At 72.6% G+C, this 57,671-nt stretch carries 47 protein-coding genes, 1 tRNA gene and 2 pseudogenes (1 of these 50 only partly in view); 33 read left to right on the top strand and 17 right to left on the bottom strand.

Annotated elements, in window-relative coordinates; translation table 11 throughout:
- Nucleotides 1-309: the start of an esterase family protein gene (locus J7F03_RS26750; RefSeq protein ID WP_214953789.1), read on the bottom strand. Its footprint begins 762 nt before the window's first position; 309 of the gene's 1,071 nt are visible here — the first part of the coding sequence; its start codon is at nucleotides 307-309; the stop codon falls past the left edge of the window.
- A 302-nt stretch (nucleotides 310-611) separates the two neighbouring features.
- Here J7F03_RS26750 and J7F03_RS42410 point away from each other — a divergent pair, with 302 nt between their 5' ends.
- The gene (locus tag J7F03_RS42410) at nucleotides 612-1,403 is read left to right on the top strand and encodes a hypothetical protein (RefSeq protein ID WP_214953788.1); all 792 of its coding nucleotides are present in this window, start codon (nucleotides 612-614) and stop codon (nucleotides 1,401-1,403) included.
- Entirely contained in the window at nucleotides 1,400-2,368 is a 969-nt protein-coding gene (locus J7F03_RS26740; protein ID WP_214953786.1) for a DNA repair exonuclease, read from the top strand. Before J7F03_RS42410 ends, J7F03_RS26740 begins: the two co-directional genes overlap by 4 nt.
- Nucleotides 2,369-2,416: 48 nt before the next feature.
- Here J7F03_RS26740 and J7F03_RS26735 read toward each other — a convergent pair whose 3' ends face one another.
- From J7F03_RS26735 to J7F03_RS26710, 6 genes are all read right to left on the bottom strand, one after another.
- Nucleotides 2,417-3,994, bottom strand: coding sequence for a molybdopterin-dependent oxidoreductase (locus tag J7F03_RS26735; RefSeq protein WP_214953784.1), 1,578 nt, complete (start codon nucleotides 3,992-3,994; stop codon nucleotides 2,417-2,419).
- 78 nt (nucleotides 3,995-4,072) lie between these two features.
- A complete protein-coding gene (locus J7F03_RS26730; protein ID WP_214953782.1) occupies nucleotides 4,073-4,807 on the bottom strand; it encodes an anti-sigma factor domain-containing protein in 735 nt (244 codons plus the stop codon).
- A 31-nt stretch (nucleotides 4,808-4,838) separates the two neighbouring features.
- On the bottom strand, nucleotides 4,839-5,414 hold the full coding sequence (gene sigK, locus J7F03_RS26725) for an ECF RNA polymerase sigma factor SigK (RefSeq protein ID WP_308379980.1): 576 nt from the start codon (nucleotides 5,412-5,414) through the stop codon (nucleotides 4,839-4,841).
- Between the two features lie 111 nt (nucleotides 5,415-5,525).
- Nucleotides 5,526-5,816: a hypothetical protein gene (locus J7F03_RS26720; protein WP_214953780.1), complete on the bottom strand. Its 291-nt coding sequence runs from the start codon at nucleotides 5,814-5,816 to the stop codon at nucleotides 5,526-5,528.
- Nucleotides 5,817-6,014: 198 nt separating this feature from the next.
- Complete coding sequence (locus J7F03_RS26715) at nucleotides 6,015-8,258, bottom strand: alpha-N-acetylglucosaminidase (RefSeq protein WP_308379979.1); 2,244 nt, start codon at nucleotides 8,256-8,258, stop codon at nucleotides 6,015-6,017.
- Between the two features lie 171 nt (nucleotides 8,259-8,429).
- A complete protein-coding gene (locus J7F03_RS26710) occupies nucleotides 8,430-10,145 on the bottom strand; it encodes a ricin-type beta-trefoil lectin domain protein (RefSeq protein ID WP_308379978.1) in 1,716 nt (571 codons plus the stop codon).
- Nucleotides 10,146-10,324: 179 nt separating this feature from the next.
- Between J7F03_RS26710 and J7F03_RS26705 the strand changes: the two genes are divergently transcribed.
- Entirely contained in the window at nucleotides 10,325-10,966 is a 642-nt protein-coding gene (locus tag J7F03_RS26705) for a TetR/AcrR family transcriptional regulator C-terminal domain-containing protein (RefSeq protein WP_214953776.1), read from the top strand.
- A gap of 80 nt (nucleotides 10,967-11,046) precedes the next feature.
- Nucleotides 11,047-11,985, top strand: coding sequence for a serine/threonine dehydratase (locus J7F03_RS26700; RefSeq protein WP_214953774.1), 939 nt, complete (start codon nucleotides 11,047-11,049; stop codon nucleotides 11,983-11,985).
- A gap of 53 nt (nucleotides 11,986-12,038) precedes the next feature.
- On the opposite strand, the gene J7F03_RS26695 is transcribed toward J7F03_RS26700, so the two are convergent.
- Nucleotides 12,039-12,488: a universal stress protein gene (locus J7F03_RS26695; RefSeq protein ID WP_308379977.1), complete on the bottom strand. Its 450-nt coding sequence runs from the start codon at nucleotides 12,486-12,488 to the stop codon at nucleotides 12,039-12,041.
- A 184-nt stretch (nucleotides 12,489-12,672) separates the two neighbouring features.
- Between J7F03_RS26695 and J7F03_RS26690 the strand changes: the two genes are divergently transcribed.
- Nucleotides 12,673-13,029: a hypothetical protein gene (locus J7F03_RS26690; protein ID WP_214953770.1), complete on the top strand. Its 357-nt coding sequence runs from the start codon at nucleotides 12,673-12,675 to the stop codon at nucleotides 13,027-13,029.
- A gap of 70 nt (nucleotides 13,030-13,099) precedes the next feature.
- Here the strand turns inward: J7F03_RS26690 and J7F03_RS26685 are convergent, their stop codons facing one another.
- Nucleotides 13,100-14,929, bottom strand: a complete 1,830-nt coding sequence (locus tag J7F03_RS26685) for a hypothetical protein (protein ID WP_214953768.1) — start codon at nucleotides 14,927-14,929, stop codon at nucleotides 13,100-13,102.
- Between the two features lie 2 nt (nucleotides 14,930-14,931).
- Nucleotides 14,932-15,004 (bottom strand) — tRNA-Cys (locus tag J7F03_RS26680).
- Between the two features lie 372 nt (nucleotides 15,005-15,376).
- On the opposite strand from J7F03_RS26680, the gene J7F03_RS26675 reads away from it, so the two are divergent.
- From J7F03_RS26675 to J7F03_RS26640, 8 genes are all read left to right on the top strand, one after another.
- Nucleotides 15,377-16,705 carry a sugar ABC transporter substrate-binding protein gene (locus J7F03_RS26675; RefSeq protein ID WP_214953766.1) on the top strand — a complete coding sequence of 443 codons (1,329 nt, stop codon included), beginning with the start codon at nucleotides 15,377-15,379 and terminating at the stop codon, nucleotides 16,703-16,705.
- A gap of 44 nt (nucleotides 16,706-16,749) precedes the next feature.
- Entirely contained in the window at nucleotides 16,750-17,643 is an 894-nt protein-coding gene (locus J7F03_RS26670) for a carbohydrate ABC transporter permease (protein ID WP_214953850.1), read from the top strand.
- Nucleotides 17,640-18,515, top strand: a complete 876-nt coding sequence (locus J7F03_RS26665; RefSeq protein WP_251072523.1) for a carbohydrate ABC transporter permease — start codon at nucleotides 17,640-17,642, stop codon at nucleotides 18,513-18,515. The genes J7F03_RS26670 and J7F03_RS26665 overlap by 4 nt, the downstream gene beginning before the upstream one ends.
- Before the next feature lie 76 nt (nucleotides 18,516-18,591).
- A complete protein-coding gene (locus J7F03_RS26660; protein ID WP_214953764.1) occupies nucleotides 18,592-21,618 on the top strand; it encodes a glycoside hydrolase family 38 C-terminal domain-containing protein in 3,027 nt (1,008 codons plus the stop codon).
- Between the two features lie 106 nt (nucleotides 21,619-21,724).
- The gene (locus J7F03_RS26655) at nucleotides 21,725-21,901 is read left to right on the top strand and encodes a hypothetical protein (protein WP_214953762.1); all 177 of its coding nucleotides are present in this window, start codon (nucleotides 21,725-21,727) and stop codon (nucleotides 21,899-21,901) included.
- A 240-nt stretch (nucleotides 21,902-22,141) separates the two neighbouring features.
- The gene (locus J7F03_RS26650) at nucleotides 22,142-24,166 is read left to right on the top strand and encodes an NADPH-dependent 2,4-dienoyl-CoA reductase (RefSeq protein ID WP_214953760.1); all 2,025 of its coding nucleotides are present in this window, start codon (nucleotides 22,142-22,144) and stop codon (nucleotides 24,164-24,166) included.
- Between the two features lie 66 nt (nucleotides 24,167-24,232).
- The gene (locus tag J7F03_RS26645) at nucleotides 24,233-24,646 is read left to right on the top strand and encodes a PaaI family thioesterase (RefSeq protein WP_214953758.1); all 414 of its coding nucleotides are present in this window, start codon (nucleotides 24,233-24,235) and stop codon (nucleotides 24,644-24,646) included.
- The gene (locus J7F03_RS26640; RefSeq protein WP_214953755.1) at nucleotides 24,643-25,971 is read left to right on the top strand and encodes an MFS transporter; all 1,329 of its coding nucleotides are present in this window, start codon (nucleotides 24,643-24,645) and stop codon (nucleotides 25,969-25,971) included. Before J7F03_RS26645 ends, J7F03_RS26640 begins: the two co-directional genes overlap by 4 nt.
- Before the next feature lie 436 nt (nucleotides 25,972-26,407).
- Here J7F03_RS26640 and J7F03_RS26635 read toward each other — a convergent pair.
- Nucleotides 26,408-27,106 (bottom strand): annotated as a pseudogene (locus tag J7F03_RS26635) (alpha/beta fold hydrolase); the annotation flags it as partial.
- Nucleotides 27,107-27,462: 356 nt separating this feature from the next.
- Between J7F03_RS26635 and J7F03_RS26630 the strand changes: the two are divergent.
- Together J7F03_RS26630 and J7F03_RS26625 are read left to right on the top strand one after the other, a co-directional pair.
- Nucleotides 27,463-28,206 (top strand): DUF4142 domain-containing protein, encoded by a 744-nt coding sequence (locus J7F03_RS26630; RefSeq protein ID WP_308379976.1) that lies wholly within the window; start codon nucleotides 27,463-27,465, stop codon nucleotides 28,204-28,206.
- Between the two features lie 9 nt (nucleotides 28,207-28,215).
- Nucleotides 28,216-29,613, top strand: a complete 1,398-nt coding sequence (locus J7F03_RS26625; RefSeq protein ID WP_214953753.1) for a DUF1996 domain-containing protein — start codon at nucleotides 28,216-28,218, stop codon at nucleotides 29,611-29,613.
- A 97-nt stretch (nucleotides 29,614-29,710) separates the two neighbouring features.
- On the opposite strand, the gene J7F03_RS26620 is transcribed toward J7F03_RS26625, so the two are convergent.
- Nucleotides 29,711-30,961, bottom strand: a complete 1,251-nt coding sequence (locus J7F03_RS26620; protein WP_214953751.1) for a CdaR family transcriptional regulator — start codon at nucleotides 30,959-30,961, stop codon at nucleotides 29,711-29,713.
- A 379-nt stretch (nucleotides 30,962-31,340) separates the two neighbouring features.
- Here J7F03_RS26620 and J7F03_RS26615 point away from each other — a divergent pair, with 379 nt between their 5' ends.
- From J7F03_RS26615 to J7F03_RS26600, 4 genes are all read left to right on the top strand, one after another.
- Nucleotides 31,341-32,591, top strand: a complete 1,251-nt coding sequence (locus J7F03_RS26615; RefSeq protein ID WP_214953749.1) for a hypothetical protein — start codon at nucleotides 31,341-31,343, stop codon at nucleotides 32,589-32,591.
- Entirely contained in the window at nucleotides 32,588-34,036 is a 1,449-nt protein-coding gene (locus tag J7F03_RS26610; RefSeq protein ID WP_214953747.1) for an NADH-quinone oxidoreductase subunit NuoF family protein, read from the top strand. Before J7F03_RS26615 ends, J7F03_RS26610 begins: the two co-directional genes overlap by 4 nt.
- Before the next feature lie 175 nt (nucleotides 34,037-34,211).
- Complete coding sequence (locus J7F03_RS26605) at nucleotides 34,212-35,207, top strand: SCO0930 family lipoprotein (RefSeq protein WP_214953745.1); 996 nt, start codon at nucleotides 34,212-34,214, stop codon at nucleotides 35,205-35,207.
- A gap of 6 nt (nucleotides 35,208-35,213) precedes the next feature.
- Nucleotides 35,214-35,690, top strand: a complete 477-nt coding sequence (locus J7F03_RS26600) for a hypothetical protein (protein ID WP_214953744.1) — start codon at nucleotides 35,214-35,216, stop codon at nucleotides 35,688-35,690.
- A gap of 2 nt (nucleotides 35,691-35,692) precedes the next feature.
- Here J7F03_RS26600 and J7F03_RS26595 read toward each other — a convergent pair whose 3' ends face one another.
- Nucleotides 35,693-37,321 (bottom strand): carboxylesterase/lipase family protein, encoded by a 1,629-nt coding sequence (locus J7F03_RS26595; RefSeq protein WP_214953742.1) that lies wholly within the window; start codon nucleotides 37,319-37,321, stop codon nucleotides 35,693-35,695.
- Nucleotides 37,322-37,596: 275 nt separating this feature from the next.
- On the opposite strand from J7F03_RS26595, the gene J7F03_RS26590 reads away from it, so the two are divergent.
- The 7 genes from J7F03_RS26590 to polX all read left to right on the top strand — a co-directional run bounded on the left by J7F03_RS26590 (nucleotide 37,597) and on the right by polX (nucleotide 44,389).
- Complete coding sequence (locus J7F03_RS26590; RefSeq protein WP_214953739.1) at nucleotides 37,597-38,736, top strand: ABC transporter substrate-binding protein; 1,140 nt, start codon at nucleotides 37,597-37,599, stop codon at nucleotides 38,734-38,736.
- A gap of 1 nt (nucleotide 38,737) precedes the next feature.
- Nucleotides 38,738-39,616: a branched-chain amino acid ABC transporter permease gene (locus tag J7F03_RS26585; protein WP_214953738.1), complete on the top strand. Its 879-nt coding sequence runs from the start codon at nucleotides 38,738-38,740 to the stop codon at nucleotides 39,614-39,616.
- Nucleotides 39,613-40,635 carry a branched-chain amino acid ABC transporter permease gene (locus J7F03_RS26580; protein WP_214953735.1) on the top strand — a complete coding sequence of 341 codons (1,023 nt, stop codon included), beginning with the start codon at nucleotides 39,613-39,615 and terminating at the stop codon, nucleotides 40,633-40,635. Before J7F03_RS26585 ends, J7F03_RS26580 begins: the two co-directional genes overlap by 4 nt.
- Nucleotides 40,632-41,414, top strand: a complete 783-nt coding sequence (locus tag J7F03_RS26575) for an ABC transporter ATP-binding protein (RefSeq protein WP_214953733.1) — start codon at nucleotides 40,632-40,634, stop codon at nucleotides 41,412-41,414. The genes J7F03_RS26580 and J7F03_RS26575 overlap by 4 nt, the downstream gene beginning before the upstream one ends.
- Complete coding sequence (locus J7F03_RS26570) at nucleotides 41,411-42,121, top strand: ABC transporter ATP-binding protein (RefSeq protein ID WP_308379975.1); 711 nt, start codon at nucleotides 41,411-41,413, stop codon at nucleotides 42,119-42,121. Before J7F03_RS26575 ends, J7F03_RS26570 begins: the two co-directional genes overlap by 4 nt.
- A gap of 131 nt (nucleotides 42,122-42,252) precedes the next feature.
- Nucleotides 42,253-42,549 carry a hypothetical protein gene (locus tag J7F03_RS26565; RefSeq protein ID WP_214953731.1) on the top strand — a complete coding sequence of 99 codons (297 nt, stop codon included), beginning with the start codon at nucleotides 42,253-42,255 and terminating at the stop codon, nucleotides 42,547-42,549.
- 112 nt (nucleotides 42,550-42,661) lie between these two features.
- Nucleotides 42,662-44,389, top strand: a complete 1,728-nt coding sequence (polX, locus tag J7F03_RS26560) for a DNA polymerase/3'-5' exonuclease PolX (RefSeq protein ID WP_214953730.1) — start codon at nucleotides 42,662-42,664, stop codon at nucleotides 44,387-44,389.
- 64 nt (nucleotides 44,390-44,453) lie between these two features.
- Here polX and J7F03_RS26555 read toward each other — a convergent pair whose 3' ends face one another.
- Entirely contained in the window at nucleotides 44,454-46,460 is a 2,007-nt protein-coding gene (locus J7F03_RS26555; protein ID WP_214953728.1) for a hypothetical protein, read from the bottom strand.
- A 231-nt stretch (nucleotides 46,461-46,691) separates the two neighbouring features.
- Here J7F03_RS26555 and J7F03_RS26550 point away from each other — a divergent pair, with 231 nt between their 5' ends.
- The 5 genes from J7F03_RS26550 to J7F03_RS26530 are packed head-to-tail and all read left to right on the top strand — an operon-like array spanning nucleotide 46,692 to nucleotide 52,573.
- A complete protein-coding gene (locus tag J7F03_RS26550) occupies nucleotides 46,692-48,038 on the top strand; it encodes an ABC transporter substrate-binding protein (protein ID WP_214953726.1) in 1,347 nt (448 codons plus the stop codon).
- On the top strand, nucleotides 48,035-48,958 hold the full coding sequence (locus J7F03_RS26545) for a carbohydrate ABC transporter permease (RefSeq protein WP_214953724.1): 924 nt from the start codon (nucleotides 48,035-48,037) through the stop codon (nucleotides 48,956-48,958). Before J7F03_RS26550 ends, J7F03_RS26545 begins: the two co-directional genes overlap by 4 nt.
- A complete protein-coding gene (locus tag J7F03_RS26540; RefSeq protein WP_214953722.1) occupies nucleotides 48,955-49,782 on the top strand; it encodes a carbohydrate ABC transporter permease in 828 nt (275 codons plus the stop codon). The genes J7F03_RS26545 and J7F03_RS26540 overlap by 4 nt, the downstream gene beginning before the upstream one ends.
- Before the next feature lie 2 nt (nucleotides 49,783-49,784).
- Nucleotides 49,785-51,569, top strand: coding sequence for a glycoside hydrolase family 36 protein (locus J7F03_RS26535; protein WP_214953720.1), 1,785 nt, complete (start codon nucleotides 49,785-49,787; stop codon nucleotides 51,567-51,569).
- Nucleotides 51,566-52,573, top strand: a complete 1,008-nt coding sequence (locus tag J7F03_RS26530; RefSeq protein ID WP_214953718.1) for a LacI family DNA-binding transcriptional regulator — start codon at nucleotides 51,566-51,568, stop codon at nucleotides 52,571-52,573. The genes J7F03_RS26535 and J7F03_RS26530 overlap by 4 nt, the downstream gene beginning before the upstream one ends.
- 15 nt (nucleotides 52,574-52,588) lie before the next feature.
- On the opposite strand, the gene J7F03_RS26525 is transcribed toward J7F03_RS26530, so the two are convergent.
- Nucleotides 52,589-53,398, bottom strand: coding sequence for a DeoR/GlpR family DNA-binding transcription regulator (locus tag J7F03_RS26525; protein WP_308379974.1), 810 nt, complete (start codon nucleotides 53,396-53,398; stop codon nucleotides 52,589-52,591).
- A gap of 130 nt (nucleotides 53,399-53,528) precedes the next feature.
- On the opposite strand from J7F03_RS26525, the gene galT reads away from it, so the two are divergent.
- A complete protein-coding gene (galT, locus tag J7F03_RS26520) occupies nucleotides 53,529-54,578 on the top strand; it encodes a galactose-1-phosphate uridylyltransferase (protein ID WP_214953714.1) in 1,050 nt (349 codons plus the stop codon).
- On the top strand, nucleotides 54,575-55,774 hold the full coding sequence (gene galK / locus J7F03_RS26515) for a galactokinase (RefSeq protein ID WP_214953712.1): 1,200 nt from the start codon (nucleotides 54,575-54,577) through the stop codon (nucleotides 55,772-55,774). Before galT ends, galK begins: the two co-directional genes overlap by 4 nt.
- 52 nt (nucleotides 55,775-55,826) lie before the next feature.
- Here galK and J7F03_RS41375 read toward each other — a convergent pair whose 3' ends face one another.
- Entirely contained in the window at nucleotides 55,827-57,050 is a 1,224-nt protein-coding gene (locus J7F03_RS41375) for a glycoside hydrolase family 31 protein (protein WP_251072522.1), read from the bottom strand.
- Nucleotides 57,051-57,064: 14 nt separating this feature from the next.
- Nucleotides 57,065-57,496, bottom strand: a pseudogene (locus J7F03_RS26510) (carbohydrate ABC transporter permease); the annotation flags it as partial.
- Between the last annotated feature and the right edge of the window lie 175 nt (nucleotides 57,497-57,671).

The following is a 57,671-nucleotide window of genomic DNA, read 5'->3' as shown; positions in this document are numbered from 1 at the left end:
GCGGGTGCCGTCACCGCCCCGGGTGAATCTGGCCCGTCCCAGCGGCGGCCCGGTCATGGCCGAGGCGTTCTGCCCGGTGTCGGTGCCGAGCAGGTCGTCCCACGAGGAGTAGAGGCCGTAGCTGCCGTTGATCCAGGTGGCCACCACGCAGGTGGCGGTGAGCTGGCACAGGCCGATCATCACCAGCCGGGCCGGCCAGCGCATCCAGCCCGGGCCGGGAATCCGGTTCCACAGGAGCAGCGCGGCCAGCATGGCGAGCCCGGTGACGGCGATCAGAGTGACGAGGAACGACGTACTGGTCAGCTCCACTGCGCCGGCTCCTGACGTGCGGGACGACTCGACCGTAATATCCGGACGATACGTTCAATATGGGTTGCTCGCCGCCCAGGGAGGGCGGCGAGCAGCGTGTCGGGCCGGGGAGGTCCCGGCTCGGCCGGGTCCGGCGACAGGCAGGCCGGGACACGGGTCCTGGGGTAGATTCGCCGCCTGTTCATCGGTGCGGTTCCGGAGGTTTCATCCGCCCTGGTGCCATATGAGCCATGATCGACGGGGATATGCGGAACACGCCGAAAACAACGGATCGCCGGACCCAGTCCGGTGCACGGTCAGGGGTGTCGCCGACGGTCGCGGCGCGCACGGTCTACCAGGTCAAGCTGCTGGTCGACCCCGACCAGGTGCTGGACGCCGGCGGGCTGCCGACGGACGCGGCGGCCACCGCGCTGTCACTGGGCGAGCCCGGCCGCGTCGAGGTCGCGCAGTACATGGACGACGCCGGGCAGAGCCTGAACGGCCAGGGCTGGATCGTCCGCATCCGGCGCCACGACGACGAGAACCGCGTCCGTCTCGCCTACAAGGCCCGCTTCGAGATCGACGGCGACGGCTCGTCACCCGCCGAGGTGCGGCGGGTGATGGACCGGGCCGGCGAGCACGACTTCGCCATCGGCGACGGGAACTACCGGGTTCAGGTCAACCTCAGCCACACCCGCGCCACCCTCGACTTCACCAACAAGAAGTGCCGCCGGGTCCGGGGCCTGGCCCCCGGCGAGCTCCCCGATCTGGAGGCATCCCGCGCCATCGTCCTGGACCGGCTCCCGGGCAAGCTCGCCCGGTGGGGCGCGAAACCGGCCGGATGGGCGGAGGCCGTCACCGCTTCATCCCGTCTCCACGGTCCGGTAAGCCAGGCGAACTATCCTGGCCGCATGCTCGATCACGCGATGGAGACACAAGTCAGCCGGCTGCCCACCGCGTCCGGCGAGCCGACCTGGTTCGCGGAGATCACCGCCAAGGCGCACACCCTGCGGGAAGCCGTCCGACTGCGCTCCGACCTGATGGGCAAGCTCCGGGCCGAGGGCTGGCTGCTGGAGCGCGACGCCTTCAAGACCGAGCTCATCCTCGGCCCGTGAGAGCGTCCGAGCCCGGCCCGATACGCGTGGCCCACCTGGCCGACCTGCACATAGGGTCCGCCCTGGGCGGGCTGGCCGAGTACCCCGGGGCGCCCGCGATAGATCCGTACGAGGCTCCGTACGAGGCCCTGCGCGCGGCCGTGCGCCACATCGTCGGGGACGGCTACCACGCGGTGCTCCTCGCCGGGGACGTCTTCGACCGCCGCCACGCCGACGCCCGCGCGCTCGCCGCCTGCCAGGACGCCCTCGGCGCCTTCGACGAGGCGGGCCTGCGCACGGTGGTGGTCTCGGGCAACCACGACGCGCAGAGCCCCCTGCCGCACAAGCTGAACCTTCCGCCGTCCGTGCGCTGGCTCGCGGCGGACGCCCCCGAGTCGGTGTCCTGGCCCGACCTCGGCATCACCGTCCACGGCCAGTCGGTGGCCGACCCGGACGAGCGCCGCGACCTGGCCGCCGGATACCCGCGCCGGGTCCCCGGCACCGTCAACATCGGGCTCCTGCACACCAGCCTGCACGGCGCCTGGAGCCGCCGGATCTGCGCGCCGGCCGACCCGCGGACACTCGCGCGCGCCGGATACGACTACTGGGCGCTGGGCCACGTCCACCACCGGCTCGTCCCGGGTACCGGCGCGTTCGCCGTGTACCCGGGCAACACCCACGCCCGGGGCCCCGGCGAACCGGGCGGCCGGGGCTTGACCGAACTGCGGATCGGCGACGGCGGCCGGATCGGGATACGCCAGGTGGACACCGCCCCGGTGCGCTACGAGGACCTGCACCTTCGGTGCCCGGCGACCGCCGAGGCCGACCTGCGGGCCCGGTTCGCGGACGTCCCGCGGCCCCCCGCCGGCGGCGCCGTCGTCTGGACCCTCACCGCCGCCACGCCTCCCGGCCTGCTGCGCACGGCACGCGCCCTGGCCGGCCCGGCCGCGATGGTCTGCCCCGCGCCGACGACCCCGGCCGCCTGACGCGGGAAGGACACCCCGGCGGCGCGTGACGCGGTCACACCCCGCTCCTCAGGCGGACCGGACGCGCACGACCACCGAGTGCCACCCGGTCGCCCCGTCGGGGACCGTCCCGGCGCGTTTCCCCGTCTGTACGGCGCCCGTCCGGTCCGTGGCGCGGACCTCCAGGGTGTGCCGCCCGGGAGTCGCCTCCCACGTCCACACCCACTGGCGCCAGGTGTCGTCGCCGTCCGCGTCCCCGAGCCGGGCCTCGTGCCAGGGACCCGCGTCCACCCGTACCTCGACCCGCGCGATGCCCCGGTGCTGCGCCCACGCCACCCCGGCGACGGCCACCGGCCCCGGCGCGGGCTCGGCGGAGGGGCGCGGGGTGTCGATGCGCGACTGGGTCTTGACCGGAGCCCGCGGGGCCCAGGACCGGCGCACCCAATAGGCGTCGTAGGCGTCGAAGGTGGTCAGGCGCAGCTCGCGCAGCCACTTGCACGCGGAGACGTACCCGTACAGGCCCGGCACGACCATCCGTACGGGGAAGCCGTGCCGGAAGGGGAGCGGCTCGCCGTTCATCCCGACGGCGAGCAGCGCCTCCCGGCCGTCCATCACGGCCTCGACGGGGGTGCCGAGGGTCATCCCGTCCACCGAGCGCGCCACCAGCTGGTCGGCAGGACCGCCCTGCGACGGGGGCCGCACCCCGGCCTCGCGGAGCAGATCCGCGAGGCGGACGCCGAGCCAGCGGGCATTGCCCGCGTACGGGCCACCGACCTCGTTGGACACGCACGTGAGGGTGATGTCGTGCTCGACCAGCGGACGGGAGAGCAGCTCGCGCAGGTCGAGGGTGAGGGGCCTGGCCACTCCGTCCCCGTGGATGCGCAGCCGCCAGGCGTCCGCGTCCACGCGCGGTACGACCAGGGCGGTGTCGACCCGGTAGAAGTCCCCGTTCGGGGTGAGGAACCGGGAGATCCCGGGGATCCGCAGATCGGCCCCGGCCGGTACCGGCGGCGCCGGCACGGAGGGCGCCGGCAGGACCAGGTCCGCCCGGGAGGACGTGGCCCCCGCCGAGCCGAAGGCGCCGAGCCTTCGCCCGGCGTACCCGGCCCCGGCCGAGAGCGCGAGGGCGCCCACGACGAGGCGGCCGAAGCCGCGCCGGTCCATGCCGCCGGCCGCGGGGCCCGGTCCGAGCCGCCTCAAGGCCGCGACCAGCAGGTACAGCACTCCGGCGGCCGCGGCCCCGCCCGTCAGCGAGGGCAGCGCGTCCTTCCAGCCCGCCTCCGGTCGGCTGAGCGCGGCCACCGCCCCGACCGCCCCGACGGCGGCCGCGAGCGCCATGCCCGCGGGCAGGTGGCGTACGGCGAGCAGCCCGGCCGCGGCCGCGATCGCGCCGAGCACGACGATGATGCCGAGGCCCAGGACCAGCTTGTCGGCCTCGCCGAACTGGCGGATCGCCCACTCCTTGAGCGCGACCGGGGTGCGGTCCACCACGGCCCCGCCGACCGCGGTGAGCGGGGAGGCCTCCGGACGGACGGCCGCCGCCGCCAAGTGCGCCAGAGCCAGTCCGCTGACAGCGGCGACCAGTCCGCTGACGGCGCCGAGCGCGTACCGCCGCGGGCGCCTCGGTTCTGCCTTCACTCCGGTCATTCGGACTCACTCTCCACCCGGTCTGCTCGGAATCCCCCTGGGGGCGCGCCGGCCCGGCGCTACTCGTGCGACATGGCGCTACGCCGCCCCGCGCGCCGGGAGCGCCAGCAGCATCAGCGGCTTCGTCGTCGGAGCGGCCGAACCGCCCGCCGGTTCCAGCGTGAGCCCGACCCCGGTGGCCGCGCCCACGGTGCCGATCAGCAGTGCCGGGGCGTCCGGCCGGGCCGGATCCAGCAGCCCCGCCGGCCGCATGGCACCCGCCGGGTCGGCGAACCACAGCTGGTACGCCCGCCCGGCAGGCGCGGCCGCCATCCCGGCGGCCACGAACACCGCCCGGTCCCGGTCCCGGGAGACCACGACGGTGCCCGTCGCGCCGCCGGCCCCGCGGCCCACCACCAGCCGGGCGTCGGGGGCCGTCAGCACCCCGGTCAGCGCCTCGGCCCGGGCCCGCGCCCGGTACTCGGACTGCCGGGCGTCGTCCGCCCGCTGGTACTGCCAGGCCGCGACACCGCCGAGCCCGGCCGCCGCCGCGAGGCAGGCCGCCAGGGCCCAGCGCGGCCAGGGCCGGCGCGCGGGGATCCGTGCCATCGGCTCGGGCCGCGGCTCCGCGCGGACGCGGCGCAGCACCGCCTCCCGGAGTTCCGGCGGCGGTTCCACGGCCACGGCCCGGCCCAGCAGGGCCGCCGTGGCCGCGAAGTCCCGTACCTCCCGGGCGCACTCGGGGCACGACTCCAGATGCGCCTCGAAGGCGGTCCGCTCCGCCGGGGCCAGCGCGTCCAGGACGTACGCCCCGGTGTCCTCGTGCACGCTCATCAGCGGCTCACCCCGATTCCGGACCTGATCCTCATGCCGAGACCCCGAGACACGTCCGCAGCCGCAGCAGGCCGTCCCGCAGCCGTGTCTTCACGGTACCGAGCGGAACCGACAGCGTCCGCGCGACCTCTGCGCAGGTCAGGCCCCGGTAGTACGCCAAGGCCACCGCCTGGCGCTGGATCTCGGTCAGCGACGCCAGGCAGTGCCGCACCCGCTCCCGCTCCTCGTGGTCGATCGCCGCCTCGCTCACCTCGTCGAACTCCGGCAGCGCCGCCTCCAGCAGGGCCGCCCGCCGCTCCCGGTCGGCGGCCGCCTGCGCGGAGCGCACCCGGTCCACCGCCCGGCGGTGGGCGATCGTCAGCACCCAGGCGCGCACCGTGCCCCGGTCGGCGCGGTAGCGCCCGGCGGTGCGCCACACCTCCACCAGCACCTCCTGGGTCACCTCCTCCGCTTGGGCCCGGTCCCGCAGCACGGCCTGCGCCACTCCAAGTACCGATCCGCTGACCGCCTCGTACACGCGGACGAAGGCGGCCTCGTCCCCCTCGGCGACCCGGCCGAGCTGGACGGACAGACGCTCGCTCTCCCCGGTCCGTGTCTCGTCATCCACGGCACCGATCCTCCGCGATCCACCGGCATTCCTCGGTGGTCGCACTCCTTGTCAGCCATTCGGAGCCGTCGCGCCACCGGATTGGCCGCAACCCGCCCCGGAAGGGCTCGCTCACGCGCGGGGGCGGCCGGCCCGCTCGGCGGCCCGCCGGGCCATGGTCACGAGGTGGCTCTCCGCGCTGCCGGCCGTCCCCGTCCGGCGGCTCATGGCGATCTCCCCGCGCTTGCGCAGCTCCACGACCCCGTCGGCGAGCAGCGCCCACGGGTCCGAGCGGTGCGCGGGGTCCCGCGCCCGGTCCGCGGACCGGCGTAACCGGTCGGGGGCGAGGTCGCGGGCACCGGCGGCGAGGAGTGCCGGGGGCTCCAGGGCGGCGGAGGGCGGCGTCGGGACGGGTTCGGACATGGCGGGCGCTCCCGGCGTCGGAAGGGGCGGCCGCCGGTAGTTCCGGAGGCCGCCCCTGATCGATTTCCGCCAGTGAACCCAGCGCTCCGCCCTTGCGGCTGGAGCTCGGCTCGCGGCTCCCTCGCGAGGGTGGGGGGATTCCCACGGGAGGGTGAAGATCAGATCATTCGGCGATCTCCACCGCGGCCGGGGTTCCGGTCATTCCACCTTGGGCAGGGTGGCCGCGACCCTGGCCGCCAGGACGTACGGATCCCCGCTCGGCCGGTCCGGGTGGCGGGTGGTCAGCCGCGCCCACTCCTCCTCGAAGGCGTGCCAGTCGATCGCCCTCGGCGCGGCCTCCAGCACGAGGGCCTCATCCAGCGAGGCGAAGTAGGACGCCCAACGCCGCGCGTACAACTCCGAGACGAGACCGGCCCATTCGCGGTTCGCGTAGTCGTGCAGGAAGCCGCCCTCGCTGGTGCTCTGGCGTCCCCACACGCTCAGGATCGAGCGGGCGTCGTACTCGTAGCGGTCCTTCTCGGCCTCGTCCGCTCCGTGCGAGCGGGCCGCCGACAGCCAGGAGCCGAGCAGGAAGTTCGGGTCGGAGCCGACGAGCGCGTCCAACTGCTTCTCCCGGTTCGCCCATTCGGTGGTCAGTTCGCGGAAGAGGGTCAGATCCCGGGCCTCGTAGGCCGCCTTGATGCGCGGCAGCAGCACCCGGGAGTGGTTGGCGAGGGCCTGCCGCGCGGTGTCCACCAGGTCGAAGCGGTAGGCGCTGGAGCCGCGCAGCAGCGGGTCGACCTTGAGCAGGTGGTCCAGGGCGCGGCGTACCGAACCCGCCGGATACCGCATCGCCTTGGGGCTCCAGTAGGCGGATCCCAGCGCCGTCAGGCTCGGCCGGGCCGTGAACAGGCTGTCCTGGGACTCCGACCACAGCCCCGAGGAGGTGCTGTACGGTCCCGTGCGCAGTTCCTCCCACGCCGCCGCGGCCTCGGCGTCCGGCCGCCCGTAACGCCTGCCCGCGAAGTCCGCGAACCACCGCTGCTGGTCGATCGGGCCCGGCTCCCACGCGAGGTCGGTGAAGAGGTCGAAGGCCGCCGGGTTGGTCCCTGTGGCCTCCGGCAGGTAGGCGATGCCGGTCAGCGCGCTGTCGGCCTTCGCGCGCCAGGACCCGAACCGGTCGATCCACACCGAGGTGTTCGCGCCGACCGTCGTGTGCCCGCCGAAGTTGTAGATGCTGCCCATCGCGTACGGGGCTCCGCCCCAACGGACCTCGCGGTCCAGGCGGTTGTAGCGGTCCGACAGCCCGTCCATGATCAGCAGCTTCGAGGTGTCCACCCCGGCCAGGAGCTCCTTCGTCGGATCGTCCTGCCAGCCCAGTACCGCCCACAGCGCACCCGGATGGGCCGCCCACAGCGCCTGCTGCACGGCCCCGGCGGCCTCCTTCACATCGACCGAACCGGTGTGCCCGCCTTCGTGCAGCGGGCTCATCCGGTACATCGTGCTGTCCCCGAAGAGCGCCCGCTGCTCGGCGTAGTAGTCGGCGGCCAGTTTCGCGAAGACCGGTGAGACCGGGTCCAGCCAGTCCGGCCGGTCAAAGCCCGCCCAGTCGCCCTGCGGCACGGTCACCGCGCCCGGGTTGCGGTCCGCGAAGGAGGGCGGCACGGTGCCGAAGTAGCCCGGCAGCACCGGGGTCATGCCGAGGCCGCGCAGCTGCTCGGCGATCCGGCCGCCCAACTCGGCGCGCGCCTTCATCAGCTGCTCGGTGACGGGGCCGCCGAAGCCGCTGAGGTTCTGCAGCAGCCACCAGCTCTGGTGGCCGGGGCCCGGGATCCACTCGCGCAGCTCCTCGGCCGTGTAGCCGAAGCGCTGGAGCGCCCGGTAGTACGGGTACTCGGCGCCGACCTGCACGAACACCTCGTTGATGCCGTGCAGGGCGAGCAGGTCGATCTGCCGTTGGTGTTCCTCGAAGGTGCGGTACGGGCCCGTGTACCCGTCGTCGGTGTCGTTCAGGGCGTACCGGTGCGCCACCAGCGCGGTCCGGGTGACCGGCGCGGGCACCGCGGGCAGCTCGGCGGGCAGCATCCCGATGCTGTCGCCGGGCCAGCCGATGTCGGCTCCGGCGACGTGCTGGAGGTACCAGCCGACCCCGGTGAGCAGGGTGGCGCCGGTGGAGCCCCGGATGGTGATCGCGCCGGCCGTCCCGGAGACGGTGAAGGCGTCCTTCGTCGCCGCGGGGTCCGCCACCAGCGTGAACTGACCGGCGTGCTTCGGCAGCAGCCGCTCCAGGGAGGCCCGCGCGGGGGAGGCGTCGAAGACCCGCGGCCGGTCCCGTACCTCGTGTCCCGCACCGGCGGCCGCAGGGGGCTGGGTCCCCCGGGCCGTGGCCCCGGGGGCGGCTCCGGCGACCGCCAGGGTCAGCAGGGCCGCGGGCAGCGCTGCCAGCGTGACCCGGCGGCTCACCCGACCGGCCCGGCCGCGTGGTGGGGTTGGGCCCGGCATAAGCGTAGTCCTCGTCTCGGTCGTCTCGGTCGTCTCCGCCGGCCTCGGCGGCCTCGGCGGCTCGGGCGGTGGCTGAATGCCCGTCTGGTTCCCCGTCTGGGGACCCGTCTGTTTCGCCATGGGCGCGGGCCGTCAGACCGGCAGGGCCCAGACCTGGTCGACCCGGTGGTCGCCGCAGGGGGTGAGCCGCAGCCGCTCGGCGGGGCTGCCGGGCTCGGCGGGGACGGCGGCGGGGGCCGGCGCCGTCAGGCAGAGCCCGCTCGCCCCGTCGACCAGGGCTCCGTCGCGGCGCGGGCTCCAGCCCTGCCCCGGATCGCGGCGCCGGTGGTCGGACGAGCAGTCGGCCAGCTCCACGAGCCCGTCCGGGCCCGCCGTCAGGCAGTCGCCGGCCAGGCGCAGGGCGTTGTCCCGGCCCAGGGTCCAGCGCTGGTCCGGCGCGCCCGTGCAGGCGGCCATCACCACGGCGCCGACTCCGGTGGTGTTCGCACCGTCGGCGCAGGCGGCGCCCTGGCGCGCGCCCTGGCCGGTGATCTGGCCGGTGGGCAGGGCCGGGGCGCAGCCGGCGCGCGGGGTGAGCCGCCAGACGCCCGTGTCGTGCGCGGCCAGCGTGCCGGTCAACGCGCCGGAGACCTCGCGGACTTCCCCGCTCCACAGGTCCTTCGCGTCGACCGTGCAGGAGGACAGCCCGATCTCGTCGAGCGGTACGCGGATGGAGCGGGCGGCGCCGGACCGGTTGAGTACGGCGACGGCGCGGTCCCCGTTCGCGAGCGGCCGCACCAGGATGTCGAAGGTGGCGTTGGAGGAGACCACCGCGCCCTGCCGGCCCATCGGGTCCTGGTCGAGCGCGATCAGGTCGGTGTTGCCGAGGGCGGCGAGGCCGGCCTGGTCGAGCTCGGAGACCTGCGAGGACAGGATGAACGGCGCGGCCATCATGGCCCACAGGCCGACCTGGCTGCGGCTCTCCGCCCCGGTGAGCCCGGGGGCCCCCGCGATCAGGAAGTCGGGGTCGTTCCAGTTGCCGGGGCCCGCGTACCGGCCGAGCCAGCGGTTGTAGCCGTAGTTGCCCATGACCGAGCTCCATCGAGAGGTGTCCGGCGCGGCCGGCTTGTACACCTTGATGTCCCGGCCCTCGCGCCACAGCTGGCCGGTCTCGCCGACCCAGTCGAGCACCTTGTGCCAGTCGGCGCCGCCCCATTCGCCCTGTTGGAAGTACGCGGGCGCGGAGGCGGAGAGCACCATGTCGCGCCCGCTCCCGCGCAGCGCCTTGGCCACGGAGTTGTAGGCGTCGCGGTAGGCCTGCTCCTTCGTGGTGCCCTCGGGCACCCACAGATTGCAGCCGTCCATCTTGACGTAGTCGACTTCCCAGGTCGCGAACTGCCGGGCGTCGCGGGCGTAGTGGTCGGGCCCGCCGCCCTCGGGGAAGCCGCTGCCGGGGTAGCGCTCGCAGGTGAGGTGGCCGGCGTCCTGGTAGATGCCGAATTTGAGCTTCCTGGCGTGCAGGTACTCGCCGAGCCAGGCCATGCCGTGCGGGAACTTGTCCGTGTCGACGACGAGGTTGCCGTCCGCGTCGCGGCTCTTGGTCATCCAGCAGTCGTCGACGGTGACCGTGTCGTAGCCCTTGGCGGCGAGGCCGGTGGAGACCAGCGCGTCCGCGTTCGCCACGACCTTGGCCTCGTCGATGTCGCACATGTAGTGCGCCCAGTTGTTCCAGCCCATGGGCGGGGTGAGAGCGAGCGGGGTGTCCGAGGTCGCCGTGGGCTCGGCCGCCGCCGGGGCGGGGCAGAGCGCGAGGGCGAGCAGGGCGGCCGCGGTCAGGCAGGGGAGCGACGCACGCAGGCGAGGCGGCACGGAGTCTCCTTGACGTGGGGGCTGTCGATCGCCAGTGCAGCGGTGTGACTACCCGCTGTCAACATAAGTCGAGGGTTATCAGTCAATGACCAGCAATATGGCCGCAGTCGACGTCACACGAAGGGGTCGCAACGGGGATGGTGACGCTGGCTGTGACAGTGGCTGATACGATGTATCTCATGCCGAGAAGATCAGCGGCCCTGGACCGCGCGACACCCGAGGCGATCGCCGCCGCCGCTCTGCGGATCCTCGACGAGCAGGGGCCGGCCGCGCTCAGCTTCCGGGCGCTCGCCGACCGGCTGGACGTCTCGCACGCCACCGTCCAGCGGCGCTGCGCCGACCTCGCCGGGCTGCTCGACCTCTGCACCGAGCACCTCGCCGCCCAGCTGCCGCTGATCCCCGCCGGGACCGACTGGGCCGAGGCCGCCGAGCAGCGGTTCACCGCCCTCTACCGCCTGCTCGCGGCCCACCCCGGGCTGCTGGCCCTGCGCGGCGGCCGCCCCTGGCTCGGACGGCAGCTGCTCGCCCGGCTCGTGGAACCGGCGCTCGCCGACAGCGTGGCCGCCGGGATGACCCCCGCCGAGGCGATGACCGTGTACCGGCGGATGTACCTGCTGACCCTCGGCAGCGCCGCCTTCGTCGACCACCGGGACCCGGCCGGCGCCACCGCCGCCTCGCGCGCGGCGCTCGCCGCCCTGGACCCGGCCGGCTTCCCGGTGCTCTCGGGCGCGCTGGCCGAGGTACTGCCCGCCCTGACCGACCACGAGGTGTACTACGGCGCCCTGCGCCAGCTGATCGAGGCGGCCCGGCCCGGCGCCTGACGGCCCGGGCCGTCAGGGCCCGCCGGCGCGTGCCGGCCGGTCACCTCGTGGAACACGCGTGTGAACAGAGGAGTGAGTCCGTGGAACAGCAGCTCGACTACGCCGCCGTACGCGCCGCCGCCGACCGGATCGCCGGGGCGGTACGGCCCGTCACGGTGATACCGGCGGGCGCGGCGGGGACCTCGTACGCGCTGGAGTACCTCCAGCACACCGGCTCCTTCAAGGCCCGCGGCGCCCGCAACTTCCTCGCCGCCCACCGCGCCGCCGGCACCCTGCCCGACACCGGGGTCACCATCGCCTCCGGCGGCAACGCCGGCCTGGCCTGCGCCTGGGCGGCCCGCGCCGAATCCGTGCCCGCCACCGTGTTCCTGCCGGCCACCGCCCCGCGCGTCAAGGTGGAACGGCTGCGGGGCTACGGGGCCGACGTACGGCTCGTCGGCGACCGGTACGCCGAAGCGCTCGCGGCCTGCCGGGAGTTCGCCGCCGGGAGCGGGGCGCTGAGCAGCCACGCCTACGACCACCCGCTCATCGCGGCGGGCGCCGGGACCCTGCTCGACGAGATCCGCACCGCCCTGCCCGGCCTGGACACGGTCGTCGTCGCGGTCGGCGGCGGCGGGCTGTTCGCCGGGATCGCCGCCGCCGCGCGGGAGCACGGCGTACGCGTGGTCGCGGCCGAACCGGAGAACTGCCGGGCCCTGAACGCGGCCCTGGAGGCCGGCCGGCTCGTGGACGTCCCCGTGGACTCGGTGGCCGCCGACTCGCTCGGAGCGACCCGGGTGTCCGCGGACGCGCTGGTCGCCGTACGGGCGGAGAACGCCGAGTCGGTGCTGGTCCCGGACGCGGCGATCACCGCCGCCCGGCGCGCCCTGTGGGAGGAGCACCGCATCGTGGTCGAAGCGGGCGCGGCCACCGCGCTGGCGGCGGTGCGGGTCGCCCCGCGGCCGCCGGGGGAGCGGGTCGCGGTGGTGCTGTGCGGTGCGAACACGGATCCGGCGGACCTGGGCCGCGCGCAGTCCTGAGAGCTCGCGGAAGAGCTCGGGGAGAAAGGCGAACGGGGCGGCGGTGGCCGTCGTCAGACGGAGACGTCCTCGCGGACCACGACGACCGTGCCGGCCGCGTACTGCACCACCTGCTGGCTCACCGAGCCCAGCAGCGCGCCCTTGACGCCCCCGTAGCCGCGGGTGCCGACGACCGTCAGCGCCGCCTCCTTCGAGGCGTCCACCAGCACCTGCGCGGGCGAGCCCTGCTCCACCCGGCGGAAGACCGGAACGCCGGGTGAGGTGCCGACCGCCTCCGCCACGGTGTCGGCGAGCCGCTGGCGGGCCGCCTCCTCGGCGGTGACCAGCAGGTCCTTTGCCGCCGGGCTGACGCCGAAGGGGTTGGTGTTCCATTCCCAGCTCATGACGGCGTGCACCCGGCCGCCGATGGCCTTGGCCTGGGCGACACCCCAGCGCAGGGCATGCTTCGAGTGGTTCGAACCGTCCACGCCGACGACGATCAGAGGCTCGGTGTTCTGGCTCACGGTGGTTCCTCGCAGTTCGTCCGAATAGTCGTTCATATCCTGTATACATGCCTCACCCGGTCCGACCTCGAACGACGATCGTTGCGCGGGCCGAAGACTTTGGAGAACAGCGCGCGACGTCCCCCGCTTGCGAGAGTCGTGGTGACGGACGAGAACCGTCCGGTGGATGTGCGAGGAGCGGGACGTGGCACGACGCAATGGATGTTTGATCGGCTGCCTGGTGGCCGTGGTGCTGGGGATCGGGGTGCTCGTGCTCCTGCTCTTCGGGATAGGAAAGGTCGTCGACGTGGCCGACAAGACGCTCGTCGACCCCAAGGTGTACGAGGCCGTCAAGGTCGGTGACTCCGAGACCGAGGTCCGCGCCAAGCTGCCGTCGGGCCAGACCTTCGTCGAATCGGCGCTCAAGGACGGCGGCCCCGCCGAGCCCGCGGACAGCCAGTGCTCCTGGTACGTGTCCAGCGCCGGCGACGCCAACACGGTGCTGCGGTTCTGCTTCAAGGACGGCAAGCTCGCGGAGAAGGCCGACTACCGCATGAAGTAGGGCCCTCGGGCCCGGCCCGGTGGTGGTCGTTCGCCGTCCGCGCCACGTCGTCCCTGCTCCACCGTCTCCGCTAAGCCATCGCGCGACGGAGCTCCGCGACCGGTGGGGCGAGCCGGGCGGCCGTGCCCGCCGGGAGGCGGGCGGTCCGGGTGTCGATCCAGGCGAGGACGGCCGCACGCTGGTCCGCGTCGCACATCGAGAGGTGGAACAGCAGGTGCCGCCAGGCGCGGGCCGTCCGCTTCGGGGTGGCCATCCGGCGGCGCGTCGCCCCGGTGAAGGCGGCCCGGGCGAGGGCGTCCCAGCCGCTCCGGGGGGCGGCGCCGATCTCGTGGACGAGGGTGGCGAGGTTGCAGGCCGTGAGGATCCGGACCTGTTCGATCACCGAGGGGTAGGCGGTGACTTCCGGGGAGTACGTGCCGTCGGCGAACGGGACGCCGGGCTCCCGGCGGCCCGCCCGCACGGAGCACAGCAGGACGAATCCCTCCCTGTCGTCGGACTCGGCCATGTCCCGGACCGTCGCGTAGTCGATGCCGTGGTAGCGCTCGTACGGCGTCCCACCCATCAGTTCGGCGGCCACCCGCGCGGCGGACAGCACCTCCGTGGTCACGATCCCGAGGTCGCTGCGGCCGAACGGCTCCACGGCGAACGACGCGGGGACCCCGGCCTCCCGGGCCAGTGCGGACAGCCCCGTCACGAGGGGCGGGCTCAGGTCGGCGGTGGACTCCGCGGAGGCCTCCAGGGCGAAGTCGGCGAGGCGTCGCAACGCGGCGCCCAGCGCCACCGGTTCCCGTACGGGCGCTCCGGCGACCGCGCGGATCCAGGGGCGCTCCGCGAGGCGGGTGAAGTCCTGCAGGTGGTGGTAGAACCGGTGGGCACCCTGGTACAGCTTGGCCAGCAGGGTCCGCAGCGCGGGGTCGGCGACCTCGGGGTGGTACCCCCGGGCGAGGGCCGCGCCCACGGCATGCGGCACGCGGACGGCGGACAGCCCGGCCTGCCACGCCGCCCGGGCCTCCTCGGCCGCCGCCAGAGCCGCCGGCGGTTCGGCGCCGGGTATCGCGGCGTTCCCTTCCGCCCCGGCGAGCGGACCCCGTAGGAGAGCGGCTTGCCGGACCTGCTCCTGTCGCAGCAGGGTGTGCTCGGGGGAGCCGGGCCGGCCGCGCTTGGCGACCATCGACGCGACGGCGCGGCGGAGCAACCCCGCTTCCCGGGGCGACAGTTCGCGGCCCGCGACCCTCTCCTCCAGCGCCCGCCGCAGGATCGCCGCGTTCGACTTGGGGTCCCGGTGCCGGCCGGTCAGGGGATGGGCCGCCGCCAAGGCCCCGTACCGCTCCAGCAGGGCGGCGCCCTCCGGACGCGGGGCGCGGGCGCCGTCCGCGTACGCGCGCAGCCAGTACGAGAGCAACTCGTCCTCGAAGGGCCGCCATACGGTCAGCGCCTCGCGCTGCGCCGCGACGGCGCGGTTCGGCCGCTGCCGCGCGAGCAGCCGGGCCGCTTCGCGGGCCGGGCCGGTGACCTCGGGGCCGGTGGTCCCGGGGCCGCGGTACTCGGGGCCTGAGGCCTCGGGGCGCGGCGTGAAGGGCAGGCGGTCGGCGAACGGGTCCAGGAGCGCGGCCAGTTCGGCCGCCGCGTCCAGGCGGTCGGCCCGCAGCAGCCACGCCACGCACAGCAGCGCGGCCTCCTCGGGTGCGTGGATCTCGTAGCGTCCGCTCTCCAGGAGCGACCACAGCCGGGAGATGCCGGGCCCGGTCAGGCCGTCCGCGAAGAGGGCGCGCCGGTTTCCCGGCACGCCGGCCAGCCGGGCGGCTTCCCGCTCGTAGGGGCGCAGCCGGGTGAGCGCCAGACCGGGGGTGGCCCAGAGGGGCGGGGCGACCCGCGGTGGCGCTGTCGTGTCGTCGTTCATCGCCGGCGTGGCAGGTCCTGCCCCTGCGCCCTCCGAATGTGCAGTTCGGTGCTCTGGCTGCTGAGCTACACGCCGTGCCGCCGAATCTACATCGGCCCAGGTCACGCACACCACCGGGAATCGGAACGCCCGATCCAGATAAAGCGCATTAGTGCCCGCTCTCGTGAACAGGCGATAAGGAGTCGACTCCTGACGGGACGGCAGGTTCGTTACCGAATCGATATCACGCCAAACACGTTGTGAACTAATGCGCATCAGTGCAGGTCAAGTGGTGTTGACGGAGTGACTTTCGGACTGCGTGGCACGCTCTTGTCGCAATTCTGGACGTGCGGGTACCTGCCACCCGTGGTCGATCTCATTGACGGGGACTTGGTTTCGGGCGAGTTTGGGCGCAGCGCTCCGGCGACGAGGCCGGAACTCCCCCCGAAGGCGGCGACGATGACCCGTATGAACGTGACGCGTATTGCCATCGGCACACTCGCGGCGGCCGGTACGTTACTCGCGACCTCCGCGTGCGGCGTCAGCGGTGGCGCCGCCGACGTGAAGGAGGGGGAGAAGACCGGCAAGGTGTCCGGCCGGATCACGTTCCGGACCCTGCAGCTGAAGCCGGTCTTCACGTCCTACGTGCAGGGCGTCATCGACTCCTTCGAGAAGAAGTACCCGGACGTCGAGGTCAAGTGGGAGGACGTGCCGGGCGACGGCTACAACGAGAAGCTCGTCGCCGACGCCCAGGCCGGCGCCCTCCCCGACGTCGTCAACCTCTCCACCGACAGCTTCCAGCTCCTCGCCGACCGGGGCATGCTCGCCGACGTGGCCAAGCTCGACCCCGAGACGGCCAAGGAGTACGTGCCCGGCGCCTGGGAGCAGTTCAAGCTGCCCGGCAAGGGGGACAGCGTGTTCGCGTACCCCTGGTACGTGACCCCGGAGATCCTCACGTACAACAAGGAGCTCTTCGAGAAGGCCGGACTCGACCCGGCGAAGCCGCCGACGACCGTCGAGCAGTTCTTCGACTACGCCGAGCGGATCGCGGCCGGGTCCGGCGGCCAGTACTCCGCCTTCATGGCCGACCCCAAGGGCCGGCTGCCCGGAGACTGGCAGAAGATGGGCATACCGATCCTGAACGAGAAGCAGGACGCCTTCACCTTCGACACCGCCAAGGCCGTCGCGTGGGTCGAGCGGATGAAGGACCTGTACGACAAGGGCGCCATGCCCAAGGAGTCCCTGCTCAAGTCGGACGACATCAACCAGCTCTACGGCGGTGGCAAGATCGTCTTCGGCCCCGGCTCCCCGGGCTTCGTCAGGGACATCAAGCAGAACGCCCCGCAGATCTACGCCGGCACGCAGGTCGCGAACGCCGTCACCGGCACGCTCGGCCACATCGGCATCTACGCCCAGTCGCTCGGCATCAAGAAGGACAGCAAGCACCTGGACGCGGCGACGGAGTTCGCCAAGTGGGTCACCAACGGCCCCAACCAGGTCGAGTTCTCCAAGAAGGCGACCATCTACCCCTCGAACGCCGTCGGCCTGGCCGACCCGTACTTCTCCGACAAGGGCGACGGCAAGGACGCGGAGACCCTGGCGCGCGCGGTCGGCGCCGAACAGCTCAAGAGCGCCGGCCTCGACGCCAACACCCCCGTCCAGTGGAGCAACCAGGTCGGTGACGCGGTCGTACGCGAGGTGCAGAAGGCCATCACGGGCGAGCAGGACGCCAGGACGGCCGTGCGCAAGGCCCAGGAGGAGGCGAACAAGCTGCTCGCCAAGACGGGCCGGAAGTGACCGCGGCGAAGCAGGCCGAGCAAGCCAGGAAGGCGAAGCAGGCCATGGAGGCCGAGACCGGGCTGCGCCATCGCGCATGGTGGACCCCGTACCTCTTCCTCGCCCCGGGCCTGGTGATGGTGTCGTTGTTCAGCCTCTGGCCGTTCGTCAACACCGTGATCCTCTCCTTCACCGACGCGCAGATCCTGCGCGGAGGCGGCTTCGTCGGCTTCGACAACTACACCCGCGCCTTCGCCGACTCCGACTTCTGGGTCGCCACCGGCAACAGCGTCCTGTACCTCGTGGTCGTCGTCCCGTGCCTGGTGTTCCTGCCGCTGGCCCTCGCGGTCCTCGTCCAGACGAAGGTCCCCGGGATCGGCTTCTTCCGCTCGGCGTTCTACACCCCGGTGATCGCCTCGGCGGTCGTCGTCGGCCTCATCTGGCAGTGGGTGCTGCGCAGCGACGGCCTGGTCAACACGCTGTTCCTGAAGCTCAGCATCATCTCCGAGCCGATCCCGTTCCTGACCGACAGCACCATGCTGCTGGTCTCCGCGATGATCGTGACGGTGTGGAAGGGTCTCGGCTACTACATGGTCTTCTACCTGGCGGCCCTCGGGAACGTCTCCACCTCGCTCTACGAGGCCGCGGCGATCGACGGCGCCGGTCCGGTCCGCCGCTTCTTCAGCATCACCGTCCCCCAGGTGAAGCCGATGATGCTGCTCGTCGGCACCCTGTCCGCCATCTCCGCGCTCCGCGTCTTCACCGAGATCTACATCCTCGGTGGAGAGAGCGGCGGTCCCGGCGGCGGCGCCCGTACCCTGCCCTTCCTCATCCGGCAGGTCGGCCTCGGATTCTCCGGCGAGACCGGCTACGCGGCCGCCATCTCCATCCTGTTGTTCCTCCTGACGCTGGTCTTCAGCCTGCTGGGCCGCCGTCTGTCGAAGGGAGACGAGAGTTGAGCACCCTGGCCTCCCTCGGGAAGAAGGCGGGCAAGCGCGTCGGAGCCGATGCCCGGCGGTACCGGATCGGCCTCGCCGGCCGGTACGCCACGCTCCTCCTCATGCTCGTGATCATGCTCGGGCCGATCGTCTGGCAGTTCCTGACATCGATCCGCGGCCGCACCGAGAACGTGTACGACGGGGTGCTGCCCTCGCGGCCCACCCTGGACAACTACTTCCGGGTCGCCGAGTCGTTCCCGCTGTTCCAGTACGTCGGCAACACCCTGACCGTGGCGCTGCTCGCCATCACCTCGAACATGCTGTTCGCGGCCATGGGCGGCTACGCCCTCTCCCGGGCCGCCTGGAAGGGCCGCAAGACCGTCTTCACGGTGCTGGTGGCGACGCTGATGTTCCCCTTCGAGTCCGTGATGATCTCGATGTTCCTCACGGTGCGCGAGATGGGCCTGGTCGACACCCTCGTCGGGGTGTGGCTGCCCGGCGCCGTCTCCGTCCTCAACATCATGATCATGAGATCGGCCTTCCTCTCCGTGCCCAGGGAGGTCGAGGAGGCCGCGGTCATCGACGGTGCGGGCGAGTGGACCCGCTTCACCCGCGTCTTCCTGCCGTCCGCCAAGGGAGCGCTGGCCGTCGTCTGCATCACCAGCTTCATGGGCGCCTGGGACGACTTCCTGTGGCCCCTGCTGGTGCTGACCGACAGCGACAACTACACGCTCCAGCTCGGCCTGAAGACCCTGGCCGGTGCCACCACGGTGAGCGACCAGCGGATCATCGCCGCCGGTGCGATGGCGGCGCTGATACCGATGATGCTCCTCTTCTTCGCCCTCCAGCGCTTCTTCTTCAAGGGCGTGGGCGAGGGAGCCGTCAAGACCTGACCCGAGCCCGTCGCCGTCCCCCCGACCGTCCGCACGATTCGCCCCGTACCCCCTCTCCCGGAGTGGAGCAGCCGTCATGCATGACGACCGCAGCATCACCGAACACCGCCTCCGCCGCGTCCTCAAGGAGCGCATCAAGCCCGCCGTGCACTCCCGCTCGGTCCCGCTGGCCGTCGAGCGCTGGGAGGCCCCCGGCGAGCCCGTCCCCGTCGCCGATGGCCTCGCGGCCCCGTACGAACCCTGCGCGGTCGCAGACGTGTGGGGCCCGGCCTGGGGCACCACCTGGTTCAAGGTCACCGGCGCCGTCCCCGCCGACTGGGCGGGCCGTACGGTCGAGGCCGTCCTCGACCTCGGCTTCGACCGGATGATGCCCGGCTTCCAGTGCGAGGGCCTGGTCCACCGCGCCGACGGCGGAGAGATCAAGGCGCTCAACCCGTACAACGACTGGGTGCGCGTTGCCGACCCGGCGGTCGGCGGGGAGCGGATCGAGTGGTACGTCGAGGCCGCCTCCAACCCGGTCCTGGTCGACCACTCGATCACGTACGAGGGGGACAGGCGGACCAGCGGCGACCAGCCCCTCTACCGGCTCGCCCGGATGGACCTCGCCGTCTTCGAGAGCGAGGTCTGGGAACTCGTACAGGACCTCGAAGTCCTCTACGACCTGATGACGCAGCTCGACGAGGGTGAGGCCCGGCGCTACGAGATCCTGCGCGCCATCGACTCCGCCCTCGACGCGGTGGACCTGTGCGACGTCCCCGGCACGGCGGCCGCCGCCCGCGCGCGGCTCGTGGCCGCGCTGGCCGCCCCCGCCCACGCCTCCGCGCACCGGATCAGCGCGGTCGGCCACGCGCACATCGACTCGGCCTGGCTGTGGCCGCTGCGCGAGACGGTGCGCAAGGTGTCGCGGACCTCGTCCAACATGGTCAACCTGATGGACGAGCACCCCGAGTTCGTCTTCGCCATGTCGCAGGCCCAGCAGCTCGACTGGATCAAGACCTACCGGCCCGAGCTCTTCGAGCGGGTCAAGAAGAAGATCGCGGACGGGCAGTTCGTGCCGGTCGGCGGCATGTGGGTGGAGTCCGACACCAACATGGTGGGCGGCGAGGCCATGGCCCGCCAATTCCTGTACGGCAAGAAGTTCTTCATGGACGAGTTCGGCATCGAGACGAAGAACGTCTGGCTGCCCGACTCCTTCGGCTACACCGCCGCGATGCCGCAGATCGTCAAGCTCTCCGGCTCCAAGTGGTTTCTGACCCAGAAGATCTCCTGGTCCCAGGTCAACAAGTTCCCCCACCACACCTTCTGGTGGGAGGGCATCGACGGCACCCGCGTCTTCACGCACTTCCCTCCCGTCGACACCTACAACTCGGACCTCGGCGGCGCCCAGATGGCGCATGCCGCCCGCAACTACCGCGAGAAGGGCCGGGGTTCGCGCTCGCTGGCCCCCTTCGGCTGGGGCGACGGCGGCGGCGGCCCCACGCGCGAGCAGCTCGCCCGCGCGAAGCGGCAGCGGGACCTCGAAGGCTCCCCGCGCGTGGAGATCGAGCGTCCCGACGCGTTCTTCGAGAAGGCGCACGCCGAGTACGAGGACGCGCCCGTCTGGGCCGGCGAGCTCTACCTGGAGCTGCACCGGGGCACCTACACCTCCCAGGCCAAGACCAAGCAGGGCAACCGCCACAGCGAGTCGCTGCTGCGCGAGGCCGAACTGTGGGCGTCCACGGCCGCGGTGAAGGTCCCCGGGTACGCGTACCCGTACGAGGACCTGGAGCGGATCTGGAAGACCGTGCTGCTCCACCAGTTCCACGACATCCTCCCCGGCTCCTCCATCGCCTGGGTGCACCGCGAGGCGCGCGAGACGTACGCACGCGTGCGGGAGGAACTGCGCGGGATCACCCTGACGGCGCAGACCGCGCTGGCGGGCGAGGGCGAGGAGCAGCTCGTCTTCAACTGCGCCCCGCACGCCCGGCGCGGAGTCCCGGCCGGCGGGGCGGGACGGCCGGCGGCCGCCGGGCACCCCGTCACGGTCGGGGAGCGGCCGGACGGCGGGTGGACCCTCGCCAACGGGCGCCTGCGCGTGGAGATCGACGGCCGCGGCCTGATCGTGTCCGCCTACGACCTGGAGGCCGGCCGCGAGTCGGTCGCGCCGGGCGCCGCCGCGAACCTGCTCCAGATCCACCCGGACTTCCCGAACATGTGGGACGCGTGGGACATCGACGAGTTCTACCGCAACAAGGTCACCGACCTGGTGGACGTGGACGCGCTGGAGGTCTCCGAGGCCGGGGCCTCGCACGCCACGGTGCGGGTGGCCCGCTCCTTCGGCTCTTCCTCCTCGGTCGTCCAGAGGGTCACGCTCAGGGCCGGCGCCAAGGCGGTGGACATCGTCTCGGACGTGGACTGGCACGAGACGGAGAAGTTCCTCAAGGCGGCTTTCCCGCTGGACGTCAAAGCCGAACGCTCGGCATCGGAGACGCAGTTCGGGCACGTCTACCGGGCCACCCACACCAACACCTCCTGGGAGGCGGCCAAGTTCGAGATCTGCGCGCATCGCTGGATCCACGCGGAGGAGCCGGGCTGGGGCGTCGCCGTCCTCAACGACTCCACGTACGGCCACGACGTGACCCGCGACATGCGGGCCGACGGCGGCCAGACCACCACCATCCGGCTGTCCCTCCTGCGGGCCCCGCGCTATCCCGACCCGGAGACCGACCAGGGTGCGCACACTCTGCGCTTCTCCCTCGCCCCGGGCGCGGCCATCGCCGACGCGGTCCGCGAGGGCCACGCGCTGAACCTGCCCGAGCGCGTGCTGTCCGGCGCGGGGCCGGTCGCGCCGCTCGTCGCGGTCGACAACGACGCGGTGGTCGTCGAATCGGTCAAGCTCGCCGAGGACCGCGGCGGCGACGTCGTCGTCCGCCTCTACGAATCCCGCGGCGGCCGGGCGAACGCCACCCTGACGGCGGGCTTCCCCCTGGTGGCGGCGGTCGAGAGCGACCTCCTGGAGCGCCCGATGGAGGGCGCGGCCGTCGGCGCCCCCACCCCGGACGGCGCGGTGGCCCTGACCCTGCGCCCGTTCCAGATCCTCACGCTCCGCCTCCACAGGGCCTGACCGCCTCCACAGGGCCTCACCGCCCTCGCAGGGCGCCCCACACGGCTGGGGCGCCCTGCGAGGGCCCGGGCGTGGGGCCCTCGCGCCGCTGCCGTATGTTCCAGCCGTGATCGCTTTGAAGGTGTGGGCGGCCAGTGCGTCGCGGCTGCCCGGCAAGGACGCACTGGCCTCCCCGGCCCCGGTCATCGCCTGGGCCGGAGCGTTCGGCGCGGCGATGCTGGTGTCCGGCGGGGCCGGTCTCGTCACCGACGGCGGCGAGACCCGGGCCGGGCTGGGTGACTGAGTCCGTCCCGTGCGCGCGCCCAGTCCGCGGCCGCCCGGGAAACGCGGACATCCCTTGATCTTTTGCCCCGTCTCGGGGCGTGAGCTCCGCCACAGGTCCCCGCCGGCCGCGCCCGCGGTCCCGGGAATGCCGGGCGGACGGGCCCCGGGGACCCCCGGCCAGGGTTTTGCACCTAGTTGCAAAATAAGCGCCCGCTCGCTAGAACAGGTTCATCACCCCCGCGCGAGGAGGCGCCCCCTCATGAGTTCCCAGAGCCGGTACCCGCACCTGCTGAGCCCCCTGGACCTCGGCTTCACCACCCTGCCGAACCGCGTGATCATGGGCTCCATGCACACCGGCCTCGAAGAGCACGAGCGCGGCTTCGAGCGCCTCGCCGCCTTCTACGCCGAGCGCGCCCGAGGCGGAGCCGGTCTGATCGTCACCGGGGGCATAGCCCCGAACGACGCCGGCCGGCCCTTCGAGGGCGGCGCCCGCCTCACCACCGAGGAGGAGGCCGCCGAGCACCGGGTGGTCACCGAGGCGGTGCACGAAGCGGGCGGGAAGATCGCCATGCAGATCCTCCACTTCGGCCGCTACGCCTACCACAAGGACCTGGTCGCACCCAGCGCCCTCCAGGCCCCCATCAGTCCCTTCGTCCCGAACGCCCTCACCGACGCCGAAGTCGAGCGCACGGTCGAGGACTTCGTCCGCGCCGCCCGCCTCGCCAAGTTGGCCGGCTACGACGGCGTCGAGATCATGGGCTCCGAGGGCTACCTGGTCAACGAGTTCATCGCCGCCGCCACCAACAAGCGCACCGACCGCTGGGGCGGCGCGTACGAGAACCGCGTGCGCTTCCCGCTGGAGATCGTCCGGCGCACCCGCGCGGCCGTCGGCGAGGACTTCATCCTCATCTACCGCCTCTCGATGCTCGACCTGATCCCCGGCGGCTCCACCCTCGACGAGGTCGTCCGCCTCGCCAAGGAGATCGAGGCCGCCGGCGCCACCATCATCAACACCGGTATCGGCTGGCACGAGGCCCGCATCCCCACCATCGCCACCTCCGTACCGCGCGGCGCCTACACCTGGGTCACCAAGCGGCTGATGGGCGCGGTCTCCGTCCCCCTCGTCACCAGCAACCGCATCAACACCCCGGAGATCGCCGAGGAGTTGCTCGCCGACGGCCGCGCCGACCTGGTGTCGCTGGCCCGCCCCTTCCTCGCCGACGCCGACTTCGTCGCCAAGGCCGCCGCCGGTCGCTCCGAGACCATCAACACCTGCATCGGCTGCAACCAGGCCTGCCTCGACCACACCTTCAGCGGCAAGATCACCAGCTGCCTGGTCAACCCGCGCGCCTGCCACGAGACCGAACTCACGCTGTCCCCGACCAAGTTGAAGAAGAAGGTCGCCGTCGTCGGCGCCGGCCCGGCCGGTCTCGCCTGCGCCGTCTCCGCCGCCGGCCGCGGCCACGCCGTCACCCTCTACGAGGCCTCCGGCCACATCGGCGGCCAGCTCGACGTCGCCCGCCGCATTCCCGGCAAGGAGGAGTTCGAGGAGACCATCCGCTACTTCGGCACCCAGCTCGCCGAGCACGCGGTCGAGGTCAAGCTGAACACCCGCGCCGACGTCGAGACCCTGCGCGGCTACGACGAGGTCGTCGTCGCCACCGGCGTCACCCCCCGTACCCCCGACATCGAGGGCGTCGACGGCCCGAACGTCCTCAGCTACCTCGACGTCCTGCGCGACGGCGCCCCGGTCGGCGAGCGCGTGGCCGTCCTCGGCGCGGGCGGCATCGGCTTCGACGTCGCCGAATTCCTCACCGACAGCGGCGAGGGCGCCTCCCAGGACCCCGAGGTCTACTTCCGCCACTGGGGCGTGGACACCTCGTACGCCGGCCCCGGCGGCCTCACCGCCCCCGAGCGGCCCGCCCCGCCGCGCCAGGTCCACCTGCTGCAGCGCAAGACCACCAAGGTCGGCGCGGGCCTCGGCACCACCACCGGCTGGATCCACCGCGCGGAGCTCAAGCACCGCGGGGTCGTCTCCGTCGCGGGTGCCGCGTACGACCGCATCGACGGCGAGGGCCTGCACATCACGGTGGGGGGCGAGCAGCGCCTCGTACCCGCGGACACCGTGGTCCTGTGCACCGGCCAGGAACCGCGCCGCGACCTGTACGAGGCCCTGCGCGCGGCCGGCATCGAGGCGCACCTGATCGGCGGCGCGGACGTGGCCGCCGAACTCGACGCCAAGCGGGCCATCCGGCAGGGTACGGAACTGGCCGCGGCTCTCTAGGCCCTGGAAGGCCCCTGTGGGGCAAAGGTGTTGTGGCGGTCCGGACCGGGCCGCCACAATCGACCGGTGAATCTGACACCGGCAGACGCGGACAAGATCCTCAACGACAACTTCGCCCCGTGGGTGCTCGCCCTCGGACTCACCGTCCAGGAGACGGGCGAGCGGCACGCCGTGCTCAGGCTGCCCTGGTCGGACACCCTCGCCCGGGACGGCGGCGGCCTGTCCGGCCAGGCCTTGATGGCCGCCGCCGACACCGCCACCGTCATCGCGGTCTGCGCCGCGCGCGGCGCGTACGGTCCGATGACCACCGTCCAGCAGTCCACCAGCTTCCAGCGGCCCGTGGTGGGCGCCGACGTGCTGATCGACGTACGGATCACCAAGCTCGGCAAGCGGATGGCCTTCGCCGACATCACCATGACCGCCGAGGGCGCGTCGGAACCGGCCGCGAAGGCCTCCGCGGTCTACGCCCTGCTCGGGTGAGGGGCCTGCGTCACAACAGACCCTTCACCGTCTTCTGGCTCGGCCAGGCGCTGTCGGTGCTCGGCGGCTCCGTCTCGCTGCTCGCGCTGCCGCTGCTCGTCCTCGAGGTCACCGGGTCCCTCGTCGGCATGGGCCTGGTCACCGCGGTCTCCGGAGCCGCCGCCATCGCGGCGGGAACCTTCGCCGGCCATGTCGTGGACCGGGTGGACCGCCGCCGGCTGATGATCGGGTGCGACCTCGCGCGGGCGGTGCTGCTGGGCTCCGTACCGCTGATGTGGTCGTTCGGCGGCCCGCGGATCTGGCTGCTGTACGTGGTGACCGCGCTGGTCACCGTGCTGAAGACCCTCTTCGACGTGGCGTACGTGACGGCCGTGCCCGCCCTGGTCGAGCCCGAGGACCTCGTCGCCGCCAACGGCCGGCTGATGGGCACCTTCGCCCTCGGGACGCTCCTCGGTCCGGTCGTGGCCGGCTTCCTCGTCGCCGGGGTGGGCGGTGACTGGGCGCTGGCCCTGGACGGGGCCAGTTTCCTGGTCTCGGCGGCCAGCCTGGGGTGGGTACGGTTCGCCGTGCGCGGGGAGGCAGGGCAGGCCCCGGAACAGCCGAAGGGGACCTCGCTGCGCGAGGTGTTCGTGGTCGGCTTCCGCTTCCTGTGGGCGCACGCCCTGCTGCGGCCGCTGACCGTCCTGCTCACCCTGCTGACCTTCGTCACCGTGGGCGCCACCGACCTGTTGATCTTCCGGCTCCAGAGCGACCTCGGCCGTGACGCGGCGACCGTCGGCTACGTGATCGCGGTGAGCGGCGTCGGCGTCGTCTGCGCCGCCTTCGCCGCCGGGCCGCTGCGCCGGGCCCTCGGCTTCGGCACGTGCTGGCTGGGCTCGACCGCCCTGATCGGCGTGGCGGTGGCGGCCATCGGGGTCAGCCGCAGCGTGCCGGTGATCGCGGCGATGGCCGCCGTCTTCATGTTCGGGATCACGGTGGGCGGCGTCTGCTCCATGACCCTGCGCCAGGAGGTCACCCCGGACCACCTCCTCGGCCGGGTCACCTCCGCGTTCTGGACGGTGCACAACGCCTCGGGCCCGGTGGGGGCCGCGGTGCTCACCGCGCTCGCCGCCCGGCACGGGGTCCCGGCGGTGAGCCTGGCCGCGGGGGCGCTGTGCCTGCTGATCGTCGGCTCGGGGCTGCTGACCCCGCTGCGCGGGAGCCGGACCGGGCCGCCGGGGAAGCCTGTGGCGGGGTTGGGGCCGGGGCCGGCTCCGGGGGCCGCTCGGGAAGAGCCCTCCGTCACCGTGCCGCCGCGACGGCCGCGGCCGGGCCGACGCCGGTGAGGGCCTCCGCCCGCGCCCACAGCCGGGCGTTGGCCGCGGGGCCCAGGGCCCGGCGGGTGATGCGGGCCTCGGCACTGGGGCCGACCAGCCCGAGCCGGCCGCTGGGACCGTAGTAGCCGCCGGCGGCCGCTTCCGGGCTGGTGGCGGCGTAGAGCAGCGGTTCCGTACCGGGCCCGACCTGGTGCTTCGGGAGGAAGTCGACCGCGCTCACGATCCGGTGCCCGAGCGAGGGCCTGCCGGTGCCCAGGCTCGCTCCGGCGGTCTGCAGGTTGGTCCTGGTGTAGCCGGGGTGCGCGGCGGTGCTGCGCAGCGGCCAGTCGTGCTCGGCGGCGAGGACGGCCAGGTGCCGCGCCATCATCAGGTCGGCCAGCTTCGACTGCGCGTACGAGCGCATCGGGCTGTAGCGCCGCCGCTCCCACTGGAGGTCGGCGAAGACGAGCACGAACCGGTCGGTGCGGTCCGGGAACATCTGCGTGTACACCGAGCCGAGGTAGGTCCCGTACGAGTACCCCAGGTAGGAGATCCTCCGCTCGCTGAGCACCGTGCGGATCGTGTCCATGTCGCGCGCGGTGTTGCGGGTGGTGATGTACGGGAGCACGGAGCCGGCCTTCTCCCGGCACTTGTCGGCGACGGTGCGCGCCCACGCCACATCGGAGGGGAAGGTCTCGGGCCGGTACGCCCGGTCGAAGTTCTGCTCGGCGTCGGCCAGTCCGCAGCTGACGCGGCTGCTGGCGCCGACCCCGCGCGGGTCGAAGCCGATCAGGTCGTACCGTTCGGCCACCTCCCGCGGCAGCGCCTCCCCGGCGCTCAGCGGCAGGTCGAGGCCGCTGCCGCCGGGCCCGCCCGGGTTCCTCAGCAGGACGCCGTGCCGCTTCGCCGGATTCGTGCCGCGCACCCGGGATATGGCGAGGTCGAGCTTGCGGCCCTCGGGCCGACGGTAGTCGAGCGGCACCTTGATGGTGGCGCATTCGTACGAGGCCGGCTGGTCGGCGCCGCACCGGTGCCAGGCCGGCTTCTGCCGCAGGTACTCGGCGTCGGAGGGCGCGGCGGAGGCCTGGGCGGCCGCGAGCAGCGGTACGGAGCTCGCGAGGAGCCCGGCGGCGGCGAAGAGGGATGCCAGTCGCTTCTTGCGCACGAGGGGCCGTTCCTTTCGGGTGGGCGGTTGTCGCCCCACCCCGTGGCACGCGGCGGCCCGGGCGAATCCATCCGTGGGGTGGGTCGCCCTCCTTCTCGCGAATGACCGGAATTCCGGACAATCGGCCGACACGCCGGTGGTTTTGTCCCCTCGTCAGATGACGGAACGCCCGCCGCCCGGGCAGTCGGGCGTGCGGCACCGTAGCAGCCATCCGGGATGTTGCCCGGATGTTTGTCCAGTCGTGATGGGCCTTCGGGAGAAGGGTCCGATCGGGCATTAGCGTCCCGTGCCACCCGGGGGTCCGGTGGAGCGGCGCGCGGCCGCTCCCGGGCCGTACCGGGAGCAAAGGAGGCACAGTGCTGTCGATCCGCCGGTCGAGCGTCGCAGGAATGTCGGTCGCCTCGCGCCACGTGATGGGGACCGGCATCGTCATCGGCGCCCTCGCCCTCACGCTGATCGCGCTGCTGATCCCCGTGCGGAGTTTCGGCGGCAGAGCCGTCGCGGCCGCCCCGGCCCCGGTCCTGGCCGCGGACGACGACGGCGGCGGGGTCATGAGCACCGGCTTCGGGCCGCTCACCCCGCAGGACCGCGACTTCGTCCGCAAGGTCCGGCTCGCCGGGCTGTGGGAGCTGCCCGCGGGCCGGCAGGCCCAGGAGCGGGGCACCCGCCAGTCGGTGCGGACGGCGGGGGAGCACCTCGTGGAAGGGCACAGCGAACTGGACCGGCTGGTCCTGGAGGTCGGCCAAGCGCTCGGAGTCGAACTGCCGGACCGGCCGAGCGGTCAGCAGCAGGCCTGGCTCGACCAGTTGAACCGGGCCCAAGGATCCGCGTACGAGCGGTTGTTCATCCAGCTGCTGCGCCGGGCGCACGGCAAGGTGTTCACGCTCGTCGCCCAAGTGCGCGCGCAGACACGCAACTCCATGGTCCGCGAGCTCGCCACCGACGCCAACACCACGGTCCTGGACCACATCTCGGTCCTGGAGGCCAGCGGGCTGGTCGACTTCGACGGCCTGGCGGACACGGTGCCCGCGCCGGCCTCCCCCTCCGCCCGCCCTTCCACCTCGTCCACCTCGTCCACCGATTCCCGACCGAGGAAGTGAAGTGATCACATGAGCGTCAAGGACAGTACGGGGCCCCGAGGCGGGGCCGGTCACAAACGCCGACTGCGGCCCTCCCACAAAGCCCTCGCCCTCGCGTCCGCGCTGATCCTGGGCGGCGGCGGAGTCGTCATCGCCGCCCAGGTCGCGTCCGCCGGACAGGATGCGGCGCGCTCGGCGCCGGTCACGTCCACGATCGACTGCCCCGACGTGGGGGACCGGCTGCGCGAGGTGCCCGACCAGGCGCGGACCGAGGTGGACCGGGAGCTCGCCGACCTCGACACCCAGATCGCCGAGGCCTACGGGCGGCTCTCCACGGGCCGGGCGCAGGCGGACGCGCTGCTCGGGGAACTGAAGGACGAGCGCGGCAAGACGATCGACCGGGTCTCCGAAGCGATCGGGCGGAACGCCGCCCGCCCCGACGGGCTGGAGGAGCTGAGCGCCTGCGCGATGCGGGAGGCACCGGCCGCCGACGGGGACCTCGCCCGGACCGCGGGCAGCGGCGCCGGCGGCAGCGGTGCGGTGAAGGGCGGTCCGGCGCGCGCGGACTTCGTCCCCATCGGCTCGGTGAAGCCGAACGTACGCAAGCCGGCGCCCAAGTCCGGTGCCTCCAAAGGCTCCTTCGCCGTGGAATGCGGCCGCAACGACGAGCGCCACCTCAATCCCGACAACGTGATCGTCGCCCCCGGGGTGAGCAACGGCGCCCACCACATGCACGACTACGTCGGCAACAAGATCACGGACGCCTTCTCCACCAACAACAGCCTGGCCGCCGCCGGAACCACCTGCAACAAGGGCGATCAGTCCACGTACTACTGGCCGGTGCTGCGGCTGCGCGACGGCAAGGCCGAGCAGGACGCGGCGGCGCCCGGCGGCGGACAGGACGCCAACGTGGGCACCATCCTGCGGCCGAAGCAGGTGACGATCGAGTTCAAGGGGAGCCCCGTCTCCCGCGTCACCGCCATGCCCCGCTTCCTGCGGATCATCACCGGCGACGCCAAGGCCCTCACCAACGGCCCGGCCAACGCCAACGCCTCGTGGAGCTGCACCGGTTTCGAGAACAGGCAGCTGAAGGACAAGTACCCGATCTGCCCCAAGGGCAGTGACGTGGTCCGGACGTTCAACTTCCAGAGCTGCTGGGACGGCAAGAACACCGACAGCGCCAACCACCGCACCCACGTGGCCTTCGCGGGCCGCGACGGCTCCTGCCCGTCCGGCTTCAAGGCGGTCCCGCAGTTGGTCCAGCGGATCGTCTACACCCTGCCGGCCGGCTCCCGCTTCGCGGTGGACAGCTTCCCCGAGCAGTTGCACAAGCCGGTGACCGACCACGGCGACTTCATCAACGTCATGCCGGACCGGCTGATGGCCGAGGCGGTGCGCTGCGTCAACGGCGGGCGCACCTGCCGCTGACGCGCCGAAGGGCGGTGCCGGTCCGAAGTTCCTTCGGACCGGCACCGCCGTGCGCCGTGTGCGCCGTGGTGTGGCGAGCGACGCGGAGCCGGAGGGCCTAAAGGCCGTTGACGCGGGCTATGCGACCGGATCCCAGCGCCGGCCGGAGGTCGGCGGCGCCGCGCGCCCGGCGGATCCCCCGGACGGGACGCAGCCGCACCTGGGCCATCAAGCGGCGGCTGCGCAGGGCCAGTTCCAGTTCGAACCGGGTACGCGGATCCCGTAGGCCGGGCCCGAAGAGCTTCTCCAGCTGCCGCATCCGGTACCGGACCGTCTGCGGGTGCACGCTCAGCGCCTTCGCCGCCTCGGGCGCCCCGCCGCCCTCCAGCCAGGCGAGCAGGGTCACTTCGAGGCGTTCGCTCTGGCGCGGGGTCAGGTCCGCGAGCGGACGCAGCCAGCGGGCGGCGAGCGCGTGCGCCAGCGGCTCGTCCTGGAGCAGCAGCAGGGTCGAGAGGTGGTCGTCCACGAAGAGGGCCCGCGCCTCGGTGCCGGACCGGGTCGGGGCCGGGGCCAGCGACAGCAGGCGTACCGCCCAGCGCAGGGAGGAAGCGGTGTCGCCGGGCGCCACAGGGTGGCCTACGACGGCGAGCCGGCCGCGCAGCGCGCAGTCCAGGGCGGTACGGGCCTCCGGGTCCGGGGTGGGGACGAGCAGGCAGGGCTGGCCTGCGACCATCCCGCCGAGGCAGTCGTCGAGGAGGGCCGCGGTCTGCTGGGTGTCACCGGGCGAGGCCAGGGCCACCGCCCGTACGGCGACGGGGAGGGGCCAGCCGGCCGCGTTCGCCAGCTCGGCGAGGGCCGGTCCGCGCAGCGGTGTGTCGCCCGTGAGCACGGCGAAGAGTTCGCGCCGGGCGCGCTCGCGGACCGAGCCGAACCGCTGCAGGGGCACGGCCTGCAGCGGCGGCAACTCCCCGCCACGGAAGGCCTCGTGGGTGCGGGCGGAGTCGCTCGGGGCGTGGGCGTGCGACCGGGCGTGTTCGGTTTCCACCCCGGCCTCGGCGCGGCCGTGGGCGTCGGCATGGGCGCGGGCTTGGGATCCGGCTTCGGGCTCGGAGGGGGATTCCGGGTCAGCGCACGCGTCGGGGCGCTCGTCCCCGGCGCCCTCGCGGTAACCGAGGGCGGTGAGCAGGGCCGCCTCCAACTTCTGTCTGACCACCTCGTCGTCCACGTCCTCGACGAGTGCCGGGAAGCCCGGCACGGTCTCCAGCAGCTCCTCCACCATCTTCGCGGCCAGCGTGGGCAGTTCCTTGCGCAAGACGCGGGTCCACTCGCCGCGTGGGCGGGACCAGATGCGGTTCAGAAGTTCGCACATCGTTACCTCGTTCAAGCCGGGGTATGACCTGCCCCGTGGGAGGGTGGCAAGTCTGCAGTCCCGCGGCATCGGCTCGATCGCCGTCGGGGAGGTGCGGCGGCGAATCAGGTGTCAACCCCGTCGCAACCGCACCACTGGAAGGGAATCTTCCGGGGATGTTCGATGCGATGGCTGTGCGAGGGCCAGAAATTATCACGTTTCGATAAATCCCGTGGAGGGCTTGCGAAGCTCCACGATGCTTCTGCCCTCCGGCCCCGCTCCCGGCCGGCCCGGTGGGCGAGGCGCCCATCTCCCGCCCGTCGAGGAGCGGTTGCGACGTCTACCCCCGGGCGCCGAGCGCGAGGTGGAAGTGCTCGGGCTCGGCCGTATGGGAGACCACATGCCCCTGCCCCAGCCCCGCATGCCCCGCCGCTCGCACCGGGCCCTTCGCGCGAGAGAACGTACCCGCCGTCACGCCGGCGCGGCGCCCGCCGCGGCCGCCGGCCGACGGGCCGTGCGGCGCCCCCCGCTCCTGTCCGCCGCCGGGGGCCCGCATCCCTTCGCCCTGGGCGCCGCGGCACTCGCGGCCCTGGCCGCCCTGTCCGTGGCGGGCCGGGCCGGCGCCCTGACCCACCTGTGGGACTTCCTCGACTACGGAGCGGGCGTGCTCTCGCTCGTCTCCCTCACCGGCGCCGTCCTGTGGGGCCTGGCGGCCGCGGACCGCACGCTGCTCGCCTCCGGGCACCGCCTCGTCGCCCAGGGGGTGCACCGGGGCCTCGCCGTCGCCGGGCTCGGCTTCCTCGTCCTGCACGTCTGGATCAAGGTCGCCCGGTCCCGGGTCGACGCCGCAGGCGTGGTGCTGCCCTTCGCGGACGGGCGGCAGCCGCTGCTCATCGGGCTCGGAAGCCTGGCGGGCTACCTCTTCGTCGCCGTGGCCGTCTCCGGCGCCGTCCGCAGCGCCTTCGCCACCCGGGGCCGGTCGCTGTGGTGGCGGGCCCTGCACATGGGCGCGTACCCCGCCTGGGGCGCGTCGCTGGTGCACGGGCTCAAGTCCGGCCGCTCCGCGAGCGGTTGGGTGACGGCCGCGTACGCCCTGTGCCTGGTCGCCGTCGCCGGGGTGCTGGCGATCCGGCTGCGCGCCAGGCTCCGCGCGGAGTCGGCCGCGACGCCGCGTACGAGCCCGCGCTCGGGGGCGCGCACGCAGCCGCGCACGGGGCCCGCGCGGCCGCCCGCCGAACCGCCCGTGCCGTCCGTACCGCCCGTTCCGGCCCGTGCGCCGGGGCAGGCGCCGCCGAGGAACCCGTTGCCGTTCGTGCGCAGGCCCGCGGAGTGGGCGGCGGAGCTGCTGACCGCGCGCCTGGCCCGGCAGCCCGGCCCCGAGGTGTCCGTCCCCGGCGGGCCGGGACCGGCCGCGGAGCTGCCTGCCGACTGGGCCCCCGACCGGTCCGGGGAGCGGGCAGCCGACCGGCCCGCCGATCCCTACGCGGACCCGGGCGCGGGGCCGGCGTCCGACTGGCCCGCCGATCCCTACACCGATCCGGCCGCGGGGCCGGCTGCCGACTGGCCCGCCGATCTCTACGCGGACCCGGCCGCGGAGCTGCCGTCCGGCTGGTCCGCCGAGCCGCTCGACGGCGTGCGGGGCCGGCGGTGAGCGGCGAGGCGCGTCCCGCGCTCGGCTGTGTGGGCCGGCCCCGGCTGCTGGCCGGCCTCGACACCGAAGCCCGGCTCGACCGCGCCGGCCATCTGAGCGTGCACGGCGCACTGCCCCGGTACGGGTCCGAGGCGCTGGTGGAACTCGCCGAGGACATAGCCCTGGTCGGGCGGGGGGGAGCGGGATTCCCCTTCGCACGCAAGCTCCGGGCCGTCACCCGCAACGCCCGCGGGCAGGGCGCCCGCACCGCTGTCGTCGTCAACGGCACGGAGGGGGAGCCGAGTTGCCTCAAGGACGCCGCCCTGCTGCTGTACGTCCCCCACCTCGTGCTGGACGGCGCCCTGCTGGCCGCCGCCGCGCTCGGTGCCGAGGACGTGGTCGTCGGCGTCACCCGGGCGGACGTGGAGCAGTCGATCGGCGCGGCCGTCGCCGAACGGGGTCCGGCAGGCCGCCGCGTGCGCGTCGTCCGGCTCCCCGAACGCTTCGTCACGGGCGAGGGGACGGCCCTGATCAACGGCCTGGACGGCGGACCCGCCCTGCCCTCCGGCCAGAAGATCCGGACCAGCGAGCGGGGACTCGGCGGTCTGCCCACCCTGCTGTCGAACGCCGAGACGTACGCGCAGCTCGCGGTCGCCGCCCGGCTCGGCGCGCCCGAGTACCGCACGGCCGGACTGCCGGCCGAGCCCGGGACCACTCTGCTGACCGTCGCCGGCGCGACGGTCGTCGAGGTGCCGGTCGGCACCTCCCTGGCGTACGTACTGGACCTGTGCGGCACGGTACCCGGCCAGGGCGTGCTGGTCGGCGGCTACCACGGCCGCTGGCTGGACCCGGCGGCGGCGCGCGAGGCCGTACTGTCCCGGCAGTCCCTGGCCGCGTACGACGCCGTACTCGGCGCCGGCGCCGTGCTGCCGCTGCCCGAGGACACCTGCCCGGCGGGCGAAGTGGCCCGGGTGACCCGGTGGATGGCGCGGGAGTCGGCGGGCCAGTGCGGTCCGTGCGTACGCGGGCTCCCCTCGCTCGCCGACGCGGTGGAGCGGCTGGTGGCCGGCGGGGGCGGGGCCGCCCTCGACGCCGTGCAGGCCAGGATGCGCGGGGTGCGCGGCCGGGGCGCGTGCTCCCACCCGGACGGCACGTCCTCGTTCGTGGCCTCCGCGCTCGCCGTCTTCCCCGAGGAGTTCCGCGACCACGCGTTGGGCAGCGGCTGCGGGCGGAGCGTGCTCGGAGCCCTGCCGCTGCCCAGCGACGAGAGCCCCGAACGGCTCGTCGTGGACTGGACGCTGTGCAAGGGGCACGGGCTGTGCGTGGACCTGCTGCCCGACGTGGTCCGGCTGGACGAGGACGGCTATCCGGCGCAGGGCGTCATGCCGGTTCCGGGACCGCTGCGGCCGAAAGCGCTGCGAGCGGTGCGCCGTTGCCCGGCGCTCGCCCTGCGCATTCAGGAATGAGCGGACCGCGAGGAGGCGTCGGCGAACGGCCGCCGCCGGACCGAGTTCACGCTTTGGCGTGATCTGATAAATTCCCGGGATTTCTCATTCGGCAAGCCCCTCAGGGCTTATGAATAACCGGACGGAAAGCGCGCCGGACCGAAATGCGCGCCGGGCGGGAACCGAAGGAGACATCATGGGCAACAGGCGTCGAGCGATCGCTGCCGCCGGATCGGCGATGACCGTACTCCTGCTTGCGGCGGGATGCGGCAGCGGTGAAGGCGGCGCCCGCGAGGTGACCGCCGTCCGGCCGGCCGGGGCCGAGCAGGCCCTCGGTGACGGCTACGACTCGGGCTACGGCTCCGCGGACTCGGCGGACGCGCCGGCGGACGCCGCCGGCGCGGCCTCCGCCCCGGCCGGCCGGCTGTCGGTCCGGGAGATCCCCGAGGTCGGCAGCGTGGTCACGGACGGCGCCGGAGCCACGCTCTACCGCTTCGACAAGGACACGGCCCAGCCGCCCCGGTCGAACTGCGCCGCGGACTGCGCCACCCTCTGGCCGCCGGTGCCGGCGAACGACGCCCAGGTCACCGCCGGCATCGACGCGGGGCTGCTGGGCGCGGTCGACCGGCCCGACGGCACCCGTCAGCTCACGCTCGGCGGGTGGCCCGTGTACCGGTACGCGAAGGACACCCGGGCGGGCGAGGCGAAGGGCGAGGGCGTCGGCGGCACCTGGCACGCGCTGGCGGCGGACGGGAAGAAGGCGGCGGACAAGGCGGCCGGGAAGGCAGCCGGAAAACAGGCCGGCGAGGCGGCCGGACATACGGAAGGCGGCGGGGAACTCTCGGCCGCCACCGATGCGAAACTGGGAAAGATCCTGGTGAATTCCGAAGGGCGCACGCTCTACCGATTCGACAAGGACAGTGCCTGGCCGATGAAATTCGGCTGTCTCGACGCGTGCCTGAACACGTGGAAGCCGGCCGCAGCCGTGGACAAGGAAAAGGTGTCCGGAATTCCGGCAGAGCTCGTGGGATCGGTCGAACGCCCCGACGGCAGCGAGCAATTGACGATCGACTGCTGGCCGGTCTACCTCTTCACCGGAGACACCGCGCCGGGCCAGACCAACGGACACGGCAAGCAGGGCCTCTGGTTCGCGGTGAACGACGCGGGCAAGAAGGTCCCGGCGGCCGGCTGACCGGCAGTGACAGTCAAGCGGCCCGGGTCCGCCGTCGACGCCCGCCACCTCGCGCCCTGCGTCGCCGTACTGCTGGCCTCGCTGCTCTGCGGCGGCTGCGGGTCCGGGGCCCGGCCCTCCCCGGCCGCGGCCCCGGACCCCGCTGCCACGCCCGCCGCCACCCCCGCCCCGCTGGACCCGCTCGCGACCGCGCTCGGCTGCACGCCCGAGGTCACGGTCGACGCCCAGGAGGTGCGGGAGGGAGCCTGCGAGGTGGGTGCCCAGGCCTTCCGACTGGCCACCTTCGCCACCGCCGAGGGCCGCGCCGCGTGGCTGGCGGAGTCCCGCCAGTACGGAGGCGCGTACCTCGTCGGAGACCGCTGGATCGTCACCGGCCCCTCACCGGCGGACCTGACCCCCCTCCAGGCCACCCTCGGCGGCACCCTCGACTCGCCCCCCTCCCACGGCTCCCACGGCTCCCACCCCCCGGGCCACTCGCCGTAGGCCTACGGCGCCGCCTGCCGGTGCAGGCGGCGCCAGTAGCCCGCGAGGTCGTCCACGGCGGTGGTGACCGAGTCGAGGGCCATCGTCGTGCGGGAGTCCTGGTCGTAGCGGTCCCAGCGCGGCATGGGGTGGTGGTTGGGGTCGCCGGTGCGGATGAAGGAGATCCACGCCGCGTGCATGGTGCCGGCCAGTCCGTCGCGGACCCTGGGGGCCAGCCCCGCGAGGAACGGCGCCTGTGACCACTTGTCGAAGTTGTCGAAGACGAACGGCAGCTCCAGGCAGTGCGCGGCCCCGAGTTGACCGCCGTGCGCGGGCGTCGGCAGGTTGAACTGGTACGCCCAGACCGGGCGTCCGCGGGCCGCCCGCCGTTCGGCCAGTGCCAGCGCGGGCATGCGGAACAGGTCGTCGGTGATCAGATCCATGAGCACGTCCACCGGGCGGGCGCCCGGCCGGGCCTCCTCGTACGCCGTGTACGCCTCGTCCGCCCGGTTCCCGAAGGTGTCCCGGACCCGTGAGAGCACCTGGTCCTTGGTCGCGGCGGCGTACGGCCCGCTGAGCGCGAAGGCGAAGTTCGCCTCTTCCCTGGTCCAGCCGATCAGTACCTCGATGTCCGCCCCGGCACCGCTGAGCAGCAGGTCGGCGGGGTCGCGGTCCAGCGTGACCCCGTCGAGCACCGGCAGGAACGGGGTCGACCAGTACCCCCAGCGTCCCGTGCGCCCGAACATCTCGTAGGTGGCGGCGATCAGGCGGGGCCAGGGCACGGCCCGCAGCTCCGTCACGTTCCCGACTCCCAGGATGTCCATATAGGTGGCGGTGCGCCGGAGCGATTCGGCGCGGGTGGGGATCTGCAGCCCGAGCGGCGGGCTCTGCAGGATGGCGCGCCGGAACAGCGGGCGGCCCTTGGGCCGGGCGCCGGCCAGCGCCGCGACCGAGAACGCTCCGCCGGACTGGCCGGCGAGGGTGATGTCGTCCGGGTCCCCGCCGAAGGCGGCGATGTTGTCCCGCACCCAGCGCAGTGCGGCGAGCTGGTCGGTGAGCCAGAAGTTTCCACCGGCCCCGTCCTCGCCGAAGTAGAGGTAACCCAGCGGTCCTAGCCGGTAGTTGACGGTGACGACGACGAGGTCGCCGTCGCGCGCGAAGGTCTCGCCGGAGTAGCCCGGCACCGAGCCGGATCCGGAGATGAAGCCGCCGCCGTGGATCCACACCATCACCGGCCGCTTGGCGCCGTCGGCCGCGGGGGTCCAGACGTTGAGCGTGAGGCAGTCCTCGTCGAAGGGGGGCGAGCCGTGCGTTCCGAGCACTTGGTCGCCGCCTTCCCGGTAGGGCTGCGGTGCGCTCGGGCCGAAGGCGGTCGCGTCACGCGTCCCCTGCCATCCGGGATGGGGCTGGGCCGGCCGCCAGCGCAGGGCGCCGGTCGGCGGCGCGGCGTAGGGCACGCCCTTGAACACGCAGAGGCCCCCCTCCTCGCTTCCGAGCAGCCGGCCCGCGGGCGGTTCCGCGACGGGCGGGGGCTCGTCGGCGCGCGGGGCGGCCTGTGCCGCGCGCCCGCCCGGCAGGCCGGTGATCAGTGCGGCGCCTGCCAACACCCCGCTGTTCCTGAGGACTTTGCGCCGCGATGGATCGTCGGTCATGGTGCTTCACTCCCTGACTGATCACGGGCCCGCCGCCGAAACGGCATAGCGTGAAATTGACGATGGCCAGTGTTACGGCATATGCGGGGACGGGGTCAAGGGGTGCGACCCCTTGAGGGCCAGTGATATGGCGGACTCTTGACGGTCGTCGTATTTACGCGATATACACGTGTCACCTCCTCCCCCCGCATCAGCAACATCCGGCCCTCCGAGGCCGGTTGACGACGTACGGAGTTTCCATGGCAGGTTGGTTTCGTCCCGTTGGTCTGGTCGCCGTGTCGACGGCACTCTTGCTGGCCACGGCATGTGGTGGTGCCAGCCTCGGAACAGACGGGGACAACAAGCAGAGCGGGCCGGTGAAGATCGGGCTCCTCGTCCCGCAGTCGGGGACCTACAAGGCGCTGGGCGACGACATGAAGCAGGGCTTCGAGCTCTACGTCGCGCAGCACGGCGGCAAGCTCGGCGGCCGCGAGGTGGAGATCGTGGTCGCGGACGAGGGGGAGACGGCCGACTCGGGCAAGGCGGCGGCGGAGAAGCTGGTCAAGCAGGACCGGGTGCTGGCGGTGAGCGGAGTGGTGAGCTCGGCCACCATCAACGGGGTCAAGGACCTGTTCGAGAACGGCAAGGTCCCGCTCGTCGGCTCGAACGCCTCGCCCACGACGCTGACCGGGACCCGGTACATCTGGCGCACCTCGTACGTCAACGACGAACCCGGCAAGGCGCTGGGCAAGCACGTGGCCGAGAAGGCCGGCGGCCCGGTCTTCCTGATCGCCGCGGGCTACCAGGCGGGCAAGGACGAGGTGGAGGGTTTCAAGTCCACCTTCCTCCCGGCGGGCGGGAAGATCGCGGGGGAGGAGGTCTACACACCGTTCCCCGGTACCAAGAACTTCCAGCCGTACCTGGCGCAGATCGAGAAGTCCGGGGCGAAGGCCGTCTTCTGCTTCTACGCGGGCGGCGCGGCCGTCGACTTCGTCAAGCAGTACCGGGACTTCGGGCTGGCCGGCAGGATCCCGCTCTACGCACCGGGCTTCCTCACCGAGGGCGGCGTGCTCAAGGGCCAGGGAAAGGCGGCCACCGGCGTCCTCACCGCACTCAACTACAGCGCCGACCTGGACAACGCGGCCAACAAGCGGTTCGCTCCGGCCTACACGACCGCCTACGGATCGGCCCCGACCACCTACGCGATGGCCTCATGGGACGCGGCGCAGGTGCTCGACCAGGCCATCGAGGCGGCCGGTTCCACGGTGACTTCGCAAACGGTCAACGCCGCCATCGCCAAGGTGGGGGACATCGACAGCCCGCGCGGCACCTGGCGGTTCAACAGCGGCGGTACGCCCATCCAGCCCTGGTACCTGCGCGAGGTCAAGCAGGGCGCCAACACCGTGAGCTCCGAGCTCGGCCGGCTGGGCGGCTGACATGACCGGATGGTTGGACGGCAACTTCGTCAGCGTCATCGACGGGGTCGCCTTCGGTCTGCTGCTGTTCACGATCGCGGTCGGCCTCTCCCTGGTCTTCGGCATGATGGACGTGCTCAACCTCGCCCACGGCACGCTCTACCTGGCCGGGGCCTACGTCGCCTACGCCCTGTCCGACGGAAGCCTCCTGGGGCTGCTCCTCGCGCTGGCGGCCGGCATCCTGGTGGGCGTCATGGGCGGGGCGGCGCTGACGTTCCTCACCCAGCCGCTGGCCCGGCGCGGGCACTTGGACCAGGCCGTGCTGACGCTCGGCATCACCTTCATCGTCGCCGACCTCCTCGCCGCGGCCTTCGGCGGCGACGTACTGCCCACGGACCCGCCGACCGCGCTACGCGGGACGGTGGACCTCCTCGGCCACGCCTATCCCGTCTACCGGCTCGTGTTCATCGGCGTCGCGGCGGGCCTCGCGACCCTCGCGTACCTCGTGTTCGAGCGCAGCTCGCTCGGAGCGCTCGTACGGGCCACCGTCGCGGACCGGGACATGGTCCGCGCACTCGGCGTCGACATCCGCAAGGTGCTGTACGGGGTCTTCGCGCTCGGCGCGGCCCTGGCCACCGTAGGCGGTGTCCTCGGGGCCCCGATCCTGGGGCCGGGGCCGGGCGTCGACGAGACCGTGCTCGTCCTCTCGCTGGTCGTCGTGGTGGTGGGCGGCCTCGGATCCGTGCGCGGCGCGCTCGCCGGCGCGCTCCTCATCGGCCAGGTGCAGACGCTCGGGGTGGCGCTGCTCCCCGAGTACGCGCCCTTCCTCCTCTTCGGCACCATGCTGGCCGTGCTCGTCGTCCGCCCGCACGGCCTGGTCTCCTCGGCGGTGCGCACATGAGCCCGCCCGTACCCGCCGTGCCCGCCGTACCGGACACAGCCGTCGGACCCGCGGGACCCGCCGGGTCCACCGCACGCCGGCTCTCCACGACCGCCGTCGCCGTCGGGCTCGCATCGGCCCCCTTCGTCCTCGGCCCGTACGCCGTCGGCACCCTGTCGCGGATCCTGGTGTTCGCCGTCCTCGCCATGAGCGTGAACCTGCTCACCGGCCTGACCGGACTGCCGACCCTCGGCCAGTCCGCCTACTTCGGCGTCGGCGCCTACACCGCGGCGATCGTCGGGACGCGCCTCACCGACATCGGGATATTCCAACTCCTCATCGCCGCAGGAGTCTCCGCCCTGGTGGCGGTGCCCACGGGATGGCTGGCGGTCAGAGCCCGGGGCGTGGTGTTCCTCATGCTGACGCTGGCCATCGGCGAGATCGCCTACAGCGCGGCCGTCAACTGGAAGTCGCTGACGAACGGCACCGACGGCCTGTCCGGCATCCCGCCCGTCGTACCGCTGCCCGGCATGCCCGCGCTGGAGCTCGACGGGCTGGTGTACTTCTACGTCCTGGCCGTGTTCCTGCTGCTCTTCGCGGCCGTCTCCCGTCTGGGCTCGACACCGTTCGCCCTCGCCCTGCGCGGAATCCGCGACAACGAGCGCCGCATGAGCGCGATCGGCTATCCCACCCGGCGCTACGCCCTGGCCGTCTACTGCGGCGCCGGGGCGCTGGCCGGAGTCGCGGGCGCCCTGTGGGTGTCGGTGCAGCGGTTCGTCTCGCCCGGCGACGCCGGATTCGAGATCGCCGCCCTGGCGCTGCTGGCCGTCGTCATCGGCGGCTCCGGCTCCTTGCGGGGGGCCTGCGCCGGCGCCGCGCTGGTCTGGCTCACCCGCGACTACCTCGGAAACCTCGAAGCCGTCGCCGGCCGCGGGCCGCTGCTGCTCGGACTGTTCTTCGTCATCGCCGTCTACGCGCTGCCCCGAGGGCTGGCCGGCGTACGGCTCCCGCCCAGGCTGACCCGGAAGAGGACGGCATGACGGAACCCCATCTCCTTGAACTACGGGAGATCGCACGGCATTTCGGCTCCTTCAAGGCCGTGGACGGCGTCGGTCTCACCGTACGGGCGGGCGCGCGGCACGCCGTCATCGGACCGAACGGCGCCGGCAAGTCGACACTGTTCGGCCTGATCTCCGGAACGCTGCCGGTCACCGCCGGACACATCCTGGTCGACGGGCGCGACGTGACCCGGTTGTCCGTGGACCGCAGGGTCGGCCTCGGTGTCGCGGCGACGTTCCAGCACTCCAGCCTCTTCCTGCGCGAGACCGTGCTGGAGAACGTCCTGCTCGCCGAATTGCGCCGGGCCGGCAATCGGCCCGGCGGCGCACCCGGCGGCCTGCTCGGTGGCCGGCGCAAGGTGAGCGCCCGGCCCGAGTCCATCGCGCGGGCGCACACGCTGCTGGAGCGGGTGGGCCTGCCCGCCCGGCACGCGGTCGCGGCGGGCGCGCTCTCCCACGGCGAACGGCGGCAGCTGGAGGTTGCCGTCGCCCTGGCCACCGAACCCCGGCTGCTGTTGCTGGACGAGCCCGCCGCCGGCATGTCACCGGCGGAGACGGCCCGGCTCACCGAACTGATCGCGGCGCTGCCCGCCGAAGTGACCGTACTCCTCATCGAACACGACCTCGACATGGTCTTCGAGCTCGCCGACACGGTGACGGTCATGCACCTCGGCAGACACCTCACGACGGGCTCCCCGGACGAGGTACGGGCATCCGTCGAGGTCCAGAGCGCCTATCTCGGCACGGAGGCCGCCTCGTGAATCCGTTCTTCAGCGTGCGCCGGCTGCGTTCCGGCTACGCCGGGGGCACCGTCCTGGACGGCGTCGACCTCGACCTCGACGCCGGCGGGATCCTCGCCGTCCTCGGGCGCAACGGAGTCGGCAAGACCACCCTCGTCTCGACCGTCATGGGCCTGGTCCGGCCCTACGAGGGCAGCGTGACCATCGACGGCCGGGAGATCGCCGGATCCCGCGTCGACGTCATCGCCCGGGCGGGGGTGGGCGTCGTTCCGCAGGGTCGCCGCGTGTTCGCCCCGCTCACCGTGGCCGAACACCTCGCGATCGCCTCCCCGCGCCGCGCCGTACGGGGGCCGTGGACCCGGGCGCGCATCCTCGACCTGCTGCCGAGACTCGGGGAGCGGCTCGGGCACCGCGGCGACGAACTCTCCGGCGGGGAACAGCAGATGCTCGCCATCGCCCGGGCCCTGCTGGGCAATCCGCGCCTGCTGCTCCTCGACGAGCCGTCCGACGGCCTCGCCCCCGCCATCGTCGCCCAAGTGGGCGAGGTGATCCGCGAGGTCGGTGCACAGGGCATGACCGTCGTCCTCGTGGAACAGAACCTGGGGCTCGCCCTCTCCGTCGCCGGCAGCGTCGCCGTCATGCGGAAGGGCCGCATCGTCCACCAGGCACCCTGCGCGGAATTCGCCTCCCGCCCCGAGGACAGGCGCCGGCTGCTGGGCGTCGACTGACCGGCGGACACGGGAGCGGGGGCTCGGAGGCGAAAGCGGCTCCACCGACCTACGGTGGTCGAAGAGAGGTGAAGAGACACAAGAGACGCGAGAGACGGATCGGGCCGGTCCCCGGTCCTGAGGAGGCTGCCATGCAGGAGCACTTCGTCTGGGTGACGACGCGCCGCATCACGGCGGGCACCTTGGAGGAGTTCGAGAGGGCGTGGCGCCCGGGTTCCCACCCCGATGGCATGCGTCGCGCATTCGCGTACTGGTCCGAGGACGGGCAGGAGATCACCGGAGTGTCGCTCTGGGACTCCAGGCAGGCGTGCGACGCGTGGCGGTCCTGCGACGCGGAGAAGCAGCGGCGCGAGGTCATGGCCCCCTACGTGGTCGAGGAGCGGGAAAGCTTCTACCGGGGAGGCGAGCTCACCCTTCCCGAACGCTGACCCGGGCCGCCGGCGGACGGCGGTCACGAGCTCACCGCCCACCCCCTTCGGGCCAGGCGGCGTACCGCCTGGCCGGCGTGCCCGCCCGGCCCGTGTGGGGCACCCTGGAGGCATGGCCCGAGCCAACGACCAGGTCGAGGCGCTGCTCCAGGAGTACGCGGACCTCATCGCGATCCGGGGCGGGGCGGCCTTCAAGGCGCGCGCGTACGAGAAGGCCGCTCGTGCCGTCGGGGGCTACCCGCTGGACGTCTCGACGCTCGACGCCGAGGGGCTGCGCGAGATCCCGCACGTCGGCAAGTCGCTCGCCGACAAGATCCTCGAGTACCTGCGGACCGGCCGCATGTCCGTGGTCGAGGAGGCCAGGACGTTCGTGCCCGCCGGAGTGCGCGAGCTGATCACGATTCCGGGGCTGGGGCCCCACAAGGCCATGGTCCTGTACGAAGAACTGGGCGTCACCTCCGTCGACCAGCTGCTCGACGCCATCCACCACGAGCGGCTGCGCGATCTGAGGGGCTTCGGCGAGCGGACCGAGGACAAGATCCTGCACGGCATCTCGGTGCTGCAGAAGGCCGGTGAAGGCCGCATCCTCGTCAGCGCGGCCATGGACATCGCCGAGCAGCTCGTCGCCGAGCTGTCGGACATCCCCGGGTGCGTCCGCTGCACGTACGCGGGCTCCCTGCGCCGCATGAAGGAGACCATCGGCGATGTCGACATCCTGGTGGCGGCGCACCGCTCGGCTCCGTTCATGGACGCCCTCACCGCCCTCCCCGCCACGGCCGAGGTCATCGCGCGCGGGGAGAAGAAGACCTCCGTACGGACCGCGACAGGTCTGCAGGTGGATCTGCGCGTCCTTCCCCCGGACTCCTGGGGCGCGGGTCTGCAGTACTTCACCGGCTCCAAGGCACACAACATCCGCACCCGCGCACTCGCGGTGCGCCAAGGCCTCAAGCTCTCCGAGTACGGGCTCTTCGACGCCGAGAGCGGCGCGAGCATCGCCTCGGCGACCGAGGAGGCGGTCTACGCCCGGCTCGGACTGCCCTGGATACCGCCGACGCTGCGCGAGGACCGCGGTGAGATCGCGGCCGGGCTGCGCGGTGAACTCCCCGACCTCCTGACGGAGCAGGACATCCGCGGCGATCTGCACACGCACACCGACCTCACCGACGGGCTGACCCCGCTGGAGGACATGATCGCCGCCGCTGCCGCCCGCGGCTACGCCTACTACGCGGTCACCGACCACGCCCCGAACCTGTACATGCAGCGCATGACCAGCGAGAAGATCCTCGCCCAGCGCGAGCGGGTACGAGCCCTGGACGGCACCTACCACGGGATGCGGCTGCTGCACGGCACGGAACTCAACATCGGCCCGGACGGCACCCTGGACTGGCCGGACGAGTTCCTCGCGGACTTCGACATCTGCGTGGCCTCCGTCCACTCCCACTTCGACCAGAGCAGGCAGGAGCTCACCCGCCGGCTCATCCGCGCCTGCGAGAACCCGAACGTGGCCGTCATCGGCCATCCCACGACCCGCAGGATCGGCAAACGCCCCGGCATCGACGCCGACTTCGACGCGGTCTTCGAGGCGTGTGCGCGAACGGGTACCGCGCTGGAGATCAACGCCCACCCCGAGCGGCTCGACCTGTGCGACGAGGACATCCTGAGCGCGAGGCGGTACGGCGTGAAGTTCGCGGTGGACTCCGACGCGCACGCCGCCACGCATCTGCCGTACATGCGCTACGGGGTGGGTACGGCGCAGCGCGGTTGGCTGACCAAGGACGACGTCGTCAACGCCTGGCCGCTGACGAAGCTGCGACGGTTCCTGGGCAGGAAGGGCGCCTGACGGAGGTCGTCGGGCGGGCGCGGGCCGGCCGGCCGTCGCGGGCCGGCCCGCCCGGGCCCTTTCGTCAGCCGACCTGGACCGTCACCGTGCTGCCCGGGGCCACGACCTGGCTCACGTAGGTGTACGTCAACCCGTCGACCACCTTGGTGAGAGCCGGCCGTGCCACCCCGTCGACCGTGACCGTGGCGTACGTGCCGGGGAAGCGGGCCTCCCAGGTGTACGGGGAGCTGCCCGAGCCGTGCGTGAGCGAGGACTTCGTCGCCCCGTCGTGGCGCAGGGAGAAGGCCGAGCCACCGACCCGCAGGTCGTCGATCCGCAGCCAGTCCATGCCCGACGGCAGTCGGGACTGGGTGCTCAGGGTGCGCGCCGGCGCGTTGGGCGTGACCCCCATCAGGCCCTCGACGGTCTGGCCGACCAGGGTGAAGGAGACCTCGGGATAGTCCCCGTTGGTGCCCTGCTTGGTGTTCACGTGCTGGATGTCCTTGCGGTCGTAGACGTCCTTCATCCACTTCCAGGCGGTGTCGTTGCGGTTGTTCCGGAAGAAGGTGTCCGGCAGGTAGGTAAGGGCCTCGATGTTGGAGGGGCGCCCCGACCCCGAGGCCTGCTGGTCGATGTAGTCCAAGTAGGCCTCCCGGCGGGCGCCGGGTTCGACGATCTGCTTCATCGGCATGAACCAGCTGTTCTCCTTGCCCCAGCCGGTCAGTGCCCGCCCGTCCGTGGTGTAACCGCGCACCATGTTCGCGCCCGAACCGGTGCCGCTCCAGGTCGAGTTGAAGTACGCCTTCAGGTCCCGCGCCTTGGCCTCGTACCGGTCGGCGAGCGCGCAGTCCCCCTTGGAGCGGGCGAGAGAGGCCATCGCCACGTACGCCTGGTACTGGGAGCCGATCGCGTCGCCCGCCTCGGCGAGGGGCTCGCTGCTCTGCTCGTTGTAACTGGCCGTGCCCTGGAAGATGCCCTGGCCGGTGCCCTCGGCCACCTTGACGGCGCCGTTGTCCTTGAGTCCGTCGTGCAGCGTGACGAACTCGTCGGTGGCATGCCGGTAGAAGTTCCACAGGGCCGGGTCGTCGATGTAGGAGCGGTCCCCGCTCCAGCGGTACGCCTCCTCGGACTTCTGCACCAGCTCGAAGGTGGCGGGCACCTCGCGGACGAAGTTCGTGGGGCTCTTGTAGTCGATCGAGAGGTAGGTCTTGGTGTCGAAGTTGAACGCCCACGCCGGGTAGTACTTGTGCGCGCGGGTGGCGGACGCGGCGAAGGAGCGGAGCATCGCCTTGTTCTCCGCGTGCAGGCCGAGGACGCCGGCGCCGGCCAGCTGGTGGGCCATGTCGCGCGAGTAGTAGCCGCTGCGGTTCGCGTAGCCGGCCCAGTAGGAGGCGGCGTAGGCGCCGGTGCCGCTGCCGCCCGTGTGGCCCTCGTCGACGTTGAGCGGGCCCTGGGTGCCGGGCAGGTGGACCCAGCTGTTGGCCTTCCGCTTGGACCAGTCGAACATTTCGACGATCTTCGGGTCGGAGGAGCTGATGCGGGGGTCCGCGGGGGAAGCGGGGGAGAGCATCACGTCGTCCGCGTTGACCCAGCCGTCTCCCGATTCGAAGGCGATCTCCAGGGTGTCCCCGGGGGCGAGGGCGATCCGGCTGAGGGTGTAGCGGCGGTAGTTGGAGGCGCTCGGCAGGGTCTGAGCGGCGGCGACCGCGCCGTTGACGCGGGCGACGTACCGGCCGTTCGGCCCGCCCGTCGCGATCCAGGCGGATATGTCGTACGCACCCCGGCCCGTGGCCGTCACGGTCTGGGACACCTTCATGCCGGGCCCGCCGTCGAGGTAGGCGAGCCGCGCCGCGCCGTGCGGGTGGTTCGTGGCGACCCCGGTGCCGGAGGTGAACTGCCAGCCCGTACGGCCCTGTTCGAAGCCGGGGTTGGTGACGGTGAGCGGGGCGCGCGCGGCGGGTGCCGCGGGCGCGGCCTGCCCGGCGGCCGCCCCCGGCGGCGCCGCCGCCGATGCCTGGCCGCCGAGGGCGAGCGGGGTGAGCGGGACGAGCAGGGCGAGGGCGGACAGGAGTGACACACGGGAACGCGTCATCGGGTTCTCCCGGATCGGAGTGGGGTGGCCGTGTGGTGGGGCGGCCGGTCTGCGCGGAGCAGGGCGGGCGGCACGCTAGCAATGCCCTCTGAAGATTTGCAATGACCTTGTCAGAATTGCCTGCTGGATCGAACTGAAAGTTTTCATTGAAGTCTTGCAAGTGAGGCGAGGGCGTGGTTACAGTCCTGGCCAGTCGGGTTCCGCAACGGTGCGAGCAGGGGTGGTTCAGGTATGGAACTGGAACGTCGAAGAGTGCTGCAGATGGGTGGGGCCATCGCCGCGGGAGCCGGGCTCACCGGCCTGACCGCCTGCTCGGGCAGTGGGGACACGGGCCAAGGCGGAACCAGCGGCGCGAAGGACAAGGGCAAGATCGCGGTCTGGTCCTGGCAGGGACCGGCCGCCGAGCTGAAGGCCCTCGTCCCGGAGTTCAACAAGAAGTACCCCGAGATCGAGGTGACGGTCGAGGACATCGGCAACCCGGCGATCTGGGACAAGATCACCACGGGGCTGGCGGCCGGCGGCCAAGGCCTCGCGGACGTCCTGCACATCGGCGTCGACTACCTGCCGGGCTACGTGGAGAAGTTCCCCGGCGGCCTCGCCGACCTCGCCCCGCTGGGTGCGGAAGCCTACCGGGACGCCTTCGCCCCGGGGCTGTTCCAGACCGTGTGCCCCGACGGCAAGCGCGTCAACGCCCTTCCCTGGGAGGCGAACTCGGCGGGCTTCTACTACCGCGCCGACGTCTTCGAGAAGGCCGGGGTCGACGCCGGCGCCCTGCAGACCTGGGACGAGACCATCGAGGCCGGTAAGGAGATCAAGGCGAAGACCGGTACCCACCTGCTCGGCATCGACAAGCCCGCCTCCCAGGCCGACGCCGCCAACTTCTTCCAGATGCTCCTGCAACTGCAGGGCACCTTCTACTTCAACCTCGCCGGGGACATCACGCTCGACTCCCCGGAGGCCCTGAAGGCCATGACCCTCATCAAGGCGATGAACGACGCCGGCCTGGTCAGCGACCTCTCCGGTGGCTGGAACACCCTGATGAGCTCCCTGAAGCAGGGGACCGCGGCCGTCCTGCCCATGCCGACCTGGTTCGGCGGCGTCGTCGAGGAGCAGGTCCCCGATCAGGCGGGGAAGTGGAAGGTCCGGCTTCCCCCGGCCGTACGCCGGGGCGGCGCCACCGCGGCCACGGTCAACTCCACCCACCTGGCCGTCGCGGGCAGCAGCAAGCACCAGGCCGCCGCCTGGTCCTTCATCGAGTTCGTCCTCACCCGCCCGGCCTCCCAGATCCAGATCTACAAGGCCAAGGGCATCGCCCCCGCCCTGATGAAGGCCTACGACGACACGGCCTTCCACGAGCCCTCGCCGTTCTTCGGCGGCCAGAAGAGGGGCGAGGTCTTCCTGGAGGCCCTGAAGGCCCCCTCGCCCGCCTTCAACTACACCGCCGACTACGCCCGCGCCCTCAAGCTCGTCACCGACGCCCAGTCCAAGGTGCTACTGACCGGTGCCGACCCCGCGAAGGTCCTCAAGGAGGCCGCCGACCAGCTCGGCCGGCAGACCGGACGCAAGGTCTCCCGATGACCACGACGCTCACCGGCCGCACGGCTCGGGCCGTCCCCCCCAAGGGGACGGCCCCGCGGTCCAGGCCCCGCCGGCGCGTCGCCCCGTACTTCTTCGTGCTGCCCGCGCTCCTCCTCTTCGCCGCTTTCAAGATCTACCCCATCGGCCGGTCCTTCGTGATCAGCCTCCACAAGACCGTCGGCGGGACCGAGCAGTTCGTCGGCGCCGACAACTACACCAGGCTGCTGGGCGATCCGCTGTTCTGGACCGCCCTGAAGAACACCGCGGTGATCCTCGTCGTCCAGGTGCCGGTCATGCTGGCCCTGGCCACCGGGCTCGCCGTGGCCCTGAACTCCAGGCTGCTGCGCGGCCGCGCCGTCTTCCGGCTGGGCTTCTTCCTGCCGATGGTCACCGGCCTGGTCGCCTACGGGGTCATCTTCTCCGTCCTGCTCAACAAGGACTTCGGGCTGCTCAACTGGCTGATGGATCTCGTCGGCCTGGACCCCGTCCCGTGGCTGACCGACCCCCTGTGGGCGAAGGTCTCCCTCGGTCTCGCACTGACCTGGCACTACACCGGATACAACGCGGTGATCCTGCTCGCCCGCCTGCAGTCCGTGCCCGCCGAGCTGTACGACGCGGCGGCCGTGGACGGGGCCGGCGCATGGACGTCCTTCCGGCACGTCACCCTGCCGGGTCTGCGCCCCGCGCTGCTGCTCACCACGGTGCTCTCCACCATCGGCACCCTGCAGATCTTCGACGAGCCGTTCGTGCTCACCGGCGGCGGCCCGGACAACGCCACCCTCACCATCGGCCTGTACCTGTACCAGAACGCCTTCAAATACTTCGACTTCGGATACGCCTCCGCCATCGCCTACGCCCTGGCCGTCCTCATCGGGATCCTCGGCCTGATCCAGTTCCGCCTCCTGGGTGAGAAGACGTGACCGCCCGCCACCGCGGCAGGAGCATCCTGCTGACCTCCGGACTCGCCATCGCCCTCGCCGCCGTCGTGCTCCCCTTCTACTGGGTCGTGGTCGCGGCCACCCACAGCTCCCATGAGATCTTCGACAATCCGCCGCCGTTGCTGCCCGGCGGCCACCTGGCGGCCAACCTGCGGACGCTCCAGGAGACGGCGCAGTTCGGGCGGGTGCTCCTCAACTCCCTGCTCATCGCGGTCGTCTACACCCTGTGCGCGGGAGTCGTCTGCACCCTGGCCGGATACGGTTTCGCCAAGTTCCGCTTCCGCGGCCGCGAAGCCCTGTTCGGGCTGCTCATGCTAGGGCTCGTGATCCCCGCCCAGGTCACCCTCGTACCGCTCTTCCAGATGATGGCCGAACTGCACTGGCTGAACACGTACCAGGCCGTGATCATGCCCAACCTGGCCCTGCCCTTCGGCATCTTCCTGATGCGCCAGGCGATGGCCGCGCTCCCCGACGAACTCCTCGACGCCGGACGCATCGACGGCTGCGGTGAACTGCGGCTGTTCTGGAAGGTGGTGCTCCCGCCCATGAGGCCCGCGCTGGCCGCCCTGACGATCTTCCTCTTCCTCTACCAGTGGAACGACTTCATCTGGCCGCTGATCGTCCTGCGCGACAGCGCCTCGTTGACCATCCCGGTGGCCCTGGCCTCCCTCCAGGGCCTCGACGACACCGACTACGGCGCGATCCTCGCCGGAACCGCGGCCGCCGCCATCCCGATGGCCCTCGTATTCCTGGCGCTCCAGCGCCAGTTCGTGTCCGGCCTCCTCGCCGGCGCCGTGAAGGAGTGACCGTGCAGACCACCACCGCCTCGGCGGGCGACACCGAGGCCGTGACCACCGCGGGGCTGGCGCCCGCCCGCGACGAGCCGCTGCTCGACGGGGTCTCGATCGCCGTCCTCGCCCATGCCCTCGGCGTCCAGCCCGCCTGGACGCTCGGCGAACTCACCGGCGGACTGCGCGTGCTGGAAGTACGGGCCGACGGCGCCCCCGTCGAGATCCGCTTCTCCGTGCCCCTCGGCGACGCCGCCGGATACTGGCACCCCAAGGGCGCCTGGCAGCGCACCCTCCTCGCGGACTGGGAGGGCCGCTCCCGGGTCTCGCTGGTCGACGGACACGCCGCCGGCTGCCTGTACGACCACACCGGCGCCACTCTGCTGACCTTCGCCGCGGCCGACCCGATCCCGGAGGCGACCCTGCGCTTCGGCGTGTCCGAGGAGAACGACACCCACGTCGTCCACCTCCGCCTGCCCGCCTCGCGGCATCCCCACCGGATCCTGCTCGTCCCCCGCTCGCCGTCCGTGGCCGTGGCCACGCGGGCACTGCGCGCCTGGTTCCGCGCCGCGATCGTCCCCATGCCGGTGCCCGAGGGGGCCCGCACCCCCGTCTACTCCACCTGGTACGCCTTCAACCAGGACGTCAGCGCGGCCGCCGTCGAGACCCAGGCCGAACTGGCCGCGGGCCTCGGCTGTGGCGCCCTGATCCTCGACGACGGCTGGCAGGAGCTGGGCCACGGCCGCGGCTACGCCGGCTGCGGTGACTGGCGGCCCGACCGGGCCAAGTTCCCGGACTTCGCCGGGCACGTGGCCCGGGTCCGGGCCCACGGGCTGAGCTACCTGGCCTGGGTGGCGCCCCTGCTGCTCGGCCCCGGGGCCGACTGCCACGAACGGTGGGCGCACTGCGCCCCCGCCCCCTCCACCGTGCCCGGCGCGCACGTGCTCGACCCGCGCCGCCCCGAGGTGCGCGCCCACGTCGTCGACGTCTGTGTCCGGCTGGTCCGGGCGTACGGTCTCGACGGACTGAAGCTCGACTTCCTCGACCAGGCCATGGTGTACGCGCAGGACGGCGCGGGCGATGTCGGAGCGGCCATGGTGGCCTTGCTGACGGAACTGCGGGAGTCCCTGGAAGCCGTACGCCCGGGCCTGCTGCTGGAACTGCGCCAGCCCTATACGGGACCCGGCATGGCCCCCTTCGGCAACATGCTGCGCTCCTTCGACTGCCCGGCGGACGCGACCGCCAACCGGGTCCGCACCCTGGACACCGCACTGCTCGCCGTCGGCGGCGCCGTCCACTCCGACATGCTCCTGTGGGCGCCGGACGCGCCCGTGGCGGCGGTGGCCCGGCAGCTGATCGGCGCCCTGCACGCGGTGCCGCAGATCTCCGTACGGCTGGACCGCGTACCGCAGGCGCACCGGGAGAGCATCGGCTTCTGGCTGCGGCAGTGGCGCCTGCGCCGGGAGCTGCTGCTCGACGGGGAGGTGGAACCGGGCCGGCCCGACGAGCTGTACCCGCTGGTCCGGGCGAGCGCGGGGGACCACTGCCTGATCAGCGTGCACGGTGACCGGGTCGTCCCGCTGGACTTCTCCGCGTACCGGCACTTCCATCTGGTCAACGGCTCGGACCGGGACCGGGTGATGGTGGAGGTGCGGGGCGGCGGGGGCCGCGTCATGGGCGCGGTTCACGGGCCGGACGGCCGTATCATGGACGGTCCGCCGACGTATCTGCCGGAGGGAGCACGCTCGCTGGCGGTGCCGCGCGGCGGTCTGGTATCGCTCACGATCACGGAAGGACCGCGATGAAGGTCGGGATCACCGAGGTCGCAGCTCGCGCCCAGGTCAGCGAGGCGACCGTCAGCCGGGTGATCAACCGACGCCAGGGGGTGTCGAAGAAGACCCGGGACGCGGTCGAACAGGCCATGGCGGAGCTCGGCTACGAGCGGCAGACGCAGGGTCAACTGGTCGCTGTGATCACCGAGTTCGTGTCCAACCCGTTCTTCGCGGATGTGGCCGAGCGCATCGAGTCGGCACTCGCCCCGCACGGACTGAAGACCGTCCTGTGCCCCGCCTTCCCGGGCGGAGTGCAGGAGCGGGACTTCATCTCCGCGCTCGTCGACAAGGGTGTCGCGGCCGTCGTCTTCCTCTCGGCGTCCAACACCGTCGAGGGGGCCGACACCGAGACGTACGAACTGCTGCGCCAGCGCCGGGTCCCCTACGTCGGGATCAACGGCGAGTTCGCGGACGGGGTGCCCACGCCGGTCTTCTCCACGGACGACGCGCTCGCCGCCGAACTGGCCGTCGACCACCTCCATCGGCTGGGCCACCGCAGGATCGGGATGGCCTCGGGGCCGGCGGGCAACCAGCCCGCCGACCGCCGGGTGCGGGGCTTCCTGGAGGCCATGGCCAAACGGGGCATCGAGGACCCGGAGCGCTGGGTCGTGCGGCAGTCCTACACGGTGGAGGGCGGCCAGGCCGCCGTCGGCCCGCTGCTGGCGCTGGGCGCCACCGCGATCGTCGCGGCGAGCGACTACATGGCCCTCGGCGCGATCCGGGGCGTCCGCCGCCAGGGGCGCTCGGTGCCCGGCGACGTGTCGGTCGTGGGCTACGACGGTTCGGCCATCACCGAGTTCACCGATCCGCCCCTGACCACGGTGCGCCAGCCGGCCGACCGGCTGGCGCTGGAGGTGGGCCGCAGCGTGCTGGCACTCGTAAGCAACCGGGACGTACCGACGGGAGAGCTGCTGTTCGATCCCGAACTGGTCATCCGGGCCACCACCGGACCGGCTCCCGAGGAGCCCGGAGCCTGATCCGGGCCGCGGCCCTCAGTGCTCCTCGCCCGCGACGAGGAGTTCACCCACCGCCTCCGCGAGGACGGTGCGGGCCGCGGCGGGCATGCCCGCGTCGGTCACGAACCAGTCGGCCTGCTGCAGCGCCGCGAAACCGCTGAGCCCGACCACCCCCCACTTGCTGTGGTCGGCCACGACGGCGATCCGCCGTGCCGAGGCGACCAGCGCCCGGTTGGTCTGGGCCTCCGTGAGGTTGGGGGTGGTCAGCCCGGCCTCCTCCGTCACCCCGTGCGCCCCGAGGACGAGCAGGTCCACGTGGAGGGAGCCGATCACCAGGTCGGCGAGCGGGCCGACCAGCGCGGCCGAGGGGGTGGGGCAGCCACCGGTGAGCAGCAGGGTGGGGGCCGCGGCCCCGACGTCGCGGCCGGCGGCCCGTACCAGGTCGGCCACCGGAAGGGAGTTGGTGACGATCGTGAGCCGCGGGACGCCGAGCAGCCGGGCGGCGACGGCGTGCGCGGTGGTTCCGCCCGAGACCGCGACCACGCTGCCCGGCTCCACCAGGGCCGCGGCCGTCGCCGCGATGGCGGCCTTCGCGGCCCCCTCCAGATCGGACTTGGCGTCGAAGCCGGGCTCGTGCCCGCTGGTCACGGCGGTGGCCACGGCCCCGCCGTGCACCTTCTCCACGGCGCCGCTCCGGGCGAGGGTGTCCAGGTCCCGGCGGACCGTCATGTCCGAGACGCCGAGCTGCCCGACCAGGTCCGCCACCCGTACCGAGCCGTCGCGCCGGACCGCTTCGAGGATGAACGCGCGTCGCTGATGGGCCAGCTGCGCAGCCTGCTCGGCCACGAGGTCACTCCCGGGTATCAGGGGAATCCGGTCAGGAAGCAACAACATAGCATGCATGTGCTGTTTGATTCTGGAGGAATCAAGGCCGACAGACTGTTGATTTGTTTTGAAATCTGTTTAGTCTTGGCGGGTGAAGAAGACCCTCTCGAAACTCGCGGACGGCCGCGAACTGATCTACTTCGACAATGACGAGACCGCCGTACGCGACGCGCCCGACCTGCGCCCGCTGGACCGGGTGAGCAGTCGCCCGGAGCTGCGGCGCGACGAGGCGACCGGCGACTGGATCACCATCGCCTCCCACCGCCAGGCCCGCACCTACCACCCGCCCGCCGGCGAGTGCCCCCTCTGCCCCTCCAGGGACGGCCGGCTCGGCGAGATCCCCGCCGCCGACTACGAGGTGGCCGTCTTCGAGAACCGCTTCCCCTCCCTCGCGGGCGAGGCCGGACGCTGCGAGGTCGTGTGCTTCACCCCGGAGCACGAGGCCGGATTCGCCGACCTCACCCCGGCCGCCGCCCGCCTGGTCCTGGACGCGTGGACCGACCGCACCGCGGAGCTCTCCGCCCTCCCGGACGTCGAGCAGGTGTACTGCTTCGAGAACCGCGGGGCCGAGATCGGAGTGACGCTCGCCCACCCGCACGGCCAGATCTACGCCTTCCCCTTCGTCACGCCGCGCACCGCCAAGATGACGGCCGCCGCGGCCGCCCACCGTGCCGCCACCGGACGCAACCTCTTCGAGGACCTGCTGTCGGGCGCCCGCGCCGCCACCGAGCGGGTGGTGACCGCCGGGGAGCACTGGACCGCCTTCGTGCCCTACGCCGCCCGCTGGCCGTACGAGGTGCACCTCTACCCGCACCGCCGGGTCCCCGACCTGACCTGCCTCACCGACGCCGAGCGGGCCGAGTTCCCCGGCATCTACCTGGACCTGCTGCGCCGGTTCGACCGGCTGTTCCCCGTACCCGGGCAGTCGCGGGCGCCGGCCCCCACCCCGTACATCTCCGCCTGGCACCAGGCACCCCGCACCCAGGGCGCCGAGCTGGCCCTGCACCTGGAGCTGTTCACCGTCCGACGGTCTCCCGACAAGCTCAAGTTCCTCGCCGGGACGGAGTCCGGGACGGAGGCGTTCATCAACGACGTGGCTCCCGAGGCGGCCGCGCGACGACTTCGGGAGGCCCTGTCGTGAACCGGACCGCTCAGTGGGACGACGACAGCCGGGCCGAGGGGGTCGCGGACGATTTCCGGCGGCTCTTCGGCGGTGCCCCGGACGGGGTCTGGGCTGCGCCGGGCCGGGTCAACCTGATCGGCGAACACACCGACTACAACGACGGGTTCGCCCTTCCGATCGCCCTCCCGCAGACCACCCTGCTCGCCGCCCGCGGCCGCACGGACGGGCGGCTGCGGCTGCACAGCGCGCAGGGCGACGGCCGGATCACGGACCTGGTGGTCGCCGGCCTGGCCCCCGGAGTCGTGACGGGCTGGACGGCCTACCCGGCCGGTGTGGTCTGGGCACTGGCCGAGGCGGGACACGCGGTCGGGGGCGCGGACCTCCACTTCGACAGCACGGTGCCGACCGGCGCCGGCCTCTCCTCCTCCGCGGCCCTGGAGTGCGCGGTCGCCGTCGCGTACGACGGGCTGTACGAACTGGGCCTGACCGGACCCGAGTTGGCCCGGATCGCGCAGCGCGCGGAGAACGGCTTCGCCGGCATCCCCTGCGGGATCATGGACCAGATGGCCTCGGTCTGCTGTACCGCCGAGGCCGCCCTCCACCTCGACGCCCGTACCCCGGAGAGCCACCGGCAGGTCCCCTTCGACCTGCGGGGCCAGGGGCTGCGGCTGCTGGTGATCGACACCCGGGTCACCCACGACCTCGGCGACGGGGCGTACGCCGCCCTGCGCGCGGGCTGTGAACGCGCCGCAGCCCTGCTCGGCCTGCCCGCCCTGCGAGACCTGTCCGCCGATGAACTCCCGCAGGCCCTGCGAGCCTTGCCGCCGGAACTCGCACCACTGGTCCGCCACGTGGTGACCGAGAACGTGCGGGTCACCGAAGCCGTCACCCGGCTCCGGGAGGGGAACGCCGCGGCACTCGGCCCGATCCTCACCGCCGGCCACGCGTCGCTGCGCGACGACTACCGCGTCTCGTGCCCGGAGACCGACCTCGTCGTGACCGCGGCGCTGGGCGCCGGGGCACTCGGCGCCCGGATGACCGGAGGCGGCTTCGGCGGCTCCGTCATCGTGCTGGTGGAAGCCGGGCGGGAGAGCGCGGTCGGCGGGTCCGTCACCGCTGCCTTCGCGGCCGCCGGCCACCGCCCCCCGCGCATCCTCGAGGCCGCCCCCGCCGCGGGCGCCCGCAGGATCAGGCCGGCGCCCGGGACGCCGTAGCGGGGGCCCGGGGCCGCCGGCACGGGGACGCGGGGCCCTCGCCGGCAGCGCCTCAGCCCTTCGGCGCGGCGATGCTGCGGAGATACGGCAGGCGGGCCAGTGGCGCGTCGATCCGTACCGTCGCCGGGCCCTCGTACGTTTGGCCGTCGTCGGCCAGCCACGTGCCCGGCGGGACGAGGACCTCGCGCCCGTCCGAGCCCTTGGCCACCACCGGGGCCACCATCAGGGTGTCGCCCAGCATGAACTGGTCGGTGACCGCGGCGTAGCCCCGGTGGGGGAAGGCCCATTCGAGGGGGCGTTGGATCGGTTCGCCCGTGGCCGCGGCGTGCTCGGCGAGAGCGAGGATCTCCGGGGCGAGCTCGGTGTGCAGGTGGGCGGCCGCGCGGACGACGGCGAGGTTGCCGGGGGAGAGCACGCGCCACGGCGCCATGGAGAACTGCATCATGGGGAACAGCGCGGCGATCTGGGCGTAGCGGACGAAGAGCTCCTCGTCGAAGCCCTCGCCGCCCTCGCCCGGGACGAAGCGGAACTCGCCGCCGCCGATCATGTCGGGGCAGGTGAAGGCGTGCCCGGTCAGTGCCTGCGCCAGGGCGTTCGGGATCAGGCTGTCGAGGCCGAAGCGCCCTTCCCACAGGTGGTACTTGTCCTGCTGGCGCTGGGCGAGCGGCAGGCCCGCCGCCCTCCACGCGTCGCGGAACTCGTTGAGCGGCCAGTCGACGCCGAAGCGGTTCCACGCGTGGGTGTAAGCCTCCGGGTCCACGCACCCGAGCGCGCGCCACCAGGGCGCGTCGCCCCCGTCGAACTTGAACCCGTCGATGCCGATGTCGTCCCGCAGGGCTTCCAGCCGGCCGGTGAGCCATGCCCGCGCCCGCGGGTCGAGCAGATCGAGTCCGGCGCTCCAGCCGTTCCACCACGAGGCGACCTTGGCCCGCCCGTCCGCGCCGGGACCGGTGTCGCGCACCAGCAGGCCCTCGTCGCCCAACTGCCGCGCGGTGGGGGAGTCGGGGGTCACATAGGGCACGAGCCACAGCATCACCTTGAAGCCGAGCCGGTGGAGCCGGGCGACCATGCCCGCCGGGTCCGGGAAGCGGCCGGGATGGAAGGTCCAGTCCCCGTAGTCGTTGCTCCACCGGTCGTCGATCATCAGCACGCCGGGCGGGAAGCCCTCCGCCAACAGCCGCTCCGCGTACGCCAGCACCTTGGCCTGCGTCGGCTCGAACACCGTCTCGATCCACAGGTTGTACTGCGGTGCGCCGAAGAGCAGCGGGTCCGGCATCGTGCCGGACGGCGGTACATGTTGGGCGTGTAGTTCGTGGTGATGGCGGCGGGCGCCAGCGACTGCAGGACGCTCGGCTCGTTGAAGAGCTGGAAGCTGCCGATCACCGAGAACGTCGTGGCCATCAGCAGGGCCGGGCGCAGGGCCGGCAGTTTGATGCTGAACGCCTTGCGGAAGGCTCCGGCGCCGTCGACCTCGGCAGCCTCGTACAGCTCCTCGGGGATGGACCGCAGGGCTGCGTAGAAGATCAGCATGTTGTAGCCGACATACGACCACGTGACGATGTTGCCGATCGACGCGAGCATCCAGCCGTCGGAGAGCAGGTCGGGCAGCTCCGTGTGCAGGAGGTCGCCGATCTCGCCGGCCAGGCCGAAGCGGTCGCCGTACAAGTTGACCGAGTACACCAGCGGGGCGATGACGACGAAGACGCAGAGGAACGGCAGGAAGAAGGCAGGCGTGGGCGGTGAGGTTGCGCCGAACAGCGCCGCGTTTCACCGCAGTCCCCGGCGGTGGCGGTCGGCGACGTCTCCATCGCCGACCGGGGCTTGGCCGACTCTCACGGGTAAGACCTCCGATGCATGTTAGCGCCAACATCGTGGCGCGGTTCGGAAGTTTGTCGAC

Source organism: Streptomyces sp. ISL-43, from assembly GCF_018614195.1.
Lineage (GTDB): Bacteria > Actinomycetota > Actinomycetes > Streptomycetales > Streptomycetaceae > Streptomyces.
This window is presented reverse-complemented; position numbering and strand designations above follow the sequence as displayed.

Excerpts from the sequence above, each read along its gene's own strand:
- J7F03_RS26735 (WP_214953784.1), bottom strand. The coding sequence starts at position 3,994 with ATGACCGGAGTGAAGGCAGAACCGAGGCGCCCGCGGCGGTACGCGCTC.
- J7F03_RS26730 (WP_214953782.1), bottom strand. The coding sequence starts at position 4,807 with ATGAGCGTGCACGAGGACACCGGGGCGTACGTCCTGGACGCGCTGGCC.
- J7F03_RS26720 (WP_214953780.1), bottom strand. The coding sequence starts at position 5,816 with ATGTCCGAACCCGTCCCGACGCCGCCCTCCGCCGCCCTGGAGCCCCCG.
- J7F03_RS26705 (WP_214953776.1), top strand. The coding sequence starts at position 10,325 with ATGCCGAGAAGATCAGCGGCCCTGGACCGCGCGACACCCGAGGCGATC.
- J7F03_RS26685 (WP_214953768.1), bottom strand. The coding sequence starts at position 14,929 with ATGAACGACGACACGACAGCGCCACCGCGGGTCGCCCCGCCCCTCTGG.
- J7F03_RS26675 (WP_214953766.1), top strand. The coding sequence starts at position 15,377 with ATGAACGTGACGCGTATTGCCATCGGCACACTCGCGGCGGCCGGTACG.
- J7F03_RS26670 (WP_214953850.1), top strand. The coding sequence starts at position 16,750 with ATGGAGGCCGAGACCGGGCTGCGCCATCGCGCATGGTGGACCCCGTAC.
- J7F03_RS26660 (WP_214953764.1), top strand. The coding sequence starts at position 18,592 with ATGCATGACGACCGCAGCATCACCGAACACCGCCTCCGCCGCGTCCTC.
- J7F03_RS26650 (WP_214953760.1), top strand. The coding sequence starts at position 22,142 with ATGAGTTCCCAGAGCCGGTACCCGCACCTGCTGAGCCCCCTGGACCTC.
- J7F03_RS26625 (WP_214953753.1), top strand. The coding sequence starts at position 28,216 with ATGAGCGTCAAGGACAGTACGGGGCCCCGAGGCGGGGCCGGTCACAAA.
- J7F03_RS26620 (WP_214953751.1), bottom strand. The coding sequence starts at position 30,961 with ATGTGCGAACTTCTGAACCGCATCTGGTCCCGCCCACGCGGCGAGTGG.
- J7F03_RS26615 (WP_214953749.1), top strand. The coding sequence starts at position 31,341 with ATGCCCCTGCCCCAGCCCCGCATGCCCCGCCGCTCGCACCGGGCCCTT.
- J7F03_RS26605 (WP_214953745.1), top strand. The coding sequence starts at position 34,212 with ATGGGCAACAGGCGTCGAGCGATCGCTGCCGCCGGATCGGCGATGACC.
- J7F03_RS26595 (WP_214953742.1), bottom strand. The coding sequence starts at position 37,321 with ATGACCGACGATCCATCGCGGCGCAAAGTCCTCAGGAACAGCGGGGTG.
- J7F03_RS26585 (WP_214953738.1), top strand. The coding sequence starts at position 38,738 with ATGACCGGATGGTTGGACGGCAACTTCGTCAGCGTCATCGACGGGGTC.
- J7F03_RS26580 (WP_214953735.1), top strand. The coding sequence starts at position 39,613 with ATGAGCCCGCCCGTACCCGCCGTGCCCGCCGTACCGGACACAGCCGTC.
- J7F03_RS26575 (WP_214953733.1), top strand. The coding sequence starts at position 40,632 with ATGACGGAACCCCATCTCCTTGAACTACGGGAGATCGCACGGCATTTC.
- J7F03_RS26565 (WP_214953731.1), top strand. The coding sequence starts at position 42,253 with ATGCAGGAGCACTTCGTCTGGGTGACGACGCGCCGCATCACGGCGGGC.
- polX (WP_214953730.1), top strand. The coding sequence starts at position 42,662 with ATGGCCCGAGCCAACGACCAGGTCGAGGCGCTGCTCCAGGAGTACGCG.
- J7F03_RS26555 (WP_214953728.1), bottom strand. The coding sequence starts at position 46,460 with ATGACGCGTTCCCGTGTGTCACTCCTGTCCGCCCTCGCCCTGCTCGTC.
- J7F03_RS26550 (WP_214953726.1), top strand. The coding sequence starts at position 46,692 with ATGGAACTGGAACGTCGAAGAGTGCTGCAGATGGGTGGGGCCATCGCC.
- J7F03_RS26545 (WP_214953724.1), top strand. The coding sequence starts at position 48,035 with ATGACCACGACGCTCACCGGCCGCACGGCTCGGGCCGTCCCCCCCAAG.
- J7F03_RS26530 (WP_214953718.1), top strand. The coding sequence starts at position 51,566 with ATGAAGGTCGGGATCACCGAGGTCGCAGCTCGCGCCCAGGTCAGCGAG.
- J7F03_RS41375 (WP_251072522.1), bottom strand. The coding sequence starts at position 57,050 with ATGCCGGACCCGCTGCTCTTCGGCGCACCGCAGTACAACCTGTGGATC.